The following is a 57,671-nucleotide window of genomic DNA, read 5'->3' as shown; positions in this document are numbered from 1 at the left end:
TTTAACTTAACAGTGAGCTTAAAAGAAGGATTTTAGTCATCAGTTTGATAATAGGGTAATTTATCTTTATAGGTATTAAATCAGAGGGGAAAAATGCAATATAAAAATACATTGTTAGGGTTATTGTTGGTGGGAGTAATAACCTTGCTCTCTTCTTTGTTAGCAGACACGACATTTTTTATACAAGCTCATTTTTCTGCTTTAACTTTGGCAATTATTATGGGTATTTTAATTGGCAACACCTTATTTTCAAAAATAGAATCCTACACCAATCAAGGTGTAATATTAGCAAAAGGTACATTGTTACGAGCAGGGATTGTATTATATGGCTTTAAAATCACGCTAACAGATATTAATTCTGTAGGCATAAATGCCATAACAAGTGATGCGATTATGCTGATCAGTACCTTTTTTATTACTCTATGGATTGGTCTTTATCTACTTAAAATGGATAAACAAATTGTGCAACTTACCGCAACAGGTTGTAGTATTTGTGGTGCTGCGGCGATAATGGCAGCAGAGCCGGTGGTGAAAGCAGAATCTCATAAAGTTGCGGTAGCCATTGCGGTGATTGTCATTTTTGGCACAATCAGTATGTTCTTATACCCAATAATGTATCCCTATTTGGCGGAGTATTTATCCCAACACCAATTTGGTATTTATATCGGTTCATCGGTTCACGAAGTTGCACAAGTATATGCGGCAGGGGAGAATATTAATTCTGTGGTCGCTGATAATGCCGTGATTACTAAAATGATCCGCGTAATGATGCTTGCCCCTTTCTTATTTGGGTTATCTTATTTTTTAAGTAAAGAAAATAGCCAAAATAAATTAATTATTCCTTGGTTTGCGGTGTATTTTATTGGTGTCGGCATTTTCAACTCTTTCGGATTATTACCCCAATATCTCGTGGATAAATTGATTTTATTAGATAATATTTTACTGATGATGGCAATGTCAGCGCTTGGCTTAACTACTCGTATAGAAGCTGTAAAACAGGCAGGGGTAAAACCCTTTATTTTAGGTTCACTTGTTTTGATATGGCTTGTGGTGGGTGGATTTATGGTAAATGTGATGATGCAGAATATCTGGTAAGTAAGCGGTGACTTTCTTTCAAAAATTTGCAAAAAGTTTGTTGTAAGTCACCGCTTGAATATCTGTTAAATTCTATTTTATGAATACCATTATTCAATAATCCTTTAATCACTTAGAAATAAAAATGCAAAAACACCCACTATTTCAACAAAATATAGCGTTACTTAATGAATTTCATACCTTTGAGAAAAAAATTATCGAGCTTTCTCATATAATGCAAATTGCATTAAAAGATTATCAAATTGATCATATTGCAGTGCGAGTAAATCAGCTTGAAACAGCGGAATTATGGCTTGAACAACTGCTTAAATGTGGTGAAGTGATGAGTGATAATGTGGTAAATGGACGACCGATTTATATTATAAAATTAAATGAGCCATTAATAATGGTCAATCAAAAGGTGAATGTTATCGAACTTCCTTTTCCAAAAGGTAAAACCTATTCCGTAGAAAACTGGGAACATATTGAAATAGTGATGCCTTTTGCGGAAAATGAAACTACGCAACAATGGTGTGAACGTATTCAAACAACTTTTTTATGGCATCAAAATAATAAGTTGAAAGTAAAAATAAGTGAACCCAAAGTCGAAGGGGAGCAATTACCCAATCCCTCTATTGCAGTCAGTTTAGTAAATTCAAAAGAAAATCACACCTGTATTAAAGTTCATCCTTATACCCTTGAAAAGATAATTGAATAAAATACAAGCGGTCACTTGTGGTTAAAAATTTGCAAAAAATTATAAGAAAATAACCGCTCATAACCTTGTATAGCAAATTAACTTAAGTGATAAAATATTCATTACAATCCATAGATTTTTTTATTATTGAACAATAAATAATGAAAGTTCTTTTGCATTTTCATTATTAGGATTTAATCTTAAAGCAATCTCACAATTTTCTTTCGCTGATTCAATATCTCCCATACAAAAATTTGATGCAGCAATTCCATAAAAAACGTCATCATTATTTTTTTCAATTTCATTAGCTTTTTGATAAAATTTAAGTGAAGTAGAGTAATCTTCTAGATAATAAGAAAGAGCAGCTATATTGAAACAAGCTTTAAAATGATTTGGGTTTACTTTTAAAATTTCTTTAAGATTAAAAATAGCCCTTTGATATTCTTCTAAGTAATCAAAACAAATAAATTGTTTATATAAACTGTTCTCTACATCAAAGTTTTCTTCAATACATTTTTCAAATGCTAAAATAGATTTGTCAAAAATATTATTTTCTAATAATTCAATACCAAGATTAAAAACTTCTTCTACTCGTTTTGAAGACAGTATTTTCAGAAAGTCTTCATCAGAAATTATGGGTTTTGTTTTATCCGTACTCCCCATATCCCAACCATCAAAGCATTCAACAGAGTATTTTTCTGCAAGTTTATTGAAAGTGGTAAGTTGATCAATCAAGCTACTAATTGAATGGGTTTCTTCTTTTTCAATATGCAAAATAAAATTACCATCTTCGCATTCAGAATTACTAACAAATAAATAGCCTTTTTCAACTAATAAAGTTTTAAAATGATTTAACTTTGTTTTGCTTTTATCTATAAAAAAATATCCATATAAAAATGGCATTTTTGTATTAACACCTTGCAATTGAAGAACCTTAAAAATTCTTTCAATATTTTCTTTTCTTATTTCCATAATTTAATTTCCATTTATTTACTAAATTGTATTCGAATCGGTAATCTAAATTCTGCTGTCACAGGTTTATTATTGTTCATTGCAGGTTTAATTGGGGGTAATCGTTTTAAAATATCAACGATATCTTGCTTCATTATCTCAGGTTTGACAGAAGTTATTTTTACAATCCCAGTTTTCTCAATATTAAAGAATACAGTTATTTTTATAGGCTCTTCCTTATCACTAGCATAACTTTTTAATGTATCACTGTATTTATAAATATGTTGAGATATTTTAGTCTGAAAGCATCGTTTTAGTTGTTCTTTTCCATACTGTTCACAACCTGAATATATAGGTGGAGAATGGTTGTCTTTTATTGGTGAATATGCAGTTTCTTTTATGGTACAAGAGGTGAGTAATAAGCAAAATAATAATTTTAACGGTTTCATTTTATTCCTCTAAATTTGAGTTTTAACCACAAAGTAAATATATCTAGTCTTACACCTATTGATTATTTAGTAAATAGGTACTGTTAGATCATATGTTTAAGGAAAGTACAATTCTTCCCTTATCCTTGGTCACCAATATGTGTTTTATAAGCAAGCAATGTATTTTGCATTAACATTGCGACTGTCATTAAACCTACACCACCAGGAACAGGAGTAATAAAACTCGCCTTTTGTGAAGCGGTTTCAAATTCAATATCTCCAACTAGTTTATTATTTTCTAAACGATTAATGCCAACATCAAAGACCATTGCCCCCTCTTTTATCCATTCACCAGAGATAAATTCAGGTTTTCCTACGGCAACAACTAAAATATCAGCTTGTTTTATATACTGCTCTAAATTTTCAGTAAAACGATGAGTGACAGTAGTTGTGCAACCAGCAAGGAGAAACTCCATTGCCATTGGACGACCAACAATATTTGATGCTCCTACGATTACTGCGTGCTTCCCTTTAATATCTTGTCCAATATATTCAATTATTTTCATTACGCCATAAGGTGTACAAGGACGTAAAGTAGGCATTCGTTGACATAATCGACCTATATTGTAAGGGTGAAAACCATCGACATCCTTTGTGGGTAAGATTGCTTCAATAATTTTAGTGGAATTAATATGTTTGGGTAGAGGGAGTTGAACAAGAATACCATCAACATTATCGTCATTATTGAGTTGTGAAAGTAAAGTTAATAACTCCAATTCAGAGGAGGAGGCAGGTAAATCATAAGATTGAGATAAAATACCTAACTCTTCACAGCTTTTACGTTTACTTTTTACATAAATTTGTGAAGCAGGATCACACCCAACTAAAATAACCGCGAGACAAGGCGGACGGTTGCCTTGTTTGATATAACCATCGATTTGTTTTGCAATTTTTTGTTTGATTTTAGAAGCAACTATTTTTCCTGAAATAATTTGAGCTGTCATTGGGCACCTTGTTTTAATATTACTTAACGCATTCTCTCAAAAAATAGAGACTTTGATAAGTAATAAATATAAAAATGGATAAATATCAAGCGACTAATAAGGAATTAATAAAAAAGGATTGACTGATTTTAATCTGAAACTATAATACTGTCCATTGTCGGCGAGTAGCGCAGCTTGGTAGCGCAACTGGTTTGGGACCAGTGGGTCGTAGGTTCGAATCCTATCTCGCCGACCATTTCTCCTATTTAATGCGCCCTTAGCTCAGTTGGATAGAGCAACGGCCTTCTAAGCCGTAGGTCATTGGTTCGAATCCAATAGGGCGTGCCATTTCTATATTATCTTCATTATTTTTGCAAATTTTCACTAAAATGTAACCGCTATGGTGTCTTATAATTTGGAAAGTGGAGTAATAATAAAGACGTTGTCAATAACAACGCCTTTACGTTAAAAATGCTATTTATAGACTAAGCAACGACTAATAACTCTGTTCCTGCAATCACCACAATTAAACCCACAACCATTGGTACTGAAATACGTTTTACTACTTCAAATGGTGACAGTTTTGCCATTCCTGACACCGCAACAACTACGCCAGATACTGGTGATAAGCTACGTCCAATATTCGAAGCTTGAAGCATTGGAATGGTTAAATAAGCAGGGTTAATTCCCATTTGCACCGCTAAACGAGGAATAAGCTCCACGAATGCATAGAAAGGTGCATTACCAGAACCTGTTGCAATCGCAGCAAGAGCTGTAATAAGGGCAAGGGTAATCATCATTAAGAAACCACCGCTACCCATTGATTGAACGGATGTAATTAGGGTTTTAATAAAGCCAACCGTACTTAACCCTTGAGCAAAAACGCCTGCTGCCACTAAGAGCATTACCACACCAGAAAAAGCATCTGCCATTCCTTTATACGCCATTTCTAAGTTTTCATATACAAATTTAGCACTAAAAGTACGGATAAAATCTAAGATAGCGACTAAGATAAAACATAAAATGATAATAGTCACAATATGTAATTTAGGTGCAAATGTCCCATCAAAAAGTAATACCCCAATAATTGGCGTGAAAGGTAATAATGCGTAGAATGGAGGTACTTTAGTTTCAATTTCTGAGACTTCTAACTGCTCTGCTACAAATCCTTCTTTACGATCTAAATAACGTTGCCAAAAGAAGTGAGCAACGGCAATAGAAAGAATAGAAATCACTGAAATTGGTAAGGTAAAGCTAAATGCAAACTCCGTTAATGGCATTTTAGATACTTCTGCTGCTAACACAACATCACCAGAGGTTGGTGAAAGAATAATAGCGGCTGGAGAGGCGCAGATTGATGCTGCCGCACCTCGTGAAATTCCCACATTTACCATAATTGGGAATAAAGTTGCCATTAATAATACTCCTAACCCTGTTGCAGAAGGAACCGCAAAAGACATCAAGCAGGCTAAGAAATAGGCAACAACCATTAAAAGATAAGGCGAGTTGATGTATTTCAATGGGCGAGATGCAATTTTTACCACCATATCATTTGCCCCTAAATGGGTCATATAAGCAGCAAAACCACAAAGTACCATAATTAACATTCCTAAGCCACCACCACGATGCATCAGTAAATATTTAACATATTCAATCACATCTAAATAAAGCGTACCTGTTGATTTCCCTGCTGGCATAATTTCTTTGCCCATTATGACACTCGCTAATAACAGTAAAATCCCTACTGTCATTAACACCCCTGTTGCAGAGTAGCCTTTCACAACATAGTAGCTCACTGCAACAATTGCAATTAAACCTATAATAAGATCCATATTAAACCTCTACTTTGTATTAATTGGGAAATTAAAATTTTATTTTTCTAATATGCCGATTAGCACAAGATAAATACTATCATAATCACACTACTTATCTTGTTGAATAATCAATAAAAATCACTATTTTTTAATTTATTATGACGTAGTTCACAGTATTTATTAACAACTCGAAAACATCTAAAACCAATATTTAACAAAATTAAATTTTATACACTATTTTTATATCAGATTATATTTTTAAAAAGTAAAAAAGAGTATAATTTGCAAAAAATGATACAAATCTAACCGCTAACAAACACAATATAAGGAAACTATTATGGCAATTTTAGTCACTGGTGGGGCAGGCTACATTGGTTCACATACCGTTGTTGAACTGTTAAATCAAAATAAAGAGATTATCATTTTAGATAATTTATCTAACTCTTCAGAAATATCCTTAGACCGAATTAAACAAATTACAGGGAAATCGGTTAATTTTTATAAAGGTGATATTTTAGATCGTTCAATGTTACGTCAAATTTTTACTGAAAATAAAATTGATTCTGTTATTCACTTTGCAGGACTAAAAGCAGTCGGAGAAAGCGTTCAAAAGCCGTTACACTATTATCAAAATAATGTGACAGGCTCAATTACGCTGGTTGAAGAGATGCTTAAAGCAAATGTGAACACCCTTGTGTTTAGTTCTTCTGCAACGGTTTATGGCGATCCAACAGTTGTGCCAATTACAGAAGAGAGTGAGGTTGGCGGTACAACTAATCCTTATGGCACTTCAAAATATATGGTAGAGCGTATTTTACAAGACACTGCTAAGGCATACCCACAGTTTAGTGCAATTATTTTACGCTATTTTAACCCAGTGGGTGCACACGAGAGTGGTTTAATTGGCGAAGACCCAAATGGTATCCCAAATAATCTCTTACCTTTTATCAGCCAAGTAGCTGTAGGGAAATTACAGCAATTAGCTGTATTTGGTGATGATTATAATACGCCTGATGGTACAGGTGTACGTGATTATATTCACGTAGTTGATTTAGCGATAGGACATTTAAAAGCATTACAAAAGCATCATAATGATGCAGGTTGTCATATTTATAATTTAGGTACAGGGACGGGTTATTCCGTATTAGATATGGTAAACGCTTTTGAACAAACCAATAATATCCAAGTACCTTATAAAATTGCCCCTCGCCGGGCAGGAGATATTGCTACTTGTTATTCTGATCCTAAAAAAGCGTTAGAGCAATTAGGGTGGAAAACAGCACGAGATCTAAATCAAATGATGAAAGATACGTGGAATTGGCAAAAAAATAATCCAAATGGGTATAGTGTTTAATTTAAGAAATAATAACTTAGATAAGAGTAAAAACAAGTTGTATGTATAAATTTAGTATTTTTTATATGGTGTTGCGATATTACGAGTAAATGTTACAAAAACGTATATAAATTCTCTTGTTATATGAATAGATATCCAGTAAATTTTTCTATCCACATAAGTTGTGGATAACTCTGTGGAATACTTTCCTAAAAAGATTTTTGAGCTTGGTATAATCAGGGTTTGTCACGATCTTACTTAGATTGATTGCAAAATGACTTGTTTTTATAAATCAATAAGTTACAAAATTTCTAGTCTTTTTAATAAAAAAAATTAAAAATTTTTTCTATTAAAAACTTGACTTTTTTAACCTGTGCAAAACTATTTTTCAAAACAAGCATTTAGATAACTTTTTAAACAACTATAAGTAAATTTAAATTCTTGATTTAATAGTCGTGTTGGATAAATGGGTTGATTATCTAATAGTAATTGTGAGCGTTCACCCAGTATTAATTTAAGTAATAATTGAGGAACATTAAAAAATGCAGGGCGACGTAGTTGTTGAGCCAGTTGCTGATTAAATTCAGCTTGAGTAATGATTTGTGGAGCAACTAAATTAAAGGCACCTGAGCATTGTGGATTTTCAAGTAAAAATAATATAGCTTGAATATGATCTTCAAGACTTATCCAGCCCCAGTGTTGTTTTCCGTTACCTATTTTTCCACCTAATCCTAAACGATAAATAGGTAAGATACGTTTGAGAATTCCCCCTTGTGGTGAAAGAACTAAACCTGTACGAATTAAGCATAGACGAGTTTTTGTATTTTTGACTGATGATGTCACCGCTTCCCATTGTTGACAAAGTTGTGCTGTGAAAGAATGTCCACAAGCGGTATCTTCATCTGCTTTTTTTACCAATTTATTGACAATATCACCATAAAAACCAGTAGCCGATCCTGAAATAAAAATAGCTGGAGGAGGGTCACTTTTATTAATTAATGCTACAAGCTGCTCAGTCATTTTGATACGGCTATTGAGTAAAACTTCTTTTTGTTTTTTTGTCCAATATTTATCAAAAATAGGTTCGCCAGCTAAATTAATGATTGCATCAAAATGATTGAAATTTTTAATGTCAGAAAGATTTTTGCAAAAAGTAACAGGAATGTGCCCGCTTAAATTTTTTCTGGTAAGAATTGTGATGGAATGTCCTTTTGATAACAGAAGCTTAGTAAGGGCTGTTCCAATAAATCCAGTACCTCCTGTCATAAAAATATTCATTATGGTTATTCCTTTTCAAAAAGAGCCGTAATATTTTTTGATAACGCTTCAATAGACGTTTTGTTCGTTGGAGTGACAAAAATGGTGTCATCACCTGCAATGGAACCCAAAATTCCCTCTGCTTTTCCAATAGAATCTAATAGTAATGCAATGAGCTGTGCGGCTCCTGGCGTTGTTTTGATAACGACTAGAGCTGCATTATGATCAATATCAATAATGAGATGTTTTAGCTGACTGGATGTTGTTGGCATACCTTGTTCTGGTGGTAAATAGTAAACCATTTCCATTTTACTATTACGTCTTCTTACCGCCCCAAATTTAGAAAGCATTCGAGATACTTTAGATTGGTTAATATGCTCAAATCCAAGTTTTTGTAACGCGACAACAATTTCACTTTGTGAACTAAATTTTTCTTCACGTAATAATGATTTAAATGCTTCAGAAAGAGAATCCATTTTTTTCACTGTAGTTGATCCTTATTATGTCAATATATCGAATTTATTGGGTAATTATGTGGTTTTTATCTATTTAAATCAATTTTAAACCTCTTTTTTATAAAAAATTTGCGAAAAATCACAAAATTTAACTTTGGTATTTGAATTTCTGCTTACTTTTTTTTAGACTGTCACCAGTTATTATTTAAATTGACAAAAAGAGGACATTATTATGAAAGTAACAGTATTAGGTGCCGCAGGCGGTATTGGTCAAGCGTTAGCCTTATTATTGAAATTACAGTTACCAGAGGGTGCAGAGTTAGCATTATATGATATTGCACCTGTTACTCCAGGGGTTGCAGTAGATATTAGTCATATTCCTACTGCAGTAAAAGTGAAAGGCTATGCGGGAGAAGATCCTACTGAAGCATTAAAAGATGCAAAAGTAGTCTTAATTTCAGCGGGTGTAGCACGTAAACCTGGTATGGATCGTTCAGATTTATTCAATATCAATGCAGGCATTATTCGTAATCTTGCAGAGCACGTTGCGAAAACTTGTCCAACCGCTTGTGTAGGAATTATTACCAATCCTGTAAATACAACCGTTGCTATCGCAGCAGAAGTATTGAAAAAAGCAGGTGTTTATGACAAAAGAAAATTATTTGGAGTAACAGAATTAGATGTTATCCGCTCTGAAACGTTTATTGCAGAATTAAAGAAAAAAGATGTGGATACTGTGACTGTTCCAGTAATTGGTGGGCATTCAGGTGTAACCATTTTACCATTACTTTCTCAAGCAACGGCTGCTGAAGAGAAAATTAGCTTTACAGCAGAAGAAGTTGAGCAATTAACTAAACGTATTCAAAATGCAGGTACAGAAGTTGTTGAAGCAAAAGCAGGTGGTGGATCAGCAACCCTTTCAATGGCTCAAGCAGCAGCACGTTTTGCTCTTTCTGTCATTAAAGGTTTATCTGGACATCAAGCTTTAGATTATGCTTATGTAGAAGGTGATGGCGAATATGCTCGTTTCTTTGCACAACCTATTATTCTAGGTCTTAATGGTGTTGAGGAAATATTGCCTATTGGTCAATTAAGTGATTTTGAAAAATCAGCATTAGAGGCAATGTTAGAAACGTTAAATAAAGATATCGCTACTGGTGAAGAATTTATGGCATAAGTTTTTGAAATAAATGGATAGCGGTAAGATTTTGATCAAAATTTGCAAAAAGAGATCAACATTTTACCGCTTTGTTTTTATTTATAGTCAATAAAACTTATAAAGCCTCATAAAGTTTAAATGCCTGTCTATCAGACATACTGGCCAAGTAATCACAAATAACACGGGGTTGCTTTGATTTTTCTGCTTGATGCCATTGTTGGCGGATTGCTTGAGGGAGTAAACGTAAAGGTTCACTACTGAGCATATCAAAAACATCCATTAAAATACGTTGTCCTTTATATTCTACTCGCTGAGTTTTGATATCCATAATTACAAAATCATAAACAAATTTTTTAAGTACTTTTAACACTTCAAAAACATCGTCTGGTAACGTCGCATTAAAGCGAAGTAGTGGTTCTTGAAATTGATTATGTGCCTTCCATTGTACATTGGTAATAAAATAATTGACTAATGATCCAATAATATCTTTACGTTCATAACGATGAATAGAGAATAATTTTTCGGTCATTTGAGGAAGAAAATCTTTAATCCATTGTGACTGACATTGTTGAAATTGTTGTTCAGCATATTTCCAAAATTGAGGGGAGACCATTCCTATTACAATAGCATCTTCTAAATCGTGTACTGCATAGGCGATATCATCTGCCAATTCCATAATGCTACAATCTAAGGATTTATAAAGTGGTTTACTTGGTTCTAGAGACTCATCACTTTGTTTTATGGTGCAGAATAATTGTTTATCTTGTTCTGAAAGAGGATCAAGAACCCAATTAAACATCGTTTCATCATCACGATAAATTCCTTTACTTGTTTTAAAGTGATGGGCGTTAATGAAATTATTATTATTTATTGCGGCATATTGTTGAGGTTTGGTTTGATCTAAAAAGACAGGGTATTTCAATATGCCTAATAATGCTCGACGAGTAAGGTTCATTCCTTCGTGTGCAGTGTAAGATTCTAAATGGGTAACAATTCTAAATGTTTGTGCATTCCCTTCAAAGCCACCGTGATCTCGCATTTTATAATTTAAGGCAGTTTCACCTCCGTGTCCAAATGGAGGATGTCCGATATCGTGCATATAACAAATAGATTCAATTAAACTACGAGAAGGGAGCAAAGCGGTAAGATTATGTTGAAAATTTGCAAATTCTTGTGAAGAAGTGACCGCTTGGAAACTGTTTAAATCATTAATAAGTTTTGCTCTTATACTATTTCCTATTTGAGCGACTTCTAAAGAATGGGTTAAACGAGTGCGATAAAAATCATCTTCTCCTATTGCGTGAATTTGTGTTTTGGCTTGTAAGCAACGAAAGGCCTCTGAATGTAAAACACGGCCTCGATCTCGTTGATAAGGAGAACGATGATCTTTATCTCGTTTTTGACTCTCTCTTAAACGTTGCATCCATATTTCTGAAACCATAGTATTATCCTTTTATTATATTTTTAAGAATATTGACGTTAATAGTGATTTAGAAATAATACATTATTTAAACAATTATAGAAGTAGAAAAATAAAAAATCCCTATAATATTGCTATTATAGGGATTCCTAAAGTTTATTCGATAATAGGATTTAGCTTAAAATTAGCGTTTAGCCCATACCGTATTTTTTTAACTTTTTACGTAATGTTCCACGGTTTATTCCAAGCATTGTAGCCGCACGTGTTTGATTTCCACGAGTGTATTGCATTACCATATCTAGCATTGGATGTTCAATTTCAGATAGTACCAATTCATATAATTCTGTTGGATCTTGACCATCTAATTGAGATAGATAATTTCTTAACGCTTGTTTTACACTATCACGTAACGGTTTATTGACTTGTTGAGCTTGTGAGTTCAGCATTGCAACCGTTAAAGGATTTTGCTGTGGTTTTTGTTCTAACATTGTTTCTTATCCAAAATTAATTTTTTAATAAAAACTTCTAATGCATTAATTTGCTCTGTTGTTGAGGTTAATGTATTAAAAGTACGCTTAAAGTTAGAGTGAGGTTGAAGTTGTTCAACATACCAACCTATATGCTTTCTCGCTATTCGATAACCTTTTTGTTCACCATAAAATTGGTGAAGTTCTCTTATATGCGTTAGCATTGCTTGGCTTTTCTCATTTAATGAGAGTGTTGAAACTTGACCAGACTCCAAAAAATCGGCTATTTCTTTAAATAGCCAAGGGCGACCAAGACAGCCTCGCCCAATCATTACTGCATCAGCACCTGTATAATCCAAAACAAATTTTGCTTGCTGTGCAGAGGTAATATCCCCATTGGCAATAATTGGTATTGATACTGCTTGCTTTACTTCTTTTATATTGTCGTATTCCGCTTTTCCTTTAAATAGACAGCTACGAGTTCTTCCGTGAATCGTTAATGCAGAGATATTGGCCTGCTCGGCAATTTTTGCAATTTCCAAACAATTTTGATTAGCTAAATCCCAGCCTGTTCTGATTTTTAATGTAACAGGAACATTAACCGCATTTACAATAGCCTCTAAAATACGAGCAACCTGATCAGGATCACGTAAAAGAGCAGAACCTGCCATTTTTCTGTTTACCTTTTTTGCAGGGCAACCCATATTAATATCTATAATTTCAGCACCATAATCTACATTTATCTTTGCAGCCTCTGCCATTTCAAAAGGATCTGAACCTGCAATCTGTACGGCATTTACGCCAATTTCACGATGGTGAGCGAGGCGTAATTTTGATTTCTCAGTATGCCATACATCAGGATTAGTAGACATCATTTCTGAAAATGTTAATCCTGCACCAAATGAGCGACATAATCGGCGAAATGGTAAATCTGTAATTCCAGCCATTGGTGCGAGGAAAATACGCCTTTTAAATTCATATTGTCCTATTTGCACTGCCGATCATCCTCTCAGTTGTATGAGATTTAAACAAATTTGGTTTTAATTATATCAAAAACAAAAAATACGGTATAAACCGTACTTTTATATAAACGCTGATGCTCAAGATATTCCTGATCTAGGGGGCGAATAATACACATTTTTTTTCGCTTTGGGAAGTATATTTTTTGCTCAAATAGAAAAAAAGCATAAAAAAGTGATTTTAAAAGTAAATTCCCACTAAAATGCTACAAAAAAATCCCAGTCCAACGTAGTTATTATTCAAAAAAGCACTAAAACATTTCTCTCGCTCTCTTTTTTTGGTTAATTTGTACTGGTAAATAAAAAAACAACAAGGAATAATAAGAGTGAAGTAGTACATAAATGAAAAAGATTTAACTAATCCAAGGAGTATAAAGAGTAATAATGTTGTAATTTGTAATAAATTGATGATTTTATTATCATATTGAGCAAAAAGAATTGCCGTTGATTTCACTCCAATACGTAAATCATCATCACGATCAACCATTGCATACTGTGTATCATAAGCAATGGTCCAAACTAAATTAGCTAAAAATAGGATCCAACACGCTAAAGGTAGCGTTTCAGTCGTCGCACTAAATACCATTGGAACAGACCAGCCAAAAGCTATACCTAGAATTAATTGTGGTAAATGGGTATAACGTTTCATAAATGGATAAATAATAGCCAGCCCTACAGCAACAAGGGAAAGTAATATTGTTAAATAATTAAGTTGCAACACAAGTAAAAAGGCCATTATCAGTAAGGTAATAAATAATATTTTAGCTTCTTTAACTGTGACGGACCCCTTTATTAATGGACGTTGTTTTGTTCTTTTCACTTTTCCATCAATATGGCGATCTGCATAGTCATTAATCACACAACCTGCTGCACGCATTACAATCACTCCGACAATAAAAATAGCAAACAGAGAAGAATTAATATTTCCTTCTGTAGCTAAAAATAATGCCCATAGTGTTGGATAGAGAAGCAACAAAGTGCCAATAGGTCTATCTAATCGCATTAATTGATAATAACCGAGCAATTTTGAGTGTGAAAAATGCTGTTTTACAAAATTATTCATAGCAAAGATGGACTTGTACACTTCTATTATTTAAATGTTGTTCTATTTCTGTTGGTAATTGCGCATCCGTAAAAAGGTGATTGATTTCACGGAGATCACCTAATCGAACAATGGCTTTGCGATAAAATTTAGAATGATCTGCTGCTAGAATAACTTGACGAGAACTATTCATTAACGCTCTTTTTACTTTTACTTCGTGATAATCATAATCTAGCATTGAACCTTCATCATCAATGGCACTAATACCTAAAATACCAAAATCTAAACGAAATTGACTAATAATATCTATGGTTGTTGAACCAATAATACCCCCATCTTGACGCAAATTTCCCCCTGCAATAGTGACTTGGAAGTCGTCTTTCGGTAATAAAATATGAGCTGCATTGAGGTTATTAGTGACAATACGTAAATCTTTATGAGAAAGTAGCGCTTGAGCAACTGCTTCGGCGGTTGTGCCAATATCTAAGAAAAGAGATGCGCCATTAGGAATAATTTTTGCAATATGTTGAGCAATAATATTTTTTTGACGAGAAAATAGCTGTTTACGATCGCTATAATCACTATTTTCACAATTTGTTGGAATACCAGCTCCACCGTGATGACGACGAATTAAATTATTTTCAGCCAATTCATTTAGATCTCGGCGAATAGTTTGCGGACTTACATTTAACTTTGCCACTAATTCTTCTGTGCTGATATAACCTTGCTGATTAATAAAATCAATAATTTTATTATGGCGGATAGACTGTTTCATTTTATTCTCCTAATAAGCGGTATGATTATTACTAATTTTTGCAAAAAATTGCATAAATCATACCGCTTATATATGTTTGTCTTTTGTTTGTCGCTTATTTTCAACTTTTATCAATGATATTTCAACCAATTTTCTTTGATTTTGTGATATAATGGTGCTAATTTTTTACATCTATTTTCTAAAAAATTAAGGGAAATAGTGTAATTTTTTTACAAATTATAATTAGGACATTTTCAATGAGCGAATTAGCCAAAGATACTATTCCAATCAGTATTGAAGAAGAATTAAAAACCTCTTACCTTGACTATGCAATGTCAGTCATTGTCGGACGTGCATTACCCGATGTGCGAGATGGTTTAAAACCCGTACACCGTCGAGTATTATTTTCGATGGATCAAAGTGGAAATACATCAAATAAATCTTATGTAAAATCAGCCCGTGTGGTCGGGGATGTAATCGGTAAATATCACCCTCATGGTGACACTGCTGTTTACGACACCATTGTACGTATGGCTCAGCCATTCTCATTACGCTATATGTTAGTGGACGGACAAGGTAACTTTGGTTCGATTGATGGCGACTCGCCTGCTGCAATGCGTTATACCGAAGTACGTATGCAGAAAATCACCCAACAATTATTAACGGATTTAGATAAAGAAACCGTGGATTTCTCGCCTAACTATGATGGCAAAGAGATGATCCCTGACGTTCTTCCAACCAAAATCCCTGCATTGTTAGTCAACGGTTCATCGGGTATTGCGGTCGGTATGGCAACCAATATTCCGCCACACAACTTAAATGAAGTGTTAGACGGCTGTTTAGCTTATATGGATAATGAAGAAATTACCATTGATGAGCTAATGCAACATATTCCAGGTCCTGACTTCCCAACAGCGGCGATTATCAATGGTCGCAAAGGGATCGAAGACGCTTACCGCACAGGCCGTGGTAAAGTTTACGTTAGAGCAAAAGCCGAAGTAGAAACCAATGCCAAAGGGCGTGAAATTATTGCGGTCACTGAATTACCTTATCAAGTAAACAAAGCCCGTTTAATTGAAAAAATTGCCGAATTAGTGCGTGATAAAAGGTTAGAAGGTATTAGTGGCGTCACGGATTTATCCAATAAAGACGGATTACGTGTTGAAATTGACGTAAAACGTGATTCTGTGGGCGAAATCGTATTAAACAACCTTTACGCTTTAACTCAAATGCAAGTCACATTTGGGATCAATATGGTTGCCCTTGATCACGGTCAGCCAAAATTATTTAACTTAAAACAAATTATTGAAGCCTTTGTTAAACATCGCCGTGAAGTGGTCACTCGTCGTACTATTTTTGAATTGCGTAAAGCACGTAGTAGAGCCCATATATTAGAAGGTTTGGCGATCGCATTGGCAAATATTGAACCTGTGATCGAACTAATCAGAGCGTCAAAAAGCAAAGCAGAAGCACAAGAAGCATTACTTTCTCGTTCGTGGGAATTAGGTAATGTAGCAGGAATGTTAGAGGCTGCAGGTGTTGATGCTTCTCGTCCTGAAGACTTACCAGAAGAATTTGGGGTGCGTGAAGGACAATACTATTTATCAGATACCCAAGCTCAAGCAATCTTAGAGCTTCAACTACACCGTTTAACAGGTTTAGAACATAATAAAATTGTTGATGAATATAGAGCTATTTTAGTTGAAATTGGTGAGTTATTATATATTTTAAATAGCCCAGAGCGTTTAATGGAAGTGATCCGTGAAGAATTAGAAGCGGTTAAAGAGCAATTTGGTGATGAACGCCGTACAGAAATTACCGCAAGTACAGCGGATATTAATTTAGAAGATTTAATTACGCCAGAAGATGTAGTTGTTACCCTTTCTCATACGGGTTATGTGAAATATCAACCGCTTTCAGACTACGAAGCACAACGTCGTGGTGGTAAAGGTAAATCTGCAACCAAAACCAAAGATGATGACTTCGTAGAACGTCTGTTAGTTGCAAATACCCACGATACGATTTTATGTTTCTCAAGTCGTGGACGTTTATATCAATTAAAAGTGTATCAATTACCACAAGCAAGTCGTGGTGCAAGAGGTACACCTATTGTAAATATCTTACCATTAGATAAAGAACAAAATGAGCGTATCACAGCGATCTTACCAATCCAAAACGGCGACTTCTCTGCGGAGAAATTCGTAGTGATGGCAACCGCAAGCGGCACAGTGAAAAAAGTCACCCTTGATGCGTTTAGTAAAGTCCGTTCAAACGGTTTAATTGCCTTAAACTTACGTGAAGGTGACGAGCTAATCGGTGTGGATATTACCGAAGGCGACAGCGAAATTATGTTGTTCTCAGCACAAGGTAAAGTGGTTCGCTTTGCAGAAACTGCCGTGCGTGCAATGGGACGTACTGCAACAGGTGTTCGTGGTATGAAGCTGGCATTATCTAATATAGAATTACCAGAGGACGATAATGAAACAGATGTTGAAGATGAAACATCAACGGTTGATTTAAAAGCAGATAAGATTGTTTCTTTAGTGATACCAAAAGAAGAAGGTGATATTTTAACTATCACTGAAAATGGTTATGGTAAACGTACTGTCTTAACAGAATATCCAATTAAATCACGTAATACTAAAGGTGTGTTATCCATTAAAGTAAATGAACGTAATGGTAAAGTGGTTTCTGCTGTTCAAGTAGAAGAAACCGATCAAATTATGTTGATTACTGATGCGGGTACACTGGTTCGTACACGTGTTCACGAAGTCAGTCTTGTGGGACGTAATACGCAAGGAGTTCGTATTATTCGAACTACAACCGATGAACGAGTAGTTGGACTAGAAAAAGTTTGTGAAATTGAAGAAGATGAAGTGGATACGGTTGAAGCAACAGAAGTTGAAATAACAGAAACTACACAAGAGTAATTTAAATTTATGTAGGGGCGTGATTAGCAAACTTTGTTTGCGTATATCCGCCCGTTGCTCGATATAAAATTTCTCACGAAATATGATTAAATCACAGTCGGTTGAATTTTATAAAAAGGAAATATTTATTGTATGATGTGTGTATTTTTAGGACTATAATACGATTCATTTTTTACTAATGAGTAAATGTTACACCGTCTTTTGACAAATTACAGTTTTTGCTTTTATAATGTTGTAACTACATATTGTAAATAATTATTTATGCGAACAGTTTGGAAGCAGGATTTTCCTGATACTATTATTGATAGAGCCTTAAAAGATGCTACTACTCACCCTTTATATCTAAAAGCCAAAAATGGTGATGTAAAAAGTGGTTATTTTCTTGCAAGAGATTTAGTTACACAACGAGCGATTCAACAGTTGAATCAACTAGTTATAGATAAAAAGAAAACTGTAATTGTACCAGTACACGCCCTTGAAACTATTAGTATAAATATGATCCCTTTAGCTATATCGCAGGTATTATCTGCACATTTAGGTATCCCTATTTGTACTGATATTGTTCAATCAACAAAAGTATCAAGGACGTCTAAAGATGGTTGGTATCGAGTTGCTAATAGCCCTAGGTTTAAAGGTGATTTTCCAGCGGGTTATCACGCAATTATTTTAGATGATACACAAACACAAGGTGGAACACTTGCTGCTTTAAAAGGATTTATTGAATATCAAGGTGGTGAAGTTATTGCAAGTTATGCTTTAACAGGAAAGCAATATTCAAAACAATTACGACTTTCAACAAACACATTAAAAACATTAAGAGAAAATTATGGCACACTTGAAGAATGGTTTATCGAACAAAAAGGCTACAGTTTTGCCTGTCTCACAGAATGGGAAGCCCGTTTTATTCTCAACAGTAGAAGGACACCTGACGCAGTTAGAAATATCTTATTTGAGAAAGAGCTTAAAGGACGGATTGAAAGAAATCCAAAACTTGAAGAATTAACTTAATTTATGAAACTGTGTTTTACTGTGTAAGTCCTAAGAAGAGGGCATACCTTGTTTCTACAAATATATTAAAATCACCTAAAATGTAGCGTCAAGGTATGCCTTGACGAGTTTCCATATTTCAATATGGTAAATTTTATTCAAAATCTTACCGCTTGATTTCTTTTTAATTCTTTAAAAGGCAAATAAATAAAATGAATACACAAAATCCAACCATTGCCCTTGTCGCTGGCGAAATTTCTGGTGATATTTTAGGGGCGGGGTTAATCAATGCGTTGCGTTTACATTATCCGAACGCAAAATTTATCGGCGTTGCAGGTGAGAAAATGCAACAAGCTGGCTGTGAAACCTTATTCGATATGCAAGAACTTTCTGTGATGGGGTTAACAGAAGTGATTAAACACTTACCACGTTTATTAAAACGTCGTAAGCAAGTGATTAACACTATGTTGGAACTTAAACCTGATATTTTTATCGGCATTGATGCCCCTGATTTTAATTTATATGTGGAAAATAAATTAAAGCAACAAGGCATTAAAACCGTGCATTATGTCAGCCCTTCAGTTTGGGCGTGGCGACAAGGTCGAGTGCATAAAATTGCCAAAGCAACCAATCTTGTTTTAGCCTTATTGCCTTTTGAAAAAGCCTTTTATGATCGTTTTAACGTGCCTTGTAAATTTATAGGACACACAATGGCGGACGCTATTCCATTAAAGCCCAATCGCAATGAAGCCTGTGAAAAATTAGAACTTAATGAAAAAGGGCGTTATATGGCGATTTTGGTAGGTAGCCGTTGCAGTGAAATTGAGTTTCTAGCTGAACCATTTTTAAAAACTGCTCAAATACTTAAAGAAAAACACCCTGATTTACAGTTTTTAGTTCCCCTTGCGAATGAAAAAACACAGCGACTTTTTGAGCAAATCAAAAGCAAAGTTGCCCCTGAATTAGAACTTATTATTCTACAAGGAAAGGCTCGCCAAGCAATGATTTGTGCTGAAGTCACATTGTTGGCTTCAGGAACCGCTGCTTTGGAGGCAATGCTATGTAAATCACCAATGGTTGTCGGCTATAAAGTAAAAGCACTTACTTACAGTATTGCTAAAAAGTTAGTAAAAACAGAGTATTATTCTTTACCTAATTTACTTGCAAATGCACCGCTTGTACCTGAACTTATTCAAGAGGAATGTAATCCTGAAAATTTAGTTTGGCACTTGAATAATTATTTACTTCAAGATCCAGAAAGTTTGAAAGAGAAAAATGAATTAAAACAAATTTTCACTCAGATCCATAAAGAAATCCAATGTGATGCAGATATGCAAGCCGCATTTGCAGTGATGGAATTGCTTTGATGCTTTAGAAACCTAACCTAGATCAAATTTTTTGTGATCTTGTTCACTTTTTTACAAGACAAAAAAGCAAAATAGTTTTACTATATACAGTATTATTTTTTTATTAACTTTTATTTAGAGGAAATACAAACAATGGCAAAAATTGTTAAAGTAATCGGTCGTGAAATCATCGACTCTCGTGGTAACCCAACGGTTGAAGCTGAAGTGCATTTAGAAGGTGGCTTCGTAGGTTTAGCAGCGGCTCCATCTGGTGCATCAACTGGTTCTCGTGAAGCATTAGAATTACGTGATGGCGACAAAACTCGTTTCTTAGGTAAAGGTGTTTTAAAAGCAGTTGAAGCTGTAAATGGTCCTATCGCAGAAGCAGTTGTGGGTAAAGATGCATCAGCTCAAGCTGAAATCGACCAAATTATGATTGATTTAGACGGTACTGAAAACAAATCTAAATTCGGTGCAAACGCAATCTTAGCGGTTTCATTAGCAAACGCAAAAGCAGCCGCCGCATCAAAAGGGTTACCTTTATATGCTCACATTGCTGAATTAAACGGTACAGCAGGTCAATACTCTATGCCATTACCAATGATGAACATCATCAACGGTGGTGAGCACGCAGATAACAATGTTGATATCCAAGAATTTATGATTCAACCAGTGGGTGCGAAAACATTAAAAGAAGCATTACGTATCGGTGCTGAAGTATTCCACAACTTAGCGAAAGTATTAAAATCAAAAGGTTTAAATACCGCTGTGGGTGACGAAGGTGGTTTTGCACCTAATCTTGCATCAAACGCTGACGCATTAGCTTGTATCAAAGAAGCGGTTGAAAAAGCAGGTTATGTTTTAGGTAAAGACGTTACTTTAGCGATGGACTGTGCATCATCTGAGTTCTACAACAAAGAAACAGGTATGTATGAAATGAAAGGTGAAGGTAAATCATTCACTTCTCAAGAGTTCACTCACTACTTAGAAAAATTATGTAATGAATACCCAATCGTTTCAATCGAAGACGGTCAAGACGAGTCTGACTGGGACGGTTTTGCATACCAAACTAAAGTATTAGGCGATAAAATCCAACTTGTGGGGGACGATTTATTCGTAACGAATACTAAGATCTTAAAAGAAGGTATTGATAAAGGTATCGCTAACTCAATCTTAATCAAATTCAACCAAATCGGTTCATTAACTGAAACGTTAGCAGCAATCAAAATGGCGAAAGATGCTGGATTCACAGCAGTTATTTCACACCGTTCTGGCGAAACAGAAGATGCAACTATTGCTGACTTAGCAGTTGGTACAGCAGCAGGTCAAATCAAAACGGGTTCAATGAGCCGCAGCGACCGTGTTGCTAAATACAACCAATTAATCCGTATCGAAGAAGCATTAGGTGAAAAAGCACCTTTCTTAGGTTTAAAAGCGGTTAAAGGTCAAGCGTAATTTAATAGTTAATCCATAATAAAAATACCACTAAGTTTAAACTTGGTGGTATTTTTTTATGTGTTCTAGGGCTGAATTTTAATTATTTAGACGTTTATAAAAGGGTATAAAATTGCCATAAAAGTTGCGATTGTCCAAGCGGTCATATTTTTAATATTTTTTCCTAATAATAGCCAACCCAACATAGCTAAAATGCAAAATTGTATAATAAAGTAACCGCTTACTGTTACATAATTAATGAGTTGTTGTGGTAAAAGATAAAGCACAAAGGCTGTCCAAATATAATTTAATACCGCAACCATAAGTGCAAGTTTAACTAATATTTTTAAAAATGCTTCTAAACGGCTTTCTGCCAGAACTAAAAACCAACCTGCAAGTAATATTCCTAATAAAATTTGAGCAAAATTATTTGCCCTTAACCAGTTAAATAATGAAGGTAACTCAAACCAATAAATTGCAAAATATTGGATAAATCCTACCGCTATAATACCAAGGGCACAATAAATCATCGTGTTATAAACACTTTCCTCTTTAGGTTTTGGTAGTCGCCAATATATGATAGATAAGAATACGGCAGCCAAATTACTAATAATTGCAGGGGAGTGTTTTGGGGTAAATATAACGGAATATAAAAAATTCCCTATACTGAAAATGACAAGCAACGTTAAGACAAAAGTAAAACGTTTTCTTTGACCATTACAAATTTCACCTTTCCACAATACAATAAAACTGATTAAACCTAATGTAAAAAAGGAAAGTAAATAAGGCGAGATAAAAATGCTATTTCTTGGCGCAGAATAAAAATTTAATGCCATTTCAATAAAAAGCATTAACACTAATGGTAGTGATGCGTGAATAGCGATTTCTTGTTTAGATTTTGAACTGTGATTATGCATAATAAATAAATTTAGCGATGATTTTAAAGGGGTATTATGCCATAATGTGAGCACTTTGTAATAACCCAATTAGGAGTTTTAATGCGAATTTTACATACAATGTTTCGAGTAGGCGATTTAGAGCGTTCTCTTCACTTTTATACAAAAATTTTAGGAATGCGTTTACTCAGAATGAGTGAAAATAAAGAATACAAATATACCCTTGCTTTTGTAGGTTATGAGGATGAAGACAAAGGAGCAGTTATTGAGTTAACCTATAACTGGGGAACAGAAAATTATGACTTAGGTACTGCTTATGGACATATTGCTCTGGGAGTGGATGATATATATGCAACTTGTGAAGCGATAAAAAAAGCAGGGGGTAAAATTACTCGTGAAGCAGGTCCTGTGTTAGGTGGCAATACTATTATTGCATTTGCAGAAGATCCTGATGGTTATAAAATTGAATTTATTGAAAATAAAAGTGCCCAAAAAGGACTAGGTAATAGCTAAGGAGCAATCAATGTATCAACAACAAATTTTAAGTGAATTACAAGAAGCCGCAGATGTTTTGAATAAATTTATGACTGATGAAAAAAATATTCAGTTAATTCAAGAGGCGGCATTATTAATTTCAAATAGCTTTAAACAAGGTGGTAAGGTACTATCTTGTGGAAACGGAGGTTCGCATTGTGATGCAATGCATTTCGCCGAAGAATTAACAGGGCGTTATCGTGAAAATCGTCCAAGTTACCCTGCAATCGCTATTTCTGACGTTAGTCATTTAAGTTGTGTAAGTAATGATTTTGGTTATGAATATGTGTTCTCTCGTTATGTAGAGGGGGTAGGAAAAAAAGGAGATGTATTATTTGGGCTTTCCACTTCTGGAAATTCACAAAATATTATCAATGCAATGCAAACTGCCAAAGCCAAAGGAATGAAAACCATTGCAATGACGGGTAAAGATGGTGGGAAAATGGCAGGAATTGCAGATATCGAAATTCGTGTTCCGCATTTTCGTTATGCTGATCGCACTCAAGAAATACATATTAAAGTTATTCATATTCTAATGATGTTAATTGAATTTGAAATGGCGAAAGACGTTTAATACCTCACTTAAAAATAGAGAATTGCAGCATAATTTAAATTATTTATTATGTTGCAATTTTTTATGGAAAATTTGCAAATTTTTCTTTCAATCTAACCGCTTTAACTATATTATTAACCGCTTTTATTTTATACAAAAAAATGATAAAAAATTATTCAATTCATTTTTATTAATTATTACTCATTCTCGATATTTAGGAGGGAAACAACAGTAGATGGAAAAGCCAAATCAAACACCCATCATTGAATTACATTCATTAACCAAGCGTTATGATGATAAAACAATTATTGAAAATTTCGATCTTACCATTAATAATGGTGAGTTTTTAACTATTTTAGGTCCTTCAGGTTGTGGTAAAACAACAGTATTACGTTTAATTGCAGGATTAGAAGAGCCAAATGGTGGGATGATTAAACTAGATGGTAAGGATATTACTCATATTCCTGCAGAACATAGGCACGTCAATACCGTGTTCCAAAGTTATGCACTTTTCCCTCATATGACGATTTTTGAGAATGTGGCATTTGGTTTAAAAATGCAAAAAGTACCCAATACAGAAATTAAACCTCGTGTAATGGATGCGTTAAAAATGGTTCGTTTAGATCAAATGGCGAACCGTAAACCAAGTGAGCTTTCTGGTGGACAACAACAGCGTATTGCGATTGCTCGTGCGGTGGTCAATAAACCAAAAGTGTTATTACTGGATGAATCTCTTTCTGCGTTAGATTACAAATTGCGTAAGGAGATGCAAAATGAATTAAAAGAATTACAACGTCAGCTCGGTATTACCTTTATTTTTGTGACTCACGATCAAGAAGAGGCATTAACAATGTCAGATCGTATTATAGTGATGAATGAAGGAAACATCGAGCAAGACGGCACACCTCGTGAAATTTATGAAGAGCCGAAAAACCTATTTATTGCACGCTTTATTGGTGAAATCAATGTATTTGAAGCAACCGCAATTGGACGTATTGATGCGAAAACCGTAAAAGCAAATGTAGAAGGTCGAATTTGTGATATTCATACGGATCTTCCTGTTGTTGAAGGGCAAAAATTAAATGTTTTATTGCGTCCAGAAGACATTGTAATTGAAGAGCTTGATGAAAATGAAAGTGCTAAAGCCGTAATTGGTCACGTAACCAACCGTACCTACAAAGGAATGACCTTAGAAACCAACGTGATGCTTGATCGTAACGGAATGAAAGTATTAGTTAGCGAGTTCTTTAATGAAGACGATCCTAATATCGATCACTCAGTGGGTCAGAAAGTGGCACTGACTTGGTATGAAGGTTGGGAGGTTGTACTTAACAATGAAACTCACGAGTAATAAATTTCAAAAAGTAACTATCGCTGTTATTTTTATCTGGTTGGTTTTCTTCGTTTTAATGCCAAATTTATTGGTGTTTGTGACCAGCGTAATGACCAAAGATAGCAGTAATCTTGTTGAATTTACTTTTTCATTAGATAGCTATAAACGTTTAATTGATCCGCTTTATTCAAAAGTATTATGGAATTCTTTGTATATGTCAGGAATTGCCACAATATTATGTTTATTGGTGGGTTACCCTTTTGCCTTTTTAATTGCAAAAAGTCCTAAAAAATATCGTCCATTTTTACTCTTTTTAGTGATTTTACCATTTTGGACAAATTCACTTATTCGAATTTATGGAATGAAAATTTTCTTAGGTGTAAAGGGGGTGTTAAATAACGCATTATTAGCAATAGGTTTGATTGATAGTCCAATTCGTATTTTAAATACTGAAGTGGCGGTGATTATTGGTTTAGTCTATATTTTATTGCCTTTTATGATTTTACCCCTCTATTCTTCAATTGAAAAATTAGATAATCGCTTATTAGAAGCAGCAAAAGATCTGGGAGCAAATGGTTTTCAGCGTTTTCTACGCGTTATCTTACCATTAACAATGCCGGGTATTATTGCTGGCTGTTTATTAGTATTACTTCCTGCAATGGGAATGTTCTATGTCGCAGACTTACTGGGTGGAGCAAAAGTGCTATTGGTGGGTAATGTGATTAAGAGTGAATTTTTAGTCACTCGTAATTGGCCATTTGGTTCAGCAATTAGCGTCGCTTTAACGGTATTAATGGCAGTGATGTTATATATTTACTACCGAGCCAATAAACTATTAAATAAAAAGGTGGAGTTAAGCTGATGAAACGTGTATTAAGAAACCTTTTTAGTCTTGGTGTCTATGCTTTTTTGTATATTCCAATTGTTATTTTAGTGGTTAACTCTTTTAATGCTGATCGTTATGGAATGCGTTGGAAAGGGTTTGATTGGAAATGGTATGAACGTTTATTTAACAATGATACTTTAATGCAATCTGCGTTACATTCAGTCACTATTGCCTTTTGTGCCGCTACCATTGCGACTATCATTGGCGGTTTAACTGCGATTGCGTTGTATCGTTATCGTTTTAGAGGTAAACAGTTCGTGGGAGGAATGTTATTTGTTGTGATGATGTCGCCAGATATCGTAATGGCGGTTTCATTCCTTGCACTTTTTATGTTTGTTGGAATGGCATTAGGATTTTGGTCATTATTATTTGCACATATTACATTCTGTTTACCTTATGTAGTAGTAACGGTTTCTTCACGATTAAGTGATTTTGATGGAAAAATGCTTGATGCAGCAAGAGATTTAGGGGCAAGTGAGTTTACGATTTTAAGCAAAATTATTTTTCCTCTAATTCTGCCTGCAATAGTATCAGGTTGGTTACTCAGCTTTACTATTTCACTAGATGATGTTGTTATTTCTTCTTTTGTAACAGGGGTGAGTTATGAAGTATTGCCATTGAAAATTTTCTCTTTGGTAAAAACGGGAGTAACACCAGAAGTTAATGCTCTGGCGACTTTAATGATTGTATTCTCACTTATATTAATTATTTTAAGCCAATTAATTGGTAAAAAAAGTAAGATAAATTAATAACCTTTAGAAAAAATTATTATGTTACTTATAGATCTGGTAGGTAAAACACTGACTCAAGAAGAAAAAGAGATATTAGCCCATCCTTTTGTGTCTGGGTTAATTCTCTTTAGTCGTAATTTTTACGATAAAGAACAACTTCAGGCGTTAATTGACGCTATTCGTTCTCAAGTAAAGAAACCGTTATTGATTACAGTTGATCAAGAAGGGGGCAGAGTACAACGTTTTAGAAATGGTTTTACTCAGCTTCCTGCAATGCAATCTTTTCTTGCTTTAAATAAGCCTCACCTAGCCAAAGAGGCTGGGTGGGTGATGGCAGTAGAAATGTTAGCATTGGATATTGATTTGAGTTTTGCACCTGTCTTGGATTTAGGACATCAATGTAAAGCCATTGGTGATCGCTCATTTGGTAGTAAACTTTCTGAGATATTACCCATCGCAGAAAGTTTTATTGATGGAATGCGAGAAGTGGGAATGGCAACAACAGGAAAACATTTTCCAGGTCACGGTCACGTAGTTGCTGATTCACATTTGGAAACACCTTTTGATAACCGCGCTAAAACAGAGATTTTTGCTCAAGATATTCAGCCATTTGTAAGTTTAATTCAGAAAAATAAACTTTCCGCCATTATGCCTGCTCACGTGATTTATACACAATGTGACAATCAACCCGCAAGCGGTTCAAGTTATTGGTTAAAGGACGTTTTACGTAAACAACTTAATTTTAATGGTATTATTTTTTCTGATGATTTGGGTATGAAAGGGGCAAGTTTTATGGGGGATTATGTCGAACGAAGTCAAAAATCCCTAAATGCAGGTTGTGATTTATTACTGCTTTGTAATGAGCGACAGGGCGTTATTCAGGTCTTAGATAACCTAAAATATACACCAACCAAAGAGCATAAAGATCGTCATCTATCTTTACTCAAACACCGTAATATTAACTGGAAAGAATTACAGACCAGCTCTCGTTGGAAAAAATCTTCTCAACAATTAAGTCAGCTCCAAGAACAATGGTTAGAATTTAAAGAAAATAGTGAAGATTAAAATGAATTTAGATTAAAAGTATAATGCGACACCTTCTTACATTTCAATTACTATTTTTCAAACATTGCACTTTGTTATTGAATTTAAGGAGCTAAAAAATTTATCTTAGCACTTGTCAAAATAATGTTATTAATGTAATCTACTCTTGATCTTACAGATCGTAGAGGTGCGAATACAAAGAGTATTCTATTTGAGTGGATAACGTTGAAGATAGAAGAAAGGTGTATTTGCCGAAATCAATTGAAGGTCACTTTGATTGGTTGGGGTTATTTCCGAAAGGGATAACACTGTCATCATTTTTTATATAAGAATGATGGAGTGCTACTAGTTAAGAGTAAAATCTGTTCTAAATTGATTAAATTCTTCATCTCTAGCAATTCTTTTTCCTTCTACTTTTTGTTCGATCTTCTTGTAAACACAACACAGAGGATTTTATGAACTTAATTGATTATTCCCATTCTATATGGTCATTAGTACCCGCATTATTGGCACTACTATTAGCTATTTTTACTCGTAAAGTAATTCTATCTTTAAGTATTGGGATTATTGTCGGTGCGTTTATGCTCGCTGATGGTAATATTTTAAATAGCTTAATTTATATAAAAGATAGTTTTATTTCATTGGTTTACACTGATGGAGGGCTTAATTCTGGTAGTGTAAATATTCTACTATTCCTTGTTTTATTAGGAGTATTAACCACATTATTAAGTATTTCAGGCAGTAACCAAGCATTTGCTAATTGGGCACAAAAAAGAATAAAAGGAAGACGTGGTGCAAAATTAATGGCTGCTAGCTTGGTCTTTTTTACCTTTATTGATGACTATTTTCATAGTTTAGCAGTGGGTGCCATTGCACGTCCTGTTACCGATAAATTCAAAGTTTCTCGAGCCAAACTTGCTTATATTCTTGACTCGACCGCTGCACCAATGTGTGTGTTAATGCCTATTTCTAGCTGGGGAGCATACATTATTACCTTAGTGGCAGGATTATTAGCCACTCATTCAATTACACAATATTCACCACTTGGTGCATTTATGACAATGAGTGCAATGAACTTTTATGCTATTTTTTCTATGATTATGGTATTTGTCGTCTCTTACTTTTCTTTTGATATCGCATCAATGGCACGTTTTGAAAAAGAAGCAATGAATAGAGAAGTGGTTGAAGAAGAGTCTTTAATAGAAGAAGGAAAGGTGCGTAATTTATTATTGCCCATTATAACACTTATTTTAGCAACAGTAACAATGATGATTTATACGGGTTATGAAGCTCTCGCTAGTGATGGTAAAGCATTCAGTATCTTAGGTGCTTTTGAAAATACAACGGTAGGAATATCATTAGTTGTGGGTGGCGTGATGTCACTCATTGTAGCGACACTTTGTCTTATCATTGATGGTAGATTTAACCTTTCAGAATATACTAAATCTTGGGGTATTGGTGCAAAATCAATGCTAGGTGCTATTCTTATTCTCTGCTTTGCGTGGACAATTAATGGTGTAGTAGGAGATATGCAAACAGGAAAATATCTGTCAACATTAGTGGTCGGGAATATTCATTCAGGCTTTTTACCTGCAATTTTATTTATTCTAGCTGCTGGAATGGCATTTTCAACAGGGACAAGCTGGGGAACTTTCGGTATTATGCTTCCAATAGCAGCATCAATGGCAGCAAATGCAGATCCTACATTAATTTTACCTTGTTTATCGGCTGTAATGGCAGGAGCAGTATGTGGTGATCATTGCTCTCCAATTTCAGATACGACGATTTTATCTTCAACAGGAGCACAGTGTAATCATATCGATCACGTTACATCACAGCTTCCTTATGCAATGTTAGTCGCAGCCACTACAACTTTAGGTTATTTAGCATTAGGATTTAGTGGCTCAATGCTTATTGGTTTTGTTGTTACGGCAGTAGTCTTTACTACTTTGATTTTAATCTTTAAAAAGAGAGCCAGTTAATATATTCACTATTTTCTGAAGATATTAAGCGGTTAGATAATTGTTAAAATATGCAAATTTTAATAAGAATCTAACCGCTTTGCTATGAGAGATTAAGATATTTTATTTATATTTATTAAATCAGGACAAGCTTATACTTTTAAAACTTATAATATTTTTAGTTATTTATTTTCTTGTAAAGGTTGAATATTAAACAAAAACTATTTGATTAATGTTTGTTTATGCTTGGACGATGGTAATAAAGTTTATTTCCAAATTAAAATAAAGGGTTGTTTTATTAATGTGTATATTTTTTGTTCAAGTATAATTTTGCTCTATGTTTATTAAGTAAGATTTATAATTTAACATACCCAAAATAGCCATTTTATGGTTTAATATTACATCGTTTTCTCAGAGAAATATAAAGGTTAAAAAATGAGCTGGATTGAAAGAATTTTAGGTACAAAATCATCATCTCAAAGTAGTAAAGCAAGTATTCCTGAGGGAGTATGGACAAAATGTACAAGTTGTCAGCAAATTTTATATGTTGAAGATTTAAAACGTAATATGCAAGTGTGTCCTAAGTGTGATCATCATATGCGAGTGCCTGCTCGTTTGCGTTTATTAAATCTATTTGATGAAAATAGTATGGAAGAGTTAGGTGCAGAATTAGAACCACAGGATATTTTAAAATTTAAAGATTTAAAAAAATATAAAGATCGCTTAAATGCCGCCCAAAAGCAAACAGGAGAGAAAGATGCTCTTATTGCAATGAAAGGCACTCTTTATAAAATGCCGGTCGTCGCCGCTGCATTTGATTTTGAATTTATGGGTGGTTCAATGGGTACAACCGTTGGGCAAAAATTTGTATTAGCGGCTGAAAAAGCACTAGAAGAAAATATTCCTTTCATTTGTTTTGCCGCTTCTGGTGGTGCAAGAATGCAAGAGGCATTATTCTCACTTATGCAAATGGCAAAAACCAGTGCGGTATTAGCAAAATTAAAAGAAAAAGGCGTGCCTTTTATTTCTGTAATGACAGATCCGACCTTTGGTGGTGTATCTGCAAGTTTTGCAATGCTTGGTGATATTCATATTGCAGAACCAAAAGCATTAATCGGGTTTGCTGGTGCTCGTGTTATCGAACAAACCGTACGTGAAACCTTACCAGAAGGTTTTCAACGTGCTGAATTTTTATTAGACCACGGTGCATTAGATATGATTGTACATCGTAGCAAAATGCGAGATACTCTAGCAGGATTAGTCGCTAAAATGACAAATCAACCTTCGCCTTTTCAAGAAGAAGTATTGCTTTTGACTGAGCAGGTTACAGAAGAAACAGCCTAATGACAATAATGAGTTCTCCTCAAGCCACGAATTCTTTAGAAACGTGGCTTTCCTATTTAGAAACAAGTCATTGTAAAGCCATTGATTTAGGTTTGGAGCGAGTAAAATCTGTCGCTTGTACGTTAAATTTACTTAAACCCGCACCTTATATCATTACTGTTGCAGGAACTAATGGCAAAGGTTCAACCTGTAAATTTTTAGAAACTGCATTACTTAAAGCAGGGAAAAAAGTAGGTGTTTATTCTTCACCACATTTAATACGTTATAACGAAAGAGTACGGATTAATGGTGAATTATTAGATGATGACGCACATATTCGTTCTTTTGTAAAAATTACAGAACATAAGAAAGTATCATTAAGTTATTTTGAATACAGCACTCTTTCAGCATTAGATCTGTTTAAGCAAGCAAATTTAGATGTAGTGATTTTAGAAGTAGGATTAGGTGGTCGTCTTGATGCGACTAATATTGTTGATCCTGATTTTGCAGTGATTACCTCTATTGATATTGATCATATCGCATTTTTAGGAGATAACAGAGAAGATATAGGACGAGAAAAAGCAGGTATTTTTAGACCAAATATTCCTGTTGTAATAGGAGAGAAAGATTGTCCTCAAAGTATTATTGAGCAAATTAAATTACTAGGGTGCCAAGCATTTATTTGTGATAAAAATTACAAATTTTCAATCAAATCTGACCGCTTTATTTGGCAATCTGATAAAGTTTGTTTTGAAAATCTTGCTTTACCCAAAATTCCCTATCCAAATGTTGCAACAGCACTCGCCGTTTTAACCCATTTACCTTTTAAGATCAGTGAAACCATTATTGAAGAAGCGGTTATAGAAACTCAATTAACAGGACGATTTCAATTTTTAACACAACAAGATTTTGTAAATTTCTCAAAAAAAATACCGCTTGCACAAGTTATTGTTGATGTAGGACATAATCCTCACGCTACTCGTCATTTAGCTGAGCGATTAATTCAATTAAAACAACCTCATCAAAAAATTTATGCGCTATTTAGTGTCTTGGAAGATAAAGATTTAAATGGAATTATTACACCACTACAAGATATTATTAATGAGTGGCATTGTGTAACTTTAGATTGTTTTAGAGGACAAAGAGGTCAAATAATTTTAGAAAAAATGGTAAATTTCATACCAAATGTAACCGCTTATCATTATGAAAATATGGAACAAGCAACAAACAAAGTATTTGATATTGCAACTGAAAAAGATGTCATTCTTGTTTTTGGTTCGTTTCATACAGTGAGCGATTTTTTATTATCAATTAAACATTAAAAAAGGATACAACACATTATGTGGAAAGAAGTTTTATTAAATTACGGTATTTTCTTATTAGAATTATTAACTGTATTTGGCGTCGTCATTGCAATTGTAATGATGGTATTAGAAAGTAAAAAACAAGGACAACAAGGTGAAATTTCAGTTAAAAATTTAACGGAAAAATATAAAGAAAGCAAGACCGCCTTAGGTAATTTCTTTTTAAGTGAAGCAGAGCAAAAAGCGAAAGAGAAAGCAGAGAAAAAAGAGCAAAAAGCAAAGGCAAAAGCAGAGAAAAAACGTTTAAAATTAGCTAAAAAATCTAAAAATCCAGAAGTTGAAAATGAACAGGAAGAAGAGGTGAGATCTCGTCTTTTTGTATTAAATTTTAACGGTGACATAATGGCAAGTGGTGTTGATTGCTTACGTAAAGAAATTGATGCGGTCGTTGCCTTAGCCAGACCCGAGTATGATGAAGTATTATTAAAGTTAGAAAGCCCAGGGGGTGTCGTTCATGGCTATGGCTTGGCTGCATCACAATTAGCACGCCTAAAAGAACGACATATTCCTTTAACTATCACTGTTGATAAAGTTGCAGCAAGTGGTGGATATATGATGGCCTGTGTAGCAGATAAAATTATTTCAGCGCCATTTGCGGTAATTGGTTCAATTGGAGTAGTTGCACAAGTACCAAATATTCATCGTTTACTGAAAAAACACGATGTCGATGTTGATGTAATGACAGCTGGTGAATATAAACGTACGGTCACCTTAATGGGAGAAAATAGCAAAGCAGGTAAGAAAAAATTTCAACAAGAATTGGAAGAAACCCATAAACTATTTAAACAATTTGTCACACAACATCGCCCACAATTAAATATTGAAAAAGTGGCAACTGGCGAACATTGGTTTGGACAACAAGCGTTAGATCTAAAACTAGTTGATGAAATTTCAACCAGTGATGATATAATTTTAAACGCCATTGAAGAAAAAGAGGTTATTGAAGTGAAATTTACTCAAAAGAAAAATGTCTTAAAACGCTTTGGTATCGAACTTGAACAAAGTGCAGAAAGATTGATGACCAAATTATTGAATAAATCACACTCTTCAATGTTATAAATATAATTATTTTAAAGCGGTAACTTAAAACTAAAATTTTGCAAAATCTTTTATCTAAGTCACCGCTTAAGTAAATAATTCTTTAGATCACTCACATTGAACTAATTTTCTCTGCTCGTTCTTTATCTATTTTTCTTAATTGAATTAATGCGTTATTCATTTGAGTATGGTTTTTCTCACCTTTAGCACAAAGTATAATATTTTCTAGCGTATCAGCTTGATGATAATAAGATTGTTTACTTGTTAATGCTTGTTCAAATAAATTATAAGCTTGTTTAAATTGGGCTTGTTTACATAAAAAAGTCCCATAATTATTTAATATATCAGGACGAGGTTGGTGATCTTTTGTAAATTTTTGACTTAATGTAACCGCTTGTTGATAGGTTTGTGATGCATCTGAAACTTTACCTGTCTGTTGATAGTAATAAGCAAGTACTGAATAAGGTAAATAGTGCTGATTGTTATGTTCCAGTGCTTTGTCGATATTTAATTTTGCTTTTGGAAAATTATTTTCTTTTAAATAAGCAAGTGCAAGGTTGAGTCTTGCTTGCATTGCTTCTGTTTTGTTTATTGAGTGTTCTGTTGATGTAGAAACACAACCTGTCAAAGTCAAAGCAATTATACAAGCGGTAAGATTTGAATAAAAATTTGCAATTTTCATCATAGTTTCCTTTTTAATGTGTTTGCTGTTCTTGAATATTGATACTTTTCCCAAACTTATGCTTTTCAGCGGTTCGTTTGGTTCGGTCTATCACTTCACCTGCAAGCTGTCCACAAGCAGCATCAATATCATCTCCTCGTGTTTTTCTTACGATAACAGTAAAACCATACTCCATCAATGTTTTTTGAAAACGATCAATACGAGAATTAGAACTTTTGGTATAAGGTGCTTCAGGGAATGGGTTCCACGGAATTAGATTTATTTTACAAGGGGTATTTTTTAATACTTCAGCCAGTTGATGGGCGTGTTCTATGCCATCATTAATATGAGACAACATTACATATTCAATGGTTACTTTGCCGTGATTCGCATTCGATACTTTTAAATATTCATTCACAGAATTCATCAACATTTTAATATTATATTTTTTGTTGATTGGCACAATTTCATCACGAATTTCATCGTTTGGGGCGTGTAAAGAAATCGCTAGAGCAACATCAATTTGTTCACGCATTTTATCCAATGCTGGAACGACTCCAGATGTTGAAAGGGTGACACGACGTTTTGATAAACCATAAGCGAAATCATCTAACATTAGTTCCATTGCAGGCACCACATTATTCATATTTAATAATGGCTCACCCATTCCCATCATTACTACATTAGTAATTGGTCGCACACCTGTTACACCAAAATTACCAATAATTTTAGCGGCTCGCCATACTTGTCCAATAATTTCAGACACGTTTAAATTACGATTAAAACCTTGTTGGGCGGTAGAACAAAAAGTACACTCTAACGCACAACCTACTTGTGAAGAAACACACAATGTTGCACGATCCCCTTCTGGGATATACACTGTTTCAACTTGTTGATCGCCTACCTGCATTGCCCATTTGATTGTTCCATCGGCTGAACGTTGTTCAACAGCAACCTCAGGCGCTTTAATTTCCGCAATTTGTTTTAATTTTTCACGCAAGACTTTGTTAATATTGGTCATATTATCAAAATTATCTTCACCAAAATGGTAAATCCATTTCACCATTTGATCGGCACGAAAAGGTTTTTCACCCATTTCTTTAAATAAATCTCGCATTTGTGAACGCGTTAAATTCATTAAATTGATTTTATCGGATTTTGGATGCTGCACTGCAACCTTCGTGGATTGAGCGGAGCTGTTTTGTGTGTTTTGTTGTGACATTAGGCCTCGTTATTACACGGATTATGGCAAAAATTGATTATTTTGCAAAAGCATTTAAAGAAGGGGATTTTACCTACCTCAATAATTTTATGCTAGTCTTTTTTATGATTAATTTTAAGCAGTCACATTATTTTTAAAATTTGCAAATGTAATATAGAGGGATAGATACTCCCTATATTTTAAAAAAATAGTTTTTAATCCATTTTTGACGTAAAATGGTCACAATGTTTTTTTATATTTAGGATTCATATATGGCATATACAACATTTTCACAAAATAAGAACGATCAATTAAAAGAGCCAATGTTTTTTGGTCAAAATGTCAATGTTGCTCGTTATGATCAACAAAAATACGAAATTTTTGAGAAGCTGATTGAAAAACAACTGTCATTTTTTTGGCGACCTGAAGAGGTGGATGTTTCACAGGATCGTATTGATTATAATGCCCTTCCAGAACACGAAAAGCATATTTTCATCAGTAATCTAAAATATCAAACGCTATTGGATTCTATTCAAGGTCGTAGTCCAAATGTAGCATTGTTACCTATTGTTTCTATTCCTGAATTAGAAACTTGGATTGAAACTTGGACTTTTTCTGAAACTATCCATTCTCGCTCATATACACATATTATTCGTAATATTGTTAATGATCCATCAATCATATTTGATGACATTGTGACTAACGAAGAAATCATTAGACGAGCAAAAGATATTTCTATTTATTATGATAACCTAATTCGTGATTCACAGCTTTATAGCTTATATGGAGAAGGCATCTATAAGGTTGATGGTGTAGATCATAAAGTTTCACTAAGAACGTTAAAAAAACAACTTTACCTCTGTATGATGAGTGTAAATGTATTAGAAGCTATTCGTTTTTATGTCTCATTTGCTTGCTCTTTTGCCTTTGCGGAGCGTCAATTAATGGAAGGTAATGCTAAAATTATTAAATTTATTGCACGTGATGAGGCATTGCACCTAACGGGTACTCAACATATTTTAAATATAATGGCATCAGGAGAAGATGATCCTGAAATGGCAGAAATTGCTAAAGAGTGTCGTCAAGAGGCTTATGATCTATTTGTTGCAGCCGCAGAACAAGAGAAAGAGTGGGCGGATTATTTATTTAAAGATGGTTCAATGATTGGTTTAAATCGAGATATTTTAGTTCAATATGTGGAATATATTACTAATACTCGTATGCAAGCCGTAGGGTTAGATCTTCCGTTTAAAGTACGTTCAAACCCAATTCCGTGGATTAATTCGTGGTTAGTGTCAGACAATGTACAGGTAGCACCACAAGAAGTTGAAGTGAGTTCATATCTTGTTGGACAAATTGATTCAAAAGTCAGTACTCAAGATTTTGATGACTTTGATTTGTAATGCAAATTCGGTTAATTCATAGCCAAGTGATACTGGAACATAATAACAAAAACTCATTACTTGAAACCTTAGAAAAAAATGGATTTTTTCCTGAATATCAATGTCGAATGGGTTTTTGTGGTTCTTGTCGAATAAAAATAAAAAGTGGCAAAGTCTCTTATAAACAACCTCCTTTAGCGATGCTAAAAAGTAACGAAATTCTTACTTGTTGTTGCGTAGTTGAAGAAAATTTAGAAATAAAGTTTTAACTTTACTTAAAGCGGTAGGATGTTGTAAGAAATTTACAAAATATTACTAACTAAGCATTATCGATGTAACATACTTTCACTCTTAGGAATAACCTTAAAATGATAAAACGTGCTATATTCTTAAGCATATTTATGCTCTCTTTTTTATCGGCTTGTAGTTCTGTTAAATATCATCCTGTTGAAACGATTAATCAAATTAATACCAATAATGGATATCGAGTTTATAATGTATTATCCAAAAATAAACAACATAAAAATCTTATTATTTTGATGTTTTCAGGTGGGGGAAATCGTGCAGCATCATTAGGTTATGGTGTCTTAGAGCAATTTGCAAAAACTGAAATTAATCCTACCGCTAAGGGAAGGACTTTATTGGATAATATCGACTTGGTCTATGGGGTTTCTGGTGGTTCTGTGTTAGCAAGTTATTTTGCCTTGGAAGGAAAAAACGTCATTCCTCAATTTGAAGAGCAATTTTTAAAGTATGATTTTCAACAACAAATAGTCAATGAAGCACTCTCTGTTTCTACAATATCTCGATTAACTTCACCTCAATTTGGACGGGGTGATTTACTTGCAGAACAGCTTAATTCAGCCCTTTTTAAAGACAACACTTTTGACGATCTCCTTCATCATCGTAAAGGTCCTTTTGCTGTAATTAGTGCCACAGATATGAATATGGGACAACGTCTTAATTTTATTCAAGAAGATTTTGATCTTCTTTGCTTAGATTTAAAAAAAGTGAAAATTGCCAGAGCGGTTGCAGCATCTAGTGCTGTACCATTAATTTTTAGCCCTCTTACTTTTAACAATAATGGGGGTAGTTGCTATCCTTCGAAAAAAACTAGCGTAATAAAAGCAACAGAAGCGGGGAAAAATAAAAATGAAATACAAACTAAAAAAGATTTATATAAAAATAGTCAAAAAAGACCTTTTATTCACTTAGTTGATGGTGGGTTGACGGATAATTTAGGATTACGCAGTTTACTTGATACCTATAATTTATGGGGCTTTCAAGGTATTAAAAATAATTTAAAAAAATCTAATATCAAAAATGTCATTGTCATTAACGTAAATGCTCAAAATCAAATTACGAGTAATGTAGATTTATCCGCAGATATTCCTAATACTTCTGATATTGTGAATGCGATTATCAATGTCCCTATTGATAGTAACACACAAAATACCCTGAATAGTTTTAGAGCCTTGGTTGATGAATGGAATAAAAAGCAACAAAATATTAAGATCTATTTTGTGAGTTTAAACTTAAAAGATTTACCGACCTCTTCATTACGAGATGAAGTACTAAATATTGACACTTCTTTTTATTTACCTAAAGAAGATGTCAATAAATTAAAACAATCTGCCAAAATTCTTCTAGATCAATCCGTTGATTATCAGGAAGTATTAAAAGTATTACGATAATTTCAGTAAAGTGGTGATTTTTAACTATTCCCGAGAGAGTGCATCTACTGGCTTTAAGCGAGCTGCATTTTTTGCGGGGAAATAGCCAAATATAATGCCAATTGATGATGAACAAAAAAATGCAATAACAAATGATGAAAAGGTAAATTGCATTTTAATTCCTTCTACTATTAATGAAAAAATACTGCCTATAAAAAGAGAAAAGAGCACGCCTATTATTCCACCAATTAAACTGACAACTATCGCTTCTATTAAAAACTGCTGTAGAATGTCTTTTTCTTTCGCTCCTACTGCAATTCTAATACCAATCTCTTTGGTTCGTTCAGTTACAGAAACCAGCATAATATTCATTATCCCAATTCCTCCAACAACCAATGAAATAAAAGCAATCGCTGAAATCATTAATGTTAATGTTTGTGTGGTTTGATTTAAGGATTGTAATAATTTATTACTATTAAACGTGAAAAAATCCTTTCGTCCATGACTTGCTGTTAAAAGATCAGTTATTTTTAGTTCAGCCATTGCTGGTGTGATATTTTTGTTTAGATGAACTGAAATTCGCTGAAAATAGTCTTGATTATTAATGCGACTATTCATTGCACTATAAGGAAGCCAAATATGTGCAGTTTGACTGTCTGAAAATAAAGAGGGAGATTTGACTACTCCTATAATTAGAATGGGGACATTCTCAATAAAAACAATATTATTGATAGCTGTCTTTTTCCCAAAAATGGCTGTTTTTGATATTTCATCAATAACACCAACTGCCTGATTAGAGCTAATATCTATTGGTTTTAATAAACGTCCCGATAATAGTTTATATTTTTTCAGTGAGAAAAAATCCTGACTTACACCATTTACAGAAACAGGAATTGTTTTATTTAGGAAACGCATCTTTGAAAAAGATTGTAATCCAGGGCTGACTCCAAGAATATAAGGCTGTTTACTTAATAGATCTAAATCATTAATAGTGAGGGTTTGAATTTTAGTGGGATCACTCTCTTCCCAATTTTTACCTGGAAAAATACCAATAGTACTAGCTCCTAAAGAACTAAATTCACTTAATACTTTATGTTTTGCCCCCTCTCCTAATGCAATAATACTGACCACAGAAGCAATCCCAATAATAATGCCAAGCATTGTTAGAAAGGATCTCATTTTATGTGCTTTCATCATACTTAGTGCCATAATAAGTGACTCATTGTAATGATACAAGATATCAAGAAATGTTATTTTTGTACTGTTTTCTACTAATGTTTGTTTTATTCTTGTATATTTAGGAGAGGGATTTTGTTTTTTATCGGAGATAATCTCACCATCTTTCAGTGTAATTATACGTTCAGTATGTTTAGCGATTTGCATATCGTGAGTAATTAAAATAATGGTATGCCCTTGTTGATGTAATTCCTTTAAGACCTCCAAGACTTCGTTACTACTTTGACTATCTAAAGCTCCCGTAGGCTCGTCGGCTAAAATAACCTCGCAGCCATTTATTAGAGCCCTAGCAATACTTACTCGTTGCTGTTGTCCTCCTGAAAGTTGATTTGGTTTTTGCTCTAACTGTTTTTGTAGTCCTAAACGGTATAATAGGTTTTTTGCTTGGATTTTCCTTTTTTCTTTATCCATCAAAGAATAAATTGCGGGAATTTCTACATTTTCAATTGCACTTAAATGAGGCAATAAATGATAACGCTGGAAAATAAAACCAAAATGATTACAGCGTAATTTTGCTAATTCTTCATTTGATAAATCCGTAATACGACGTCCTTGAAATAAATATTCTCCTTCATCAGGAATATCTAGTGCACCAAGGATATTCATTAACGTCGATTTTCCAGAACCTGAACTTCCTACAATCGCAATCATTTCGCCACGATAAATTTGTAGATCTATGGATTTAAGTACAGTCGTTTCAATATTTCCATTACAATAACGACGTGTGATATTTTTAAATTCAATTAATGGTTGATTTATCATAATATTTTATACTCATTTTCATTATTATTTGAAGATAAAATATCTGTTGATAATACAACACGCTCTTTCAATGATAGTCCCTTGACTACTTCAACTTGTGAATTATCTTGTAATCCCGTTGTAATAAGTCGTTGCTCTTGGTTTCCATTTTCTTGTAATACGGTCACATAATATTGATTGGGTTGAATCATTTTCCCTAATAATGATAAAGGGATAGTCAATACATTTTCTTTTTTATCTAACAAAATTGAAACAGAAGCAGTCATTGCTATACGTAGTTTATGTTCTGGATTAGGGACTTTAAAAGTGGCGTAATAATAAACCGCTTTTTGATCGTTTGCGGTTGGAATAAGTTTTATATTATCTAGTTTAGAATAGTGCTTATTATCAGGCTTTCCTAATAAAGTAAATGAAACCGGAGCTCCTATTTTAATAGAAATAACGTCCGCTTCTGAAATGTTAGTTTCAATTTGCATTGTTTCAATATCAGCTAATTGCATCAGAATAGGTGCTTGTTGTGTGGTAACTAAAGTTTGTCCACTTTTGGCAGTAACAGAAACAACGGTTGTATCCATTGGCGAGCGTATTTCAGTATAACGTAATTGAGTTTGGGATTTCTCTACTTTAATTTGTGCACTCGCTAAATTACTCTGTGCAATTCTCACTTCAGCTTTAGTAATACTTAAATGATGTTTAGATGTTTCAAAGAGTTGTTTTGATGTTGCATTTTTCTGCATTAAAGTATATTGACGCTCAACATCCATTTGTCGTTGTTTTAGCTGTTCTGATTTAATAGCTAAATTTCCTCGGAGATTTTCTAATTCTGCCAGTGCTAACTTTAGTTCTGTTTCCGCTAATTGAGGATCGATTATAGCTAATAAATCACCTTTTTTAACTTTTTGTCCTTCTTTCACCAAAATTTGTTTTATTTGACCAGAAACCTGTGCACCAACATCAATTTTTGTCAATGCTTGTACTTTACCAGTTGCTAGAATTCTTTTTTCAATTTTTCCCAATGTGACTGGAAAAATAATATTTTGAGGTTCTTCATTATTTGGTAATAAGTAGAAGCCAATTACTACAACTAATAACAAGAGGATAATGGTGTGCTTTAATTTTTTATGAAACTTCAAAATACGATTCCTTATGTTATTTGAAGATAAGATAGATAGGTTATATTCTTTATATGACTAGTCCATTTAGTCAATAGTTCCCAAAAAGATTATTTATTTCAAAAGAGTAAATTTTTATCAAAATCGTACCGCTTATGATTAACTATTCGCAATAATCACGGCACGTTTCGGTGCTGAATAACCTTCGATCGTTTTAGAATGATCCTGTGGATCTAAAAAATCTTCAAGGGATTCAGTGTCGATCCATTCAGTGCGACGTTGCTCTTCGACCGTTGTTACTGCTTCATCAACACAACGCACATTTTTAAAGCCTGCTTTTTCCAACCAACTGATCAGAGCTGGTACAGACGGAATAAAATACACATTTCGCATTTTTGCATAGCGATCGCTTGGCACAAGCACATCATTGACACCCCCATCAATCACTAAGGTTTCAAGCACTAACTCGCCCCCTTTACGTAACTGGTTTTTAAGCTGTAAAAAATGGTCAAAAGGTGATTTGCGATGATATAACACCCCCATTGAAAACACCGTATCAAAAGCTTTCAGCGGTTGCATTTCTTCAATCCCCATCGGAATTAAATGTGCTTGGCGATTATTATTTAATAATTTACGCACTGCTTCAAATTGGCATAAAAATAAGTCCGTTGGATCAATGCCGACAACCAATCTTGCTCCTTCGCCTACCATTCGCCACATATGATAGCCACTGCCACAACCGACATCTAAAATGGTGCGATCTTTTAATGGCGATAAGTGAGGCAAGACACGATCCCATTTAAAATCAGAACGCCATTCGCAATCAATATGCACATCATACAAATGATAAGGACCTTTTCGCCACGGTTTAAGCAATTTTAAATTATGGATAAAACGCTGTCTTTCCCCTTGTGATAATAAAGGCTCACTTTCAATGGCTTCTACTTTATCTTTTAAATTAATAGAGGCTGTTTTCACAGGTAAATGTTTTAGGGCATTTTCCCACTTTTCAAAATCACCGTGTACTTGGGTTTGCCACTGCTTCATTTGTAAAGGTAAGGTTTCAAGCCAGTGAGAAAGCGAACTTGTTGCTAATTGTTGGTAAAAAGGACGAAAATCTATCATTGTTAATTATTTCTATGTATGAACAAATACGTAGAGACGTAGCAGGCTACGTCTCCACAGGAATAAAATGGTAAATTTATTTAAAAATTTGACCGCTTATTTTACAGTAACACGAGCAAATTTACGTTTACCGACATTATAAACCGCCGTTGTGCCAGTCTTGATCGTTAAACGTGGATCTTCCACTTTCTCGCCATCAATTCGCACACCGCCACCTTTTACAGAACGCATTGCTTCTGAGGTTGAAGGCGATAATCCCGCCTCTTTCAATAGGCTCGCTAATCCCATCTCGCCTTCAAAGGTAAATTCAGGCATTTCATCTGGCATTGCCCCTTTTTGGAAACGGTTGATAAACTCTTGTTCCGCAGCGTCAGCGTCAGCTTCCGAGTGGAAACGAGCGATAATTTCTTTGGCTAACAGAATTTTCACATCACGAGGATTGCGACCAGCGGTTACTTCTTCTTTGAATTTTGCAATTTCTTCTAATGAACGAAATGAAAGCAAGTCGTACCAACGCCACATTAACTCATCAGAAATTGACATCACTTTACCAAACATCTCGCTTGGCGTGTCAGAAACACCGATGTAGTTACCTAATGATTTAGACATTTTTTTCTCGCCGTCTAAGCCTTCAAGCAATGGTAATGTCATTGCAACCTGTGGTTTTTGACCGTTCGATTTTTGCAATTCACGTCCTACCAATAGGTTGAACGTTTGGTCTGTTCCGCCTAATTCTACATCAGCTTCAAGGGCAACTGAATCGTAACCTTGTAATAATGGATACATAAATTCGTGGATTGCAATAGATTGATTATTTGCAAAACGTTTTTTGAAATCATCACGTTCTAACATACGAGCAACGGTATAGTTAGATGCAAGGCGAATCATTCCTTCTGTTCCCAGCTGGCTTAACCATTCTGAGTTAAATACTACTTTGGTTTTTTCAGGATCTAAAATTTTGAAAATTTGCGATTTATAGGTTTCCGCATTGCGTAACACATCTTCTTTGGTTAAAGGTGGACGAGTCGCATTTTTACCTGACGGATCGCCAACCATACCCGTAAAATCCCCAATTAAGAAATACACTTCGTGACCTAACTGCTGGAATTGACGTAATTTATTTAACACCACCGTATGCCCTAAGTGGATATCTGGTGCGGTTGGATCTGCTCCCAATTTAATACGTAATGGACGATTTTCTTTTAATTTTTCAATTAAATCATTTTCTGAATAAATATCTTCTACGCCACGTTTTAATTCGGCAAGTTGAGTTTCAATAGACATATATTTCCTTTATTTAAGAAGTTTAAAATGAACATTTGGTTATTATAACGAGAATAGAAAAAAAAAGCGAAAAAAAGCACCTTATCTTGTGGGGGTGATAAGGTGCAAAGAGTTGGAGTGATTACCTATTATTTTTTAAGTGCGCTAATGATAACAATTATCATTGACAGAGCAATATAATTTACAATCATTTACAAACTATAATTCTATATCTAACAATAAGAAATTATTGTTATGTTTATTTTTAGTCAAAAAAATGTTAAGGTTATTAACTAGTATTTCAAATCAATTACATTTATTACGTTTTATTTTAGGAGTGAACAATGACATATATACTGCCGGCATTAGATTATGATTACGATGCATTAGAGCCACATTTTGATAAATTAACAATGGAAATTCACCATTCAAAGCATCATCAAGCTTATGTAAATAATGCAAATGCTGCTTTAGAAGCAACACCTGAATTATTAGCATTAACGCCAGAAGAACTTATTGCTAATTTAGATAAAGTGCCTGAAGAAAAACGTACAGCCGTGCGCAATAATGCAGGTGGACACGTGAATCATAGTTTCTTTTGGAAAGGTTTAAAAACAGGTACTGTGTTAGGTGGAAAACTAAAAGAAGCCATTGAGCGTGATTTTGGTTCTATTGAAACATTTCAAACCAAATTTGAACAAGCTGCTGCTACACGTTTTGGTTCTGGTTGGGCGTGGTTAGTGATTGAAAATGGTAAATTAGCCGTTGTTTCAACACCTAATCAAGACACACCACTAATGGGTAAAGATGTTGCTGGGGTTTCTGGTACGCCAATTATTGGTTTAGATGTTTGGGAACACGCCTATTATCTCAATTATCAAAACCGTCGTCCAGACTACATTAAAGCATTCTGGAATGTTGTAAACTGGGATGAAGCAGAACGTCGTTTTCAAGCGTTAGTATAATTAAGTAATTACTAGGAAGTGTTCTCAATTCAAACATATTTACTGTTGATCGCCAAAATTATCTTAAACAAGGTACAAAACGTAGGTAATATCTCAGTCTCATTAAGTTTTTTAGCGTAGTAGATAGTTTTGGCATCGATTTTTCGGAACAGAGAGATTTTTTGTGATTACTGTGTTAATCATTGTTTGTTTAGAATGACTAAATCGAACAATGATTTTCCTGTACGTTTAAATAAAAGTGATGAAAAGAATTGATCATCTAAATTAAAAGTATAAGCTTTAATACTAATATTATATTTATTGGTAATCTGATTATGTTTCTCTATATTCACGGTTTTTTATCTTCATCAAAATCAACAAAAGCTCAGCAGTTAAAAAAATGGTTACAACAGCAGGGCAGAGAAGAAGAATGGTGTTGTCCCGATTTATCACCTAACCCTCAACTCGCAATGCAACAACTTCGAGAATTGATTATTCACACTGAGAAACCAATTAAATTAGTTGGAAGTTCATTGGGTGGATTTTATGCTACTATTTTAAGTGAAGAGTTTGATTTAAAAGCTATTCTTATTAATCCAGCCGTAAAAGTAGGTCAAGTATTGGAAAGTAGAATTGGTTCACATAAGGCGTGGCATTCTGATAATAATATTATTTTTACACAGCAAGATGTTGATATTTTAAATAATATGGATGTGCGTGAAATCACTAAACCAAATAATTTTTTGTTAATGATTGAAAAAGGCGATGAAATTTTAAATTATCAATTAGCATTGACACTTTATAAAGATTGTAACCAACTTATTTTTAATGATGGTAACCATAGTTTTAGTCGTTTTGAGAAAGTATTGGATTTAATGGATCAATTTTAGTTTTTATTTTTGCAAATTTTTTACAAAATCTGACCGCTTATTTTTATTTTGAAATATCAATTTTATGGAAAATACAGTATAATCCTCCACAATTTTATGTATTGTAATTTGAAGGAAACAAAATGTCTGAACAACAAAATCAAGAATTAGACTTAAACGGTGAGATGTTAGCTCGTCGTGAGAAATTAAACCATATTCGTGAGCAAGGAAATCCATTTCCAAATACGTTTCGTCGTGAAAATTTAGCCAAAGATTTACAAGGTACTTATGCTGAAATTGAGGGCGAAGTATTAAAAGAACAGCACGTTGAAGTGAAAGTGGCAGGACGTATTATGTTACGTCGAGTGATGGGTAAAGCCTCTTTTATGACTATTCAAGATGTCAGTGGACAAATCCAGCTTTATATTGCTCGTGATAATTTGCCAGAAGGCGAGTATAACGACAAAGTAAAATTATGGGATCTTGGCGATATTGTTGGGGTTAAAGGTGAATTATTTAAAACCAAAACTGGCGAATTAACAGTTCGTTGTCGTGAAGTTCAACTTTTAACCAAAGCATTACGTCCTCTTCCTGGTAAATTCCACGGTTTAAGTGATCAAGAAACACGTTATCGTCAGCGTTATTTAGACTTGATTTCAAACGAAGATTCTCGTAATACTTTCTTAATTCGTTCAAAAGTGATTAGTGAAATCCGTCAATATTTCTTAGAAAAAGACTTTATTGAAGTGGAAACGCCGATGTTACAAGTAATCCCTGGTGGTGCGGCAGCACGTCCATTTATCACGCACCATAATGCGTTAGATGTGGATATGTATTTACGTATTGCGCCTGAATTATACTTAAAACGCCTTGTGGTGGGTGGTTTTGAGCGTGTGTTTGAATTAAACCGTAACTTCCGTAATGAAGGGGTTAGCGTGCGTCATAATCCTGAATTTACAATGATTGAATACTATCAAGCGTATGCAGATTACATTGATTTAATGGATAATACCGAAGAACTATTACGCCGTTTAGCGATCAATATTTTAGGTACAACAACCGTACCTTATGGCGATTATACCTTTGATTTCGGTAAACCATTTGAGCGTATTTCAATGCACGATGCGATTGTAAAATATGGCAACGGTATTGCTCGTGAAGATTTAGATAATTTTGAAAAAGCTTGTGAAATCGCAAAAGGTTTAGGGATTGAAATTCAAAAATCTTGGGGCTTAGGTTCAGTAGTTAATGCAATTTTTGAAGAAGTTGCTGAACATAAATTAATTCAACCTACTTTCTTAACCTCGCACCCTGCAGAAATTTCACCATTAGCACGTCGTAATGATGAAAATCCAGAAGTAACGGATCGTTTTGAATTATTTATCGGTGGTCGTGAAATCGGTAATGGTTTCTCAGAATTAAATGATGCAGAAGATCAGGCTCAGCGTTTTAAAGATCAAGTTGCAGCAAAAGAAGCGGGTGATGATGAAGCGATGTTCTATGATGATGACTTTGTGGTTGCATTAGAACACGGTTTACCACCAACAGCGGGAGAAGGCTTAGGAATTGACCGTTTAGCAATGATTTTTGCAAACGCACCGTCAATTCGTGATGTGATTTTATTCCCAGCAATGCGTCAAAAAGTGTAATTCGTAACAGGTTGTAAAATAATTAAAAAAATCCCTTTTCTGTTGTTGCAGAAAAGGGATTTTTAGTTTATAAAAGAACACTTAGGTAAATAAAAATGTATAAATAGATAACAAGAATAAGGAATTATTTATGACACAACAAGAAAATCTTGAAGAGCAAAATTTTTTGCATCAACCTTCTTTTTTAGAGGCAAGTATTGTATCGGTAATAACAGTTGCGTTGCTTTCTTTTTTAATTATTGGAACAGGTTGGGCACCACATATTGGCATTGCTTTTGTTATGCTTTGTTTATTGATTTATGGGCGAGTAAAAGGAATTTCTTATAACAAAATGCAACAAGCAATGGCAGATTCGTTAATGTCTAGTGTGGGAGCATTATATCTATTCTTTTTTATTGGTATTTTGGTTACTGCATTATTAATGAGCGGAGCAATTCCCAGCTTAATTTACTACGGTACATTATTGATGAGTGCCAATTATTTTTATGTGTCAGTTTTTTTAATTACCGGAATTATTGGGATTTCATTAGGAAGCAGTTTGACTACTGTGGCAACTTTAGGTGTCGCTTTTATGGGGATTGGAGAGGCATTTGATGCCAATGCAATGATTACAGCAGGGGCAATAGTTTCAGGTGCATTTTTAGGCGATAAAATGTCACCACTTTCTGATACAACCACCATTTCAGCTGCAACTGTAGATATTGATCTTTTTGATCATATCAAAAATATGTCACGTACCACAATTCCCGCATTGATACTTTGTTGTGCAATTTACATTGGTCTATCCTCTTTTAACCATAGTGAAGTAGGTAATATTGCTCGTATTGAAATATTTAGACAGGCATTAAGGGAAACCAATTTAGTGCATTTAGTCTCTTTATTACCTTTTGTATTACTTATCTGTTTAGCGGTAATGCGAGTATCTGCAATAATGGCAATGATTTATACCTCATTATTAGCCGTTGTGATTGCACTATTTTTTGGCTATAACGATTTCTCTCAGTATGGTACATATTTTTTCGCTGGTTTTGTTCCAAATCCTGAATGGGCACCTGATTTAGTACGAATGTTTAGTCGTGGTGGTTTACAAAGTATGTTCTTTACTTTAACTATTGTACTGTTAGCTGTGAGTATGGGGGGGTTATTATTTGCATTAGGTGTTATTCCTCGTCTATTAAAAGAAATAGCAGACTGGTTAAATAACCGTTTGAGAGCAACTATTGCCGTTGCAATGACTAGCGTAGGGGTAAATGTCTTAATTGGAGAACAATATTTAAGTATTCTGCTTTCAGGCGAAACCTTTAAACCCATTTATGATCGTTTAGGTTTAGAGCGTAAACATTTATCTCGTACTCTCGAAGATGCAGGAACTGTGGTCAATCCACTTGTACCTTGGAGTGTATGTGGCGTGTTTATTGCTCAGCAATTAAATGTAAGTGTAATTGATTACTTACCTTACGCATTTTTTTGCTATTTAAGTGTATTGATCACATTAGTTATTCCAAGTAAGCGGTCACATTAAAGATAAAATTTGTAAATTTGAAGTAAAGATCATTTTGAGTTTGTGTTTTATACTAGCAGTACGACTTGTCTTAGTTTTAATTGCAAAAACCTTACCAATTAATTATAGAAACTAAATGAGTCTTAAAACAACTGCTAGTAATTTACCCTGCAAAAGTATGGATCTTGTCCTGTTTATTACTATTAATTTATGAAAATTAATAGTAATAGTTTGCGGTTGTCCTGATAGAAATAAAAAAGAATAAACATCTCTATTTTATGTGCAGTTCATATTCTATACTTTTTATATACAGAAATTTTTATTTATTCCACTTCTTCCAACTCATCCGCCATAGCACTCAAGGCATCGCGAGTGAGTTGGGCGAGGGCTTTGTAAAAATTGGTATCAAAAGCTTCGACTTTACCTAAAAACTTACTGGCACAAGGGAGTAAAAAACGTTGAAAAAGATCTTTTTGGGCTTCAACGGAATCAAGATTATCTTCAATCCAAGAGGCAGTTAAAAGTAGTAATGCGACGTGATCAGGATTTTCTAATACTGGCATTCCTCGTTGTTGGCGGAAAACTATAAAATCTTGAATATTGATATCATAGCTAGATATAGCGGTATCAATATTACCATTTTTTGCAAAAAGTTCGTTATAACTGACCGCTAGTTCAGTAGGGTTAGCGAGTTTTTCTATCGTATCTAAGGCTTTATCACTTTGAGTGTCAAGGCTTAATGCCCAATCTGAGCGTAAATTACCCTGTTTTAACCATTCAAATAATTCACTTAAAATGGGATCGGTGGGGTCGCGGTAAAAAAGATTGCCAAATAAACGGCATAGTAATGAAAAATCGTTAATGGTGGTTTCGCTCATAATACTTTAAAATGACCTATTAGAATTAAAAAAGACATTATACACAAGATAAAGATAAGGACAAAAAAATGAAATATATTGGTGCTCACGTAAGTGCTGCTGGAGGAGTAGAAAATGCGGTGTTACGAGCGGTTGAAATTGGGGCGAATGCTTTTGCATTATTTACGAAAAATCAACGTCAATGGAAAGCAGCACCACTTAAGGTAGAAAATATTGAAAAATTTAAACGTTTTTGTCAGGCACATCATTTTAGTGCCGATCAAATTTTACCTCACGATAGTTATCTTATTAATTTAGGTAATCCTGATGCCGAGAACTTGGCTAAGTCTCGAGAAGCATTTATTGATGAAATGCAACGTTGTGATCAACTTGGTATTAAATTACTCAATTTTCATCCTGGTAGCCATTTAAATAAAATGTCTGAAAAAGACTGTTTAAGTCGTATTGCTGAATCCTTAAATATGGCAATTGCAACGGTGCCAAATGTCATTGCTGTCATAGAAAATACCGCAGGACAAGGTACAAATTTAGGTTGGCATTTTGATCATTTAGCTGAGATTATTGAACAAGTAGATGATAAAAGTCGAGTGGGAGTCTGTTTAGACACTTGTCATACATTTTCGGCAGGTTATGATATTTCTAGTTTTAAAGGTTGTGAACAAGTATTTACTGATTTTGAAAATAGTGTTGGTTTTCAATATTTACGTGGAATGCACCTGAATGGTTCAAAAACAGCGTTAGGTAGCCGAGTGGATCGCCATCACTCATTGCAAGAAGGAACAATTGGCATCGATGTATTTAAATATATAATGAATGATAAGCGTTTTGATGATATTCCTTTAGTGTTAGAAACCATTAATCCTGATATTTGGTGCGAAGAAATTGCATTTTTGCATTCATTACAAGCAGCATAATAAGAGAATTAATATAAAACTCGTTTAGTATTAATATGTTGAGAAAAAATTCACATTCTATATAAATTCTTCTTTACTGTTTAAAAAAACAGTATTACTATATATCCATACAGTGTTTTTTATAGGGTGTTTTTTATGCTTACTCATTTAACGATTAATAATTTTGCTATTGTTCGTCAACTTGATCTTGCTTTAAATGATGGTATGACGGTTATTACAGGCGAGACCGGAGCAGGAAAATCTATCGGAATTGATGCTCTTGGTCTTTGTTTAGGCTATCGTTCAGAAAGCTCGATGGTGCGTGATAAAAATAATAAGACCAGTGTTTCAGCAACATTCTCTATACAACCAAATAGTCCAGCATTTCTATGGTTAACAAAATATGAATTACTGGATGATGATAACCCTCAAGAATGTATTTTACGTCGAATACTTAATAGTGAAGGACGTTCTAAAGCATTTGTAAATAACCATCCTCTCCCTGTTTCTCAACTACGAGAGTTGGGGCAATATCTTATCCATCTTAATGGGCAGCACGCCCCTCAATTATTGCTTAAAAGTGACTATCAATTAACTATTTTGGATAATTATACCAACCTTACCGCTCTTTTAAGTAAGATGGCAACGCAATATGCAAAATGGAAAAAACTAAATAAAGATTTAAAATCTTATAAGCAACGTTGTTTAGAAAATGAATCTCGTAAACAATTATTGCAATATCAAGTCGAGGAGCTTGATGAGTTTTCTTTAAAACAAGGAGAGTTTGAGGAGCTTGAAGAAAATTATAACCGCTTAGCGAATGCAGACCAGCTTATTTCTCTTTCTCAGCACTCTTTAGACTTATTAACTGAGAATACGGAATGTAATATTGATTCTATGCTTTATTCTGTCATTAGTCATCTTGGTGAGCTTGCTGAGGTTGATGCGAATTATAGTCCTATCCAAGAAATGCTAAATGAAGCCCTTATTCAAATTCAAGAAGCAAGTGCCGATATTCAATCTATTGCGAATAATATTGAACAAGACCCTGAATTATTGTATGAATTAGAAACTCGTATCAGTAAGGCTATGAACCTTGCTCGTAAGCATAATATTACAGCGAAAGAACTATGGCAATATCATCGACAATTGCAACAAGAGTTACAAGATTTAGTCAATTTTGAAGACGGTGAAGAGCAATTAATTTACGAAGAAAAATTAGCCTATCAACAATGTTTAATTTTATCTGAAGAAATTTATCAAAAGCGTCTAGAAGCAAGTCAAAAATTATCAGAGCAAGTCACCAAACAGATTAAACAGCTTGCAATGGAGAATGGTGAATTTTCTATTGATGTTCAACATAATCCTGAGAAATTTTCTGTAAATGGAGCGGATAGTGTGATCTTTAATTTAAGAAGTAACTTAGGTCAAGAACCACAGCCATTGGCTAAAATCGCCTCAGGAGGAGAACTTTCTCGAATTTCATTAGTCATTCAAGTGCTTACTGCAAATAAACTTTCTACACCAACGATAATTTTTGATGAAGTTGATGTGGGCATTAGTGGTTCAACAGCGACTGCCGTCGGTAAACTATTACGTAAACTTGCTAAAAGATGCCAAGTATTATGTGTGACACATTTACCACAAGTGGCAAGTTATGGGCATCATCATTTTAATGTAGAAAAATTTGTTCAAGATGCGCAAACAGAAACTCGAATGAGTTATTTATCGACAGAAGAGCGTGTTACCGCATTAGCCAAATTGTTAGGAGGAAATAAAATTTCAAAAGTGGTGCTTGCAAATGCACAAGAAATGTTAGATTTGTCTCAAAAAGAGTAAAAATTATTACAATTAAAAAATGAATTCAGGTAAAATTGGACTATGAATTACACTTTAGTATAGCACTTATATTTCATAATATTTGTTGTAAAGCATAAAATAAAAGTAGATCAATATATGGATATCGTATTTATAAAAGAATTGACCGTTTCTGCTTCTGTAGGAGTATATGAGTGGGAAAAAAATATTAAACAACCTTTGGTGTTTAATATTGAAATGGTATGGGATTTCGAAAAAGCAGCACAGTCAGATAATGTGAAAGATTGTTTAAATTATGCGGAGGTTTCTCAAGAAGTAATGAATTTTGTTGAATCACAACATTTTGATTTGGTTGAAACTATCGCTCACCGATTAGCAGAATTGTTAGCCGTAAAATTTAATATTCCGTGGCTTAAAATTGAATTACACAAACCTCAAGCAGTGTCACAAGCGAGCAGTGTTGGCGTGATAATAGAAAGAGGTTCAAAAGTAAAATAGGAGGAAAGTTATGCAACATCAAGCTATCTCAGAACGTTTGATACAATTATCACAAAAAGAAAATAATGCTGTAATTTCAGCAGTGGTAACACATTTATCCCATCAGCATTTTAAAGGGCAGTTATCTGCTGTTCAAGTAACAGAATTATGTCAGCAATTCCAGTTATCAACGATTGAATTAGCCTTACAGTGTTTACCTATCGCAAGTTGCTACGGATTAACACCAATCTCAAATTTTAATGTTGGGGCGGTAGCAATTGGAATATCAGGAACATTCTATTTCGGAGCAAATCAAGAATACAGTAATGTTGCCATTGCTCAAACAGTACACGCAGAGCAGAGTGCAATTAGCCACGCTTGGCATAGCAATGAAAAATCTATTACCGATATTGTTGTTAATTATACGCCTTGTGGACATTGCCGTCAGTTTCTAAATGAACTTAATGTCGCTTCAAATTTAAAAATTCACTTACCTCATTCTCAAAATAATTTATTGCATAGTTATCTTCCAGATTCTTTTGGTCCTAAAGATCTTGAAATTTCGGAATTGCTTTTTGATCATCAAGATCATCAGTTTAGCTTAACAATAAATGAACCTGTTACTCAAGCAGCATTACAAGCCCTTAATCAATCTCATGCACCTTATAGCCAAGCCTATTGTGGAATTGCATTAGCCTTAGAAAATGGTGAAATTGTGACGGGACGTTATGTAGAAAATGCAGCCTTTAATCCAAGTTTTCCGCCTTTACAAAGTGCATTAAATTATCGTCGCTTAAATAGTTTAAGTGAGGTGAATATTCAAAAAATTATAATGGTTGAAAAAGCAGCGGGTTTAAGCCATAAGCAAGCAACAGAAAGTTTAGCGAAAGCTTATTTGGATATGGATATAGAATATATCTCTATTTAATAGATTAAGTAATATCAAGCGGTGACATTGAAGTAAAAATTTACAATTTTGAAACTCTTTCCCTTTAAAAGCAAGGGAAAGAGTGGATAAATATGAGTGAAAGAAAACTATGAATTCATCTCTTCATCTGATAAAACTAGAGAGACTAATTTACGATCCTTTTTGATTGTTTTTCTTTCATTAACGATGTGTAGCAATCCATTTTTATCAACAGTATAAAGTGGAATAAAAGCAGGGTTATTCGCTTTATACTCTTCATAATTGTAGTTATCTGTTAGATTAGTCACTTTAATTTTCGCATTTTTATTTAACATTGTGGTCAATCTGGCGTAAGTAATATCTTTTCCAAATAGATAGTTAAAGTTAAAACCATTCTGTTTTTGATTACGTTCAGTTACATTTGTTTCATCATTAAACTCTAAACGGAAAATATTTTTTTCGCCAAAATCGTGTAGGTAATGTGTGGCTGAAAGTAAGTTCATTTCTCGATCTGTACTCATTGTGAATAAGTGACCAATACCTATTAGGTCTAGGTGATTATCTGCGTGATTAGAGAGAGGACTACCATAATAAGTACGTATCCCCATCATTCGGGCTTTGGCTAATCCGTTATAATAAGTATCTGCCATAACCACTTCAATGCCTAAATCATTCAAAGATTTTGCAATCATTAGTGCCACAGGATTAGAACCAATAATTAGTACACCTGTATTGGCAACTTGTCGCACTTTGAGAAAGGTTGCAATAGGTTTTGCTCCTAATCCTTGAATAAATACGGTTCCAATAATAATGGTAAATACTAACGGAACAAGTAATTCTACACCTTTGATACCTTGATCTTGTAGGCGTATCGCAAAAAGCGATGAAATAGCCGCTGCTACAATACCACGAGGACCTATCCAACTGATCATTAGTTTTTCATTGAATGTTAATTTTGAACCTATTGCAGACACCCAAATAGCAAGAGGACGGGCAACAAACATTGCCACGAGTAATAGTACAAAGCCTGAGAATCCAACACTCAGTAGTGCATTTAAATCTACTCTTGCGGCTAAAATAATAAATAATACGGAGATTAATAAAACTGTGATGGACTCTTTAAACTCTAATATATTATCTTTAGGAAAGTTTTTCCAGTTTGCAAGAGCAACCCCTAATACAGTAACAGTTAACAATCCCGATTCGTGAGACAGTGCATTTGAAACAGAGAAAAGAAGTAAAACATAAGCAAGTACAAACACATTTCGTAGGTAGTCAGGAATAAGATGGTATTTAATTAATTTGGCTAAAATAAGCGCACCAACCATACCTAGCGCTGCAGCAATAAGGATAATTGTACCAAAGGTTAAAAAACCATTAGAAGCACCATCTGAAATAATATATTCATAAACCAAAACGACCGCAATAGCACCAATAGGATCAATTAAAATTCCCTCCCATTTTAAAATATTAGAAATAGAGTTATTAGGACAAACACTACGTAGCAAAGGAATAATAACAGTTGGACCTGTCACACAAACTAATGCGCCAAATAATAAAGCTATTCGCCAGTCTATATCAAATAAACCATAAGTTGCGAGGGATATAACCGCAATAGTAATGAGCATTCCAACAGAAACGAGGAGCTTAACTACTCTACCATGATGTTGAATTTCTTTAAATTCTAGTGTTAATGCGCCCTCAAATAGAATAATTGCAACACCAAGAGAGATAAAGGGGAAGAGCAGATCACCTAAAACTTCATCAGGATGAAAAACATTTAAAACAGGTCCAACTAAAATTCCAATTAATAATAAATACAGAATAGAGGGCTGTTTTAAATACCAAGCTAACCATTGTGCGGCAATGCCTAATCCAACAATGATGGATAAAATTAATGCTGAATCCATAATAGAATTACTCCGAAAATTGGTAAATTTTAAATAAGATCGTACCGCTTATTTTTTTATTAAGGTTAAAAACTCTTTACGGGTTTCTCTATCTTGTAAAAATACTCCTCCAAATGCAGAGGTGATGGTTTTGCTGTGGGTATCTTTTATACCACGACATTTTACACAAAAATGGGTTGCTTTGACAAAAACAGCAACATCATCTGTATCCAAAATAGTTTGAAAGGCGGTAAGCACTTGTTCAGTAAAACGTTCTTGAACTTGAGGGCGTTGAGCAAAAAATTGTACAACACGATTAATTTTAGATAAGCCAATAATCCAATTTTTAGGGTAATAAGCGACAGAGACACTTCCATCAATAGTGACAAAATGATGTTCGCAAGTGCTAGTACAAGTGATTTCATCGACGAGTACCATTTCACTCACTTTCATTTGGTTCTTTATTTTTGTGATTTTAGGAAAAGTATCGTAGTCTAAGCCACTAAAAATCTCATCAACATACATTTTTGCCAAACGATGTGGTGTTTCTTCAAGGCTATCATCTCGTAAATCCATCCCCAATAATTCCATAATAGCTTGAAAATGCTGCTGAATTTCCGTTTTACGGCTTTCTTTATCTTTGATTGGCGTAATCATTGGTGTTTCAATACCTTTTTCCAATAACGCATTACGCACATTGTCAGCTTCAAATGTTGTTGTGTTCATAGTCTCTCTCTAATAGTTGAGGGATGGATTTTATCAAATTACTTTGAAAATTCAATGTTAAAAATTAAATTGAAGGTTTCGCTACAACATAAATTTTTTGACACTGGCGAATGAGATTATAATCTATTTTTGCACTTGCGATGACTGTTTCCTTTAAAATATCTGCCGCTGCTTGAGCGATGGTTTGCACAAAATATTCCATATCTCGCACAATAGTATGCCCAATATAGCTATCTATATGTTTATCAAGGCTAAACAGTTCTAAAAAATGGTTGCTATTTTTATAACGCAGAGTAATAAAACTCCCTTGTTTTGGGTTTTTAGAGGCAGGACAAAGTTCGGGTAAATAGAGAATATGTTCGACTTCAGTATCCATTTTTGGATTAGGGTTATCGATTACGTTCATCGGTGAAATTTTGTGTTTCTGTTCTGCTACATTTTGGTGTAGATCTAAAATTTCATTTGTCATTTTGTTTTCCTTTTTTAAACAATAATAAATTAGGCTTGTTGTAAGCGTTTAAATTGCCAAAATTTAGCAATAAATAGCATTGCAATACCATATTTTACAATGATATCCGCATAAATAATTTGCCAGATTTCTGTTAAAGGTAACACACCGTAAAAAGCTAAAAAAGTAAATAAAATACTATCTAGTGGCACACTTAACGCATTAGAACTCAATACACGAATAACAAATCGTCGATGTTTAAAACGATGAAAAACAGCAGTATCAGCGAGTTCACTAACACTTATTGATAAAAAAGAAGCAAAGATAAAACGGCTTGGTACATTTAGCCAATAAGAGACAATAATATTGACGATAACTGCTATACAAATTGCCCAATAAACAAGGTTTAAGCCACCATAAAAATGAATTTTATCTCGCAGGGTAAAAATGGCAGCAAAGAAAAGGGTTCCAATAGAAAGCATTCCATAAAAAGGCAATGTAATAAAAGTATCTAGCGTTAAATTAGCGAGCAAAATGCTCATCACATATAAAAACACCAAGAAAAAGGGGAAAGAAAACCCAATTCCTCGAAAGGATGGTAACGTCATTGTTTCTCCAAAGCAATAAAACAGATTGATGGATTGTATATTTTTATTAATATACACACAGGTTAGCAGAAACGTCCACGCCTGAAAGGGACGACAGTCTAACAAAAATTTACGGTAATCGGTAAATTTATTGCAACTAAATGTTGATCTTTTATCTATCTCTGCGAAAATGTTCCTTTTACTTAATTAAAATTTAATGGACTATTATCAATTTAACCAACAATTTATCAGCGATACGCAACAATCTGCGATTAAAACTTTATTAGATACCGTCTCTTTTTTCGAAAGTGAGTGGTTACTTGGTTCTTCTAAAGGACGAGGTATCACGTGGTTTTTAAAAACAGAGCAGTTAATGGGTGTCAATAGTGTAAAACGTCATTATTATCGTGGTGGATTATTTGGGAAATTGATTAAGGATAGCTATTTTTTTACTAGT

General features: G+C 34.0%; 54 protein-coding genes, 2 tRNA genes and 1 riboswitch (2 of these 57 running past the window's edge). Of the genes, 33 read left to right on the top strand and 23 right to left on the bottom strand.

Annotated features, from left to right (window positions below):
- From glnS to U9966_RS10025, 3 genes are all read left to right on the top strand, one after another.
- Window positions 1–36: the final stretch of a glutamine--tRNA ligase gene (gene glnS, locus U9966_RS10035; protein WP_306346428.1), read on the top strand. Its footprint begins 1,632 nt before the window's first position; the window shows 36 of its 1,668 coding nt (coding positions 1,633–1,668); its start codon lies off the left edge, out of view; the stop codon is at window positions 34–36.
- A gap of 57 nt (window positions 37–93) precedes the next feature.
- Window positions 94–1,095 (top strand): YeiH family putative sulfate export transporter, encoded by a 1,002-nt coding sequence (locus tag U9966_RS10030; RefSeq protein ID WP_306346427.1) that lies wholly within the window; start codon window positions 94–96, stop codon window positions 1,093–1,095.
- Window positions 1,096–1,219: 124 nt separating this feature from the next.
- Window positions 1,220–1,792, top strand: a complete 573-nt coding sequence (locus tag U9966_RS10025; RefSeq protein ID WP_306346426.1) for a VOC family protein — start codon at window positions 1,220–1,222, stop codon at window positions 1,790–1,792.
- A gap of 123 nt (window positions 1,793–1,915) precedes the next feature.
- On the opposite strand, the gene U9966_RS10020 is transcribed toward U9966_RS10025, so the two are convergent.
- From U9966_RS10020 to folD, 3 genes are all read right to left on the bottom strand, one after another.
- Complete coding sequence (locus U9966_RS10020; protein WP_306346425.1) at window positions 1,916–2,743, bottom strand: ribonuclease E inhibitor RraB; 828 nt, start codon at window positions 2,741–2,743, stop codon at window positions 1,916–1,918.
- A gap of 14 nt (window positions 2,744–2,757) precedes the next feature.
- A complete protein-coding gene (locus U9966_RS10015; RefSeq protein WP_306346424.1) occupies window positions 2,758–3,171 on the bottom strand; it encodes a hypothetical protein in 414 nt (137 codons plus the stop codon).
- Between the two features lie 119 nt (window positions 3,172–3,290).
- Window positions 3,291–4,154, bottom strand: coding sequence for a bifunctional methylenetetrahydrofolate dehydrogenase/methenyltetrahydrofolate cyclohydrolase FolD (folD, locus tag U9966_RS10010; RefSeq protein ID WP_306346423.1), 864 nt, complete (start codon window positions 4,152–4,154; stop codon window positions 3,291–3,293).
- Between the two features lie 158 nt (window positions 4,155–4,312).
- Between folD and U9966_RS10005 the strand changes: the two genes are divergently transcribed.
- Window positions 4,313–4,389, top strand: a tRNA-Pro gene (locus U9966_RS10005).
- 15 nt (window positions 4,390–4,404) lie between these two features.
- Window positions 4,405–4,481 (top strand) — tRNA-Arg (locus tag U9966_RS10000).
- A 137-nt stretch (window positions 4,482–4,618) separates the two neighbouring features.
- On the opposite strand, the gene dcuC is transcribed toward U9966_RS10000, so the two are convergent.
- Window positions 4,619–5,965 carry an anaerobic C4-dicarboxylate transporter DcuC gene (gene dcuC / locus U9966_RS09995; protein WP_306346422.1) on the bottom strand — a complete coding sequence of 449 codons (1,347 nt, stop codon included), beginning with the start codon at window positions 5,963–5,965 and terminating at the stop codon, window positions 4,619–4,621.
- Between the two features lie 319 nt (window positions 5,966–6,284).
- Between dcuC and galE the strand changes: the two genes are divergently transcribed.
- On the top strand, window positions 6,285–7,301 hold the full coding sequence (gene galE, locus U9966_RS09990) for a UDP-glucose 4-epimerase GalE (RefSeq protein ID WP_306346421.1): 1,017 nt from the start codon (window positions 6,285–6,287) through the stop codon (window positions 7,299–7,301).
- A 360-nt stretch (window positions 7,302–7,661) separates the two neighbouring features.
- On the opposite strand, the gene U9966_RS09985 is transcribed toward galE, so the two are convergent.
- The gene (locus U9966_RS09985) at window positions 7,662–8,558 is read right to left on the bottom strand and encodes a TIGR01777 family oxidoreductase (RefSeq protein ID WP_306346420.1); all 897 of its coding nucleotides are present in this window, start codon (window positions 8,556–8,558) and stop codon (window positions 7,662–7,664) included.
- Between the two features lie 5 nt (window positions 8,559–8,563).
- Window positions 8,564–9,022, bottom strand: coding sequence for a transcriptional regulator ArgR (gene argR / locus U9966_RS09980; protein WP_211598330.1), 459 nt, complete (start codon window positions 9,020–9,022; stop codon window positions 8,564–8,566).
- A 202-nt stretch (window positions 9,023–9,224) separates the two neighbouring features.
- On the opposite strand from argR, the gene mdh reads away from it, so the two are divergent.
- A complete protein-coding gene (gene mdh, locus U9966_RS09975) occupies window positions 9,225–10,169 on the top strand; it encodes a malate dehydrogenase (RefSeq protein ID WP_211598328.1) in 945 nt (314 codons plus the stop codon).
- A gap of 97 nt (window positions 10,170–10,266) precedes the next feature.
- On the opposite strand, the gene U9966_RS09970 is transcribed toward mdh, so the two are convergent.
- From U9966_RS09970 to U9966_RS09950, 5 genes are all read right to left on the bottom strand, one after another.
- On the bottom strand, window positions 10,267–11,592 hold the full coding sequence (locus U9966_RS09970; RefSeq protein ID WP_306346419.1) for an anti-phage deoxyguanosine triphosphatase: 1,326 nt from the start codon (window positions 11,590–11,592) through the stop codon (window positions 10,267–10,269).
- Window positions 11,593–11,762: 170 nt separating this feature from the next.
- Window positions 11,763–12,059, bottom strand: a complete 297-nt coding sequence (fis, locus tag U9966_RS09965; RefSeq protein WP_211598324.1) for a DNA-binding transcriptional regulator Fis — start codon at window positions 12,057–12,059, stop codon at window positions 11,763–11,765.
- The gene (gene dusB / locus U9966_RS09960; RefSeq protein ID WP_211598322.1) at window positions 12,053–13,033 is read right to left on the bottom strand and encodes a tRNA dihydrouridine synthase DusB; all 981 of its coding nucleotides are present in this window, start codon (window positions 13,031–13,033) and stop codon (window positions 12,053–12,055) included. The genes fis and dusB overlap by 7 nt, the downstream gene beginning before the upstream one ends.
- A gap of 205 nt (window positions 13,034–13,238) precedes the next feature.
- Window positions 13,239–14,120: a 4-hydroxybenzoate octaprenyltransferase gene (ubiA, locus tag U9966_RS09955; RefSeq protein WP_211598320.1), complete on the bottom strand. Its 882-nt coding sequence runs from the start codon at window positions 14,118–14,120 to the stop codon at window positions 13,239–13,241.
- Window positions 14,113–14,874: a DeoR/GlpR family transcriptional regulator gene (locus U9966_RS09950; protein WP_306346418.1), complete on the bottom strand. Its 762-nt coding sequence runs from the start codon at window positions 14,872–14,874 to the stop codon at window positions 14,113–14,115. Before U9966_RS09950 ends, ubiA begins: the two co-directional genes overlap by 8 nt.
- Before the next feature lie 236 nt (window positions 14,875–15,110).
- On the opposite strand from U9966_RS09950, the gene gyrA reads away from it, so the two are divergent.
- The 4 genes from gyrA (at window position 15,111) to eno (ending at window position 21,571) form a co-directional block, all read left to right on the top strand.
- Window positions 15,111–17,783 carry a DNA topoisomerase (ATP-hydrolyzing) subunit A gene (gene gyrA, locus U9966_RS09945; RefSeq protein WP_306346417.1) on the top strand — a complete coding sequence of 891 codons (2,673 nt, stop codon included), beginning with the start codon at window positions 15,111–15,113 and terminating at the stop codon, window positions 17,781–17,783.
- 261 nt (window positions 17,784–18,044) lie between these two features.
- Complete coding sequence (locus tag U9966_RS09940) at window positions 18,045–18,791, top strand: type I phosphoribosyltransferase (RefSeq protein WP_306346416.1); 747 nt, start codon at window positions 18,045–18,047, stop codon at window positions 18,789–18,791.
- Window positions 18,792–18,982: 191 nt separating this feature from the next.
- Window positions 18,983–20,137, top strand: a complete 1,155-nt coding sequence (gene lpxB, locus U9966_RS09935) for a lipid-A-disaccharide synthase (protein WP_306346415.1) — start codon at window positions 18,983–18,985, stop codon at window positions 20,135–20,137.
- Between the two features lie 132 nt (window positions 20,138–20,269).
- Window positions 20,270–21,571, top strand: coding sequence for a phosphopyruvate hydratase (eno, locus tag U9966_RS09930; RefSeq protein WP_211598312.1), 1,302 nt, complete (start codon window positions 20,270–20,272; stop codon window positions 21,569–21,571).
- Between the two features lie 86 nt (window positions 21,572–21,657).
- On the opposite strand, the gene U9966_RS09925 is transcribed toward eno, so the two are convergent.
- The gene (locus U9966_RS09925; RefSeq protein WP_306346481.1) at window positions 21,658–22,470 is read right to left on the bottom strand and encodes a hypothetical protein; all 813 of its coding nucleotides are present in this window, start codon (window positions 22,468–22,470) and stop codon (window positions 21,658–21,660) included.
- A 78-nt stretch (window positions 22,471–22,548) separates the two neighbouring features.
- Between U9966_RS09925 and gloA the strand changes: the two genes are divergently transcribed.
- From gloA to sohB, 10 genes are all read left to right on the top strand, one after another.
- Window positions 22,549–22,959 (top strand): lactoylglutathione lyase, encoded by a 411-nt coding sequence (gloA, locus tag U9966_RS09920; protein ID WP_306346414.1) that lies wholly within the window; start codon window positions 22,549–22,551, stop codon window positions 22,957–22,959.
- Between the two features lie 10 nt (window positions 22,960–22,969).
- Complete coding sequence (gene lpcA / locus U9966_RS09915; RefSeq protein ID WP_306346413.1) at window positions 22,970–23,554, top strand: D-sedoheptulose 7-phosphate isomerase; 585 nt, start codon at window positions 22,970–22,972, stop codon at window positions 23,552–23,554.
- 214 nt (window positions 23,555–23,768) lie between these two features.
- Window positions 23,769–24,884, top strand: coding sequence for a spermidine/putrescine ABC transporter ATP-binding protein PotA (gene potA / locus U9966_RS09910; protein ID WP_306346412.1), 1,116 nt, complete (start codon window positions 23,769–23,771; stop codon window positions 24,882–24,884).
- Window positions 24,868–25,728: a spermidine/putrescine ABC transporter permease PotB gene (potB, locus tag U9966_RS09905; RefSeq protein ID WP_306346411.1), complete on the top strand. Its 861-nt coding sequence runs from the start codon at window positions 24,868–24,870 to the stop codon at window positions 25,726–25,728. The genes potA and potB overlap by 17 nt, the downstream gene beginning before the upstream one ends.
- Window positions 25,728–26,501: a spermidine/putrescine ABC transporter permease PotC gene (potC, locus tag U9966_RS09900; protein ID WP_306346410.1), complete on the top strand. Its 774-nt coding sequence runs from the start codon at window positions 25,728–25,730 to the stop codon at window positions 26,499–26,501. Before potB ends, potC begins: the two co-directional genes overlap by 1 nt.
- 21 nt (window positions 26,502–26,522) lie before the next feature.
- Entirely contained in the window at window positions 26,523–27,548 is a 1,026-nt protein-coding gene (gene nagZ, locus U9966_RS09895; protein ID WP_306346409.1) for a beta-N-acetylhexosaminidase, read from the top strand.
- A gap of 153 nt (window positions 27,549–27,701) precedes the next feature.
- Window positions 27,702–27,880: riboswitch (Lysine riboswitch) on the top strand.
- A gap of 102 nt (window positions 27,881–27,982) precedes the next feature.
- On the top strand, window positions 27,983–29,509 hold the full coding sequence (locus U9966_RS09890; RefSeq protein WP_306346407.1) for a Na+/H+ antiporter NhaC family protein: 1,527 nt from the start codon (window positions 27,983–27,985) through the stop codon (window positions 29,507–29,509).
- Between the two features lie 414 nt (window positions 29,510–29,923).
- Window positions 29,924–30,832, top strand: coding sequence for an acetyl-CoA carboxylase, carboxyltransferase subunit beta (gene accD, locus U9966_RS09885; RefSeq protein ID WP_306346406.1), 909 nt, complete (start codon window positions 29,924–29,926; stop codon window positions 30,830–30,832).
- Window positions 30,832–32,133: a bifunctional tetrahydrofolate synthase/dihydrofolate synthase gene (gene folC / locus U9966_RS09880; RefSeq protein WP_306346405.1), complete on the top strand. Its 1,302-nt coding sequence runs from the start codon at window positions 30,832–30,834 to the stop codon at window positions 32,131–32,133. Before accD ends, folC begins: the two co-directional genes overlap by 1 nt.
- Window positions 32,134–32,151: 18 nt before the next feature.
- Window positions 32,152–33,234 carry a protease SohB gene (gene sohB, locus U9966_RS09875; protein ID WP_306346404.1) on the top strand — a complete coding sequence of 361 codons (1,083 nt, stop codon included), beginning with the start codon at window positions 32,152–32,154 and terminating at the stop codon, window positions 33,232–33,234.
- A gap of 91 nt (window positions 33,235–33,325) precedes the next feature.
- Here sohB and pilW read toward each other — a convergent pair whose 3' ends face one another.
- Entirely contained in the window at window positions 33,326–33,895 is a 570-nt protein-coding gene (gene pilW / locus U9966_RS09870; protein WP_211599132.1) for a type IV pilus biogenesis/stability protein PilW, read from the bottom strand.
- A 13-nt stretch (window positions 33,896–33,908) separates the two neighbouring features.
- Complete coding sequence (gene rlmN / locus U9966_RS09865; RefSeq protein WP_306346480.1) at window positions 33,909–35,012, bottom strand: dual-specificity RNA methyltransferase RlmN; 1,104 nt, start codon at window positions 35,010–35,012, stop codon at window positions 33,909–33,911.
- A 335-nt stretch (window positions 35,013–35,347) separates the two neighbouring features.
- On the opposite strand from rlmN, the gene nrdB reads away from it, so the two are divergent.
- From nrdB to U9966_RS09850, 3 genes are all read left to right on the top strand, one after another.
- A complete protein-coding gene (nrdB, locus tag U9966_RS09860) occupies window positions 35,348–36,478 on the top strand; it encodes a class Ia ribonucleoside-diphosphate reductase subunit beta (protein WP_306346403.1) in 1,131 nt (376 codons plus the stop codon).
- Window positions 36,478–36,726: a class I ribonucleotide reductase maintenance protein YfaE gene (gene yfaE, locus U9966_RS09855; protein ID WP_211599103.1), complete on the top strand. Its 249-nt coding sequence runs from the start codon at window positions 36,478–36,480 to the stop codon at window positions 36,724–36,726. The genes nrdB and yfaE overlap by 1 nt, the downstream gene beginning before the upstream one ends.
- 99 nt (window positions 36,727–36,825) lie before the next feature.
- Window positions 36,826–38,151, top strand: a complete 1,326-nt coding sequence (locus U9966_RS09850; protein ID WP_306346402.1) for a patatin-like phospholipase family protein — start codon at window positions 36,826–36,828, stop codon at window positions 38,149–38,151.
- A 24-nt stretch (window positions 38,152–38,175) separates the two neighbouring features.
- Here U9966_RS09850 and U9966_RS09845 read toward each other — a convergent pair whose 3' ends face one another.
- The 4 genes from U9966_RS09845 to tyrS all read right to left on the bottom strand — a co-directional run bounded on the left by U9966_RS09845 (window position 38,176) and on the right by tyrS (window position 43,649).
- Window positions 38,176–40,128 (bottom strand): MacB family efflux pump subunit, encoded by a 1,953-nt coding sequence (locus U9966_RS09845; protein WP_306346401.1) that lies wholly within the window; start codon window positions 40,126–40,128, stop codon window positions 38,176–38,178.
- A complete protein-coding gene (locus U9966_RS09840; RefSeq protein ID WP_306346400.1) occupies window positions 40,125–41,261 on the bottom strand; it encodes an efflux RND transporter periplasmic adaptor subunit in 1,137 nt (378 codons plus the stop codon). Before U9966_RS09840 ends, U9966_RS09845 begins: the two co-directional genes overlap by 4 nt.
- Before the next feature lie 138 nt (window positions 41,262–41,399).
- A complete protein-coding gene (gene cmoB, locus U9966_RS09835) occupies window positions 41,400–42,365 on the bottom strand; it encodes a tRNA 5-methoxyuridine(34)/uridine 5-oxyacetic acid(34) synthase CmoB (RefSeq protein ID WP_306346399.1) in 966 nt (321 codons plus the stop codon).
- A gap of 96 nt (window positions 42,366–42,461) precedes the next feature.
- Window positions 42,462–43,649 (bottom strand): tyrosine--tRNA ligase, encoded by a 1,188-nt coding sequence (tyrS, locus tag U9966_RS09830; protein ID WP_306346398.1) that lies wholly within the window; start codon window positions 43,647–43,649, stop codon window positions 42,462–42,464.
- Window positions 43,650–43,972: 323 nt separating this feature from the next.
- Between tyrS and sodA the strand changes: the two genes are divergently transcribed.
- The 4 genes from sodA to U9966_RS09810 all read left to right on the top strand — a co-directional run bounded on the left by sodA (window position 43,973) and on the right by U9966_RS09810 (window position 48,612).
- The gene (gene sodA / locus U9966_RS09825) at window positions 43,973–44,593 is read left to right on the top strand and encodes a superoxide dismutase [Mn] (RefSeq protein WP_306346397.1); all 621 of its coding nucleotides are present in this window, start codon (window positions 43,973–43,975) and stop codon (window positions 44,591–44,593) included.
- A 314-nt stretch (window positions 44,594–44,907) separates the two neighbouring features.
- Window positions 44,908–45,462 carry a YqiA/YcfP family alpha/beta fold hydrolase gene (locus tag U9966_RS09820; protein WP_306346396.1) on the top strand — a complete coding sequence of 185 codons (555 nt, stop codon included), beginning with the start codon at window positions 44,908–44,910 and terminating at the stop codon, window positions 45,460–45,462.
- Between the two features lie 122 nt (window positions 45,463–45,584).
- The gene (gene lysS, locus U9966_RS09815; RefSeq protein ID WP_306346395.1) at window positions 45,585–47,090 is read left to right on the top strand and encodes a lysine--tRNA ligase; all 1,506 of its coding nucleotides are present in this window, start codon (window positions 45,585–45,587) and stop codon (window positions 47,088–47,090) included.
- Between the two features lie 130 nt (window positions 47,091–47,220).
- Window positions 47,221–48,612, top strand: a complete 1,392-nt coding sequence (locus U9966_RS09810) for a Na+/H+ antiporter NhaC family protein (RefSeq protein WP_306346394.1) — start codon at window positions 47,221–47,223, stop codon at window positions 48,610–48,612.
- Window positions 48,613–48,914: 302 nt separating this feature from the next.
- Here the strand turns inward: U9966_RS09810 and U9966_RS09805 are convergent, their stop codons facing one another.
- On the bottom strand, window positions 48,915–49,469 hold the full coding sequence (locus tag U9966_RS09805) for a TorD/DmsD family molecular chaperone (RefSeq protein WP_306346393.1): 555 nt from the start codon (window positions 49,467–49,469) through the stop codon (window positions 48,915–48,917).
- A 68-nt stretch (window positions 49,470–49,537) separates the two neighbouring features.
- On the opposite strand from U9966_RS09805, the gene nfo reads away from it, so the two are divergent.
- From nfo to cdd, 4 genes are all read left to right on the top strand, one after another.
- Window positions 49,538–50,383 (top strand): deoxyribonuclease IV, encoded by an 846-nt coding sequence (gene nfo, locus U9966_RS09800; protein ID WP_306346392.1) that lies wholly within the window; start codon window positions 49,538–49,540, stop codon window positions 50,381–50,383.
- A 135-nt stretch (window positions 50,384–50,518) separates the two neighbouring features.
- Window positions 50,519–52,201: a DNA repair protein RecN gene (gene recN, locus U9966_RS09795; RefSeq protein ID WP_306346391.1), complete on the top strand. Its 1,683-nt coding sequence runs from the start codon at window positions 50,519–50,521 to the stop codon at window positions 52,199–52,201.
- 117 nt (window positions 52,202–52,318) lie between these two features.
- Window positions 52,319–52,678: a dihydroneopterin aldolase gene (folB, locus tag U9966_RS09790; RefSeq protein ID WP_306346390.1), complete on the top strand. Its 360-nt coding sequence runs from the start codon at window positions 52,319–52,321 to the stop codon at window positions 52,676–52,678.
- A 10-nt stretch (window positions 52,679–52,688) separates the two neighbouring features.
- The gene (gene cdd / locus U9966_RS09785; protein ID WP_306346389.1) at window positions 52,689–53,585 is read left to right on the top strand and encodes a cytidine deaminase; all 897 of its coding nucleotides are present in this window, start codon (window positions 52,689–52,691) and stop codon (window positions 53,583–53,585) included.
- Window positions 53,586–53,692: 107 nt separating this feature from the next.
- On the opposite strand, the gene U9966_RS09780 is transcribed toward cdd, so the two are convergent.
- The 4 genes from U9966_RS09780 to U9966_RS09765 all read right to left on the bottom strand — a co-directional run bounded on the left by U9966_RS09780 (window position 53,693) and on the right by U9966_RS09765 (window position 57,235).
- Complete coding sequence (locus U9966_RS09780; protein ID WP_306346388.1) at window positions 53,693–55,474, bottom strand: cation:proton antiporter; 1,782 nt, start codon at window positions 55,472–55,474, stop codon at window positions 53,693–53,695.
- Between the two features lie 48 nt (window positions 55,475–55,522).
- Window positions 55,523–56,179, bottom strand: a complete 657-nt coding sequence (folE, locus tag U9966_RS09775) for a GTP cyclohydrolase I FolE (protein WP_306346387.1) — start codon at window positions 56,177–56,179, stop codon at window positions 55,523–55,525.
- Between the two features lie 64 nt (window positions 56,180–56,243).
- Entirely contained in the window at window positions 56,244–56,648 is a 405-nt protein-coding gene (locus tag U9966_RS09770) for a hypothetical protein (RefSeq protein WP_306346386.1), read from the bottom strand.
- A 29-nt stretch (window positions 56,649–56,677) separates the two neighbouring features.
- A complete protein-coding gene (locus U9966_RS09765; protein WP_306346385.1) occupies window positions 56,678–57,235 on the bottom strand; it encodes a VUT family protein in 558 nt (185 codons plus the stop codon).
- 196 nt (window positions 57,236–57,431) lie between these two features.
- Here U9966_RS09765 and U9966_RS09760 point away from each other — a divergent pair, with 196 nt between their 5' ends.
- Window positions 57,432–57,671, top strand: the beginning of a protein-coding gene (locus U9966_RS09760) for a 3-deoxy-D-manno-octulosonic acid kinase (RefSeq protein WP_306346384.1). It continues 465 nt past the right edge of the window; the window shows 240 of its 705 coding nt (coding positions 1–240); the start codon lies at window positions 57,432–57,434; its stop codon lies beyond the right edge, outside the window.

This window comes from Pasteurella atlantica, assembly GCF_963693435.1.
GTDB lineage: Bacteria > Pseudomonadota > Gammaproteobacteria > Enterobacterales > Pasteurellaceae > Phocoenobacter > Phocoenobacter atlanticus.
Note: the sequence above shows the minus strand (reverse complement) of the source record. Positions and strands in the feature narration are given on the sequence as shown.

Bases quoted from the DNA above. Each gene is read 5' to 3' on its own strand.
- U9966_RS10030 (WP_306346427.1), top strand. From the start codon at position 94: ATGCAATATAAAAATACATTGTTAGGGTTATTGTTGGTGGGAGTAATA.
- U9966_RS10025 (WP_306346426.1), top strand. From the start codon at position 1,220: ATGCAAAAACACCCACTATTTCAACAAAATATAGCGTTACTTAATGAA.
- U9966_RS10020 (WP_306346425.1), bottom strand. From the start codon at position 2,743: ATGGAAATAAGAAAAGAAAATATTGAAAGAATTTTTAAGGTTCTTCAA.
- U9966_RS10015 (WP_306346424.1), bottom strand. From the start codon at position 3,171: ATGAAACCGTTAAAATTATTATTTTGCTTATTACTCACCTCTTGTACC.
- folD (WP_306346423.1), bottom strand. From the start codon at position 4,154: ATGACAGCTCAAATTATTTCAGGAAAAATAGTTGCTTCTAAAATCAAA.
- dcuC (WP_306346422.1), bottom strand. From the start codon at position 5,965: ATGGATCTTATTATAGGTTTAATTGCAATTGTTGCAGTGAGCTACTAT.
- galE (WP_306346421.1), top strand. From the start codon at position 6,285: ATGGCAATTTTAGTCACTGGTGGGGCAGGCTACATTGGTTCACATACC.
- U9966_RS09985 (WP_306346420.1), bottom strand. From the start codon at position 8,558: ATGAATATTTTTATGACAGGAGGTACTGGATTTATTGGAACAGCCCTT.
- mdh (WP_211598328.1), top strand. From the start codon at position 9,225: ATGAAAGTAACAGTATTAGGTGCCGCAGGCGGTATTGGTCAAGCGTTA.
- U9966_RS09970 (WP_306346419.1), bottom strand. From the start codon at position 11,592: ATGGTTTCAGAAATATGGATGCAACGTTTAAGAGAGAGTCAAAAACGA.
- fis (WP_211598324.1), bottom strand. From the start codon at position 12,059: ATGTTAGAACAAAAACCACAGCAAAATCCTTTAACGGTTGCAATGCTG.
- ubiA (WP_211598320.1), bottom strand. From the start codon at position 14,120: ATGAATAATTTTGTAAAACAGCATTTTTCACACTCAAAATTGCTCGGT.
- U9966_RS09950 (WP_306346418.1), bottom strand. From the start codon at position 14,874: ATGAAACAGTCTATCCGCCATAATAAAATTATTGATTTTATTAATCAG.
- gyrA (WP_306346417.1), top strand. From the start codon at position 15,111: ATGAGCGAATTAGCCAAAGATACTATTCCAATCAGTATTGAAGAAGAA.
- U9966_RS09940 (WP_306346416.1), top strand. From the start codon at position 18,045: ATGCGAACAGTTTGGAAGCAGGATTTTCCTGATACTATTATTGATAGA.
- lpxB (WP_306346415.1), top strand. From the start codon at position 18,983: ATGAATACACAAAATCCAACCATTGCCCTTGTCGCTGGCGAAATTTCT.
- eno (WP_211598312.1), top strand. From the start codon at position 20,270: ATGGCAAAAATTGTTAAAGTAATCGGTCGTGAAATCATCGACTCTCGT.
- gloA (WP_306346414.1), top strand. From the start codon at position 22,549: ATGCGAATTTTACATACAATGTTTCGAGTAGGCGATTTAGAGCGTTCT.
- lpcA (WP_306346413.1), top strand. From the start codon at position 22,970: ATGTATCAACAACAAATTTTAAGTGAATTACAAGAAGCCGCAGATGTT.
- potA (WP_306346412.1), top strand. From the start codon at position 23,769: ATGGAAAAGCCAAATCAAACACCCATCATTGAATTACATTCATTAACC.
- potB (WP_306346411.1), top strand. From the start codon at position 24,868: ATGAAACTCACGAGTAATAAATTTCAAAAAGTAACTATCGCTGTTATT.
- potC (WP_306346410.1), top strand. From the start codon at position 25,728: ATGAAACGTGTATTAAGAAACCTTTTTAGTCTTGGTGTCTATGCTTTT.
- nagZ (WP_306346409.1), top strand. From the start codon at position 26,523: ATGTTACTTATAGATCTGGTAGGTAAAACACTGACTCAAGAAGAAAAA.
- U9966_RS09890 (WP_306346407.1), top strand. From the start codon at position 27,983: ATGAACTTAATTGATTATTCCCATTCTATATGGTCATTAGTACCCGCA.
- accD (WP_306346406.1), top strand. From the start codon at position 29,924: ATGAGCTGGATTGAAAGAATTTTAGGTACAAAATCATCATCTCAAAGT.
- folC (WP_306346405.1), top strand. From the start codon at position 30,832: ATGACAATAATGAGTTCTCCTCAAGCCACGAATTCTTTAGAAACGTGG.
- sohB (WP_306346404.1), top strand. From the start codon at position 32,152: ATGTGGAAAGAAGTTTTATTAAATTACGGTATTTTCTTATTAGAATTA.
- pilW (WP_211599132.1), bottom strand. From the start codon at position 33,895: ATGAAAATTGCAAATTTTTATTCAAATCTTACCGCTTGTATAATTGCT.
- rlmN (WP_306346480.1), bottom strand. From the start codon at position 35,012: ATGAATTTAACGCGTTCACAAATGCGAGATTTATTTAAAGAAATGGGT.
- nrdB (WP_306346403.1), top strand. From the start codon at position 35,348: ATGGCATATACAACATTTTCACAAAATAAGAACGATCAATTAAAAGAG.
- yfaE (WP_211599103.1), top strand. From the start codon at position 36,478: ATGCAAATTCGGTTAATTCATAGCCAAGTGATACTGGAACATAATAAC.
- U9966_RS09850 (WP_306346402.1), top strand. From the start codon at position 36,826: ATGATAAAACGTGCTATATTCTTAAGCATATTTATGCTCTCTTTTTTA.
- U9966_RS09845 (WP_306346401.1), bottom strand. From the start codon at position 40,128: ATGATAAATCAACCATTAATTGAATTTAAAAATATCACACGTCGTTAT.
- cmoB (WP_306346399.1), bottom strand. From the start codon at position 42,365: ATGATAGATTTTCGTCCTTTTTACCAACAATTAGCAACAAGTTCGCTT.
- tyrS (WP_306346398.1), bottom strand. From the start codon at position 43,649: ATGTCTATTGAAACTCAACTTGCCGAATTAAAACGTGGCGTAGAAGAT.
- sodA (WP_306346397.1), top strand. From the start codon at position 43,973: ATGACATATATACTGCCGGCATTAGATTATGATTACGATGCATTAGAG.
- U9966_RS09820 (WP_306346396.1), top strand. From the start codon at position 44,908: ATGTTTCTCTATATTCACGGTTTTTTATCTTCATCAAAATCAACAAAA.
- lysS (WP_306346395.1), top strand. From the start codon at position 45,585: ATGTCTGAACAACAAAATCAAGAATTAGACTTAAACGGTGAGATGTTA.
- U9966_RS09810 (WP_306346394.1), top strand. From the start codon at position 47,221: ATGACACAACAAGAAAATCTTGAAGAGCAAAATTTTTTGCATCAACCT.
- U9966_RS09805 (WP_306346393.1), bottom strand. From the start codon at position 49,469: ATGAGCGAAACCACCATTAACGATTTTTCATTACTATGCCGTTTATTT.
- nfo (WP_306346392.1), top strand. From the start codon at position 49,538: ATGAAATATATTGGTGCTCACGTAAGTGCTGCTGGAGGAGTAGAAAAT.
- recN (WP_306346391.1), top strand. From the start codon at position 50,519: ATGCTTACTCATTTAACGATTAATAATTTTGCTATTGTTCGTCAACTT.
- folB (WP_306346390.1), top strand. From the start codon at position 52,319: ATGGATATCGTATTTATAAAAGAATTGACCGTTTCTGCTTCTGTAGGA.
- cdd (WP_306346389.1), top strand. From the start codon at position 52,689: ATGCAACATCAAGCTATCTCAGAACGTTTGATACAATTATCACAAAAA.
- U9966_RS09780 (WP_306346388.1), bottom strand. From the start codon at position 55,474: ATGGATTCAGCATTAATTTTATCCATCATTGTTGGATTAGGCATTGCC.
- folE (WP_306346387.1), bottom strand. From the start codon at position 56,179: ATGAACACAACAACATTTGAAGCTGACAATGTGCGTAATGCGTTATTG.
- U9966_RS09770 (WP_306346386.1), bottom strand. From the start codon at position 56,648: ATGACAAATGAAATTTTAGATCTACACCAAAATGTAGCAGAACAGAAA.
- U9966_RS09765 (WP_306346385.1), bottom strand. From the start codon at position 57,235: ATGACGTTACCATCCTTTCGAGGAATTGGGTTTTCTTTCCCCTTTTTC.